Source organism: Rhodopseudomonas sp., from assembly GCF_036404135.1.
In the GTDB taxonomy this organism is placed as follows: Bacteria; Pseudomonadota; Alphaproteobacteria; order Rhizobiales; family Xanthobacteraceae; genus Rhodopseudomonas_A.
On the sequence record NZ_DASWPE010000088.1, the window covers coordinates 1 to 49,566 of the forward strand.

The window sequence follows — 49,566 nt, forward strand, 5'->3', positions numbered from 1 at the left end:
CGCCGAAGCGTCGCGCCCCGGCCCACATCAACCCGTAGGGCAGCATGAGGGCGGCGTTGCCGAAGACCCGCACCGGCGCCTGGATATCGGCGGGCGCCGCCAGCACCATGACGAAGCCGAGTCCCAGGCACAGGAAGGCCGCCCCGGACCAGCGCAGCAGCGGGCAGGCCTGCTCGCCCCGGGACGCGTGCAGCATCAGGGAGCCGAGCGCCACCAGCACCACCACAGACAGCGTGAGCAGAGTGACGGGATCGAATGCCATGGCCGACGAGTCCGGGGCGCAACCTCGAGTGAAGTCCTCACGCTAGGCCCCAGGGGTTAAGAACCCCTGCGGGCACCGGGTCGGATCGGGGCGCGGCGCCTACTGGGCGACGAGGTCCGCCTGGAGGGCGCCCGCCGACTTGATCGCCTGCAGGATGGCGATGATCCCCGACGGCTTCAGGCCGATCTGGTTGAGGCCGCGCACCAGCCGCTGCAAATCGGTGCCGCGCAGGATCGCGATCTTGGCGCCGGGCTCGTTGGCCTCGATGAAGGTCTGCGGCACCACCACGGTCTCGCCGCGCGGCGCGAACGGCGAGGGCTGCGACACGATCGGCGCTTCGGTGATTCTCACCGTCAGATTGCCGTGGGTCACCGCCACCGTGGAGATCTGCACGTTGCGGCCGATCACCACCGTGCCGTTGCGTTCGTCGATCACCACCCGCGCCGGCGCGTCCGGCTCCACCAAGAGTTCCTCGATCTCGGCGATGAAGCGCACCGGCGACACCGAACGCGGCCGCGACAGCACGATGGTGCGATAATCGCGCTCGAAGGCGACGCCGGCCTGGTAGCGGCCCCGACTGTGCTGGTTGATGGCGTCGAGCACCCGCGTCGCGGTGACGAAATCCGGATTCTTCAATTCCAGGATCAGCGATTCCATGTCGGCGAAGCGGCCGCGCACCTCGCGCTCGATCAGCGCGCCGTTGGGAATCCGGCCCGCGGTCGCTACCCCCTGGCTCAGCGACTGCGCCGCGCCCTCGACCGCGTAGCCGCCGACCGCGATGGCGCCCTGGGCGACGGCATAGACCTCGCCATCGGCGCCGCGCAATTGCGTCATTACCAGCGTTCCGCCCAACAGCGACGAGGAATCCCCCAGCGACGAGATCGCGACGTCGACGCGCGAACCGCCGGCGATGAACGGCGGCAGGTCGGCGGTGACCACCACCGCGGCGACGTTGCGGGTGCGCAGCGAGGTGCCGCGGATGTTGATGCCCATATTGTCCAGCATCGACTGCAGCGACTGCTCGGTGAACGGCGAATTGCGCAGCGTGTCGCCGGTGCCCTTGAGGCCGATCACCAGCCCGTAGCCGAGGATCTGGTTCTCGCGCACACCTTTCAGATTGGCGATGTCCTTGATCCGGACCGCGGCGTCGGCGGTGGTGATCGACAGCGCGATGATCACGCCCCAAAGCAGCCGAGCTATCATCCGTTCTGAATCCGCACTGATCCGTCCGGCTGAACCACCCCTCGGATGGTGACGCCGGTATCGAGATTTCGAAGTTGAATCATCGCCCCGGGGCTGCCGGATTGCAGCGACGAACCGTAGGTCACGATCGACAACGCGCCGTCCTCGACGATCACCTTGACGACGCTGCCGCGCGCCACGATCTTCTGCTCTTCAAGCGCATTGATCGGGATCAGCTGCCCGGGCAGCAGCGTGCGCCGCGCGATATGGCCGACCACCGCCGGCCGCTCGCCGACAAAGGCGGCGGCGCCGGGCAAATTCGGCGCAAAGCTGCGATCGATGATCATCTCGTCCTTGATCAGGTCGCCGGGGTAGATGGTGGTGGCCGGCACCGGGAAGTGCGCCGGCTCCTCGGCGTGCGCGCTTACGCACATCGCGGCGGCGAGAACGGCCGCCGATGCGATCCGCCGCATCACGATGGACAGCGCGCGCCTGCGGGCCATGGTTGCGATGTCCAACTTACCGGAGTCCCTTGGAGACGGTTTGCGCCATCTCGTCGGCGGCCTGGATCACCTTGGAATTCATCTCGTAGGAGCGCTGCGCCGAAATCAGCTCGGTGATTTCCTTCACCGGATCGACGTTCGAGCTCTCCAGATAGTGGTGATAGATCTTGCCGAAGCCGGGATCGCCGGGCACACCGACCACCGGCACGCCGGATGACAACGTCTCCTTGTAGAGATTGCTGCCGAGCGGATCGAGACCGGCCTCGTTGGCGAAATTGGCCAGCGTCAGCCGGCCCAATTCGCGCGGCGTCACCTCGCCGTCGAGCTTGGCGAATACCTGGCCGGATTCGTTGACGGTGACTTCCACCGTGCCCTGTGGAATCATGATCGCCGGATCGACATTGTAGCCGTCCGCCGTCACCAACTGGCCGTCGGCGTTGGTGTTGAACGCGCCGGCGCGGGTGTACAGCATCTCACCGTCGGGGCCGACCACCTGAAACCAGCCGCGGCCGTTGATCGCCATGTCGTAGGGGTTGCCGGTCTGGGTCAGCGCGCCCTGGATGTGCAGCTTGCGCACCGCGGCGGAGCGTACGCCGAGGCCGAGCTTGGCGCCTTCCGGCACCGCGCCCTCGCCGACCCGGTTCGGCACGCCCTGCATCCGGTCGATCTGGTAGAACAGATCGGTGAATTCCGCGCGCGCCCGCTTGTAGGACGTGGTGTTGATGTTGGCGATGTTGTTGGCGATGACTTCGACGTTGAGCTGCTGCGCGCTCATTCCGGTCGCCGCGATGGCAAGGGCTCTCATCTGCTGATCCTCAAATCGCCATCCGGCTGACTTCTTGATAGGCCTGCACCACCTTGTCGCGCACCGCGACCGCCATCTGCAGGGTCCGCTCCGCCGACATCATCGCCTCGACCACGCGCTGCGCGGAGACTTTGCCCTGCATGCCGGAGATCGACGCCGCCTCGCCGGCCTTCATGGTGCTGATCGCATCGGCCGCGACCTGCTCCATCACGCCCTCGAAGCCCAGCGCCGGTCCCGCCGCTTGCGGCAGCGCCGGGGAGGACTGCGTGACGGTGCTGGCCTTGGCGGCGCCGGCTGCGCCATTCACCACCGACGAGATCGTCTCCAGCATCACGCCCCCCTCAGCAGGTCGATCGTCATCGAGACCATCGACCGCGTTTGTTTGATGACTTGCAGATTGGCTTCATAGCTGCGGTTGGTTTCCCGCATGTCGGCCATTTCGATCAGCATGTTGACGTTCGGCAGCTTGACGTAGCCGCTCTGGTCGGCGGCTGGATGGCTCGGCTCGTAGTCCAGCCGAAACGCCGCGTTGTCGACGCCGATGTCCTTGACCTTGACCACCGGCACGCCGGCGGCGCGATCCATCTCCGCAGTGAACGTCGTGGTCTTGCGCCGATACGGCTCGGCACCCGGCGAGCGCCCGGTGGAATTGGCGTTCGCCAGATTCTCCGAGACGACGCGCAGCCTTGTCGACTGCGCCTCCAGCCCTGAACTAGCGATCTGCACCGAGGCCTGCAACGGATCGATCATCATCACTCGCTAACCCTTCGCGCTGTTCATGAACATCCGCTGAAACGACTTCACGATCGCGGTGTTCAGCGAATAGTCGCGGTTGACGTCGCCGGCCTTGAGCATTTCCTGCTCGAGGCTGACGGAGTTGCCGGAATGCACAATGTCCCAGCCGTCCTTGTCGCGGGTTTCTCCCGGGCTCGACGCGGTTCCGCTGGCGATGTGCATCGGCGATGTCACCGCGATCGGGATCAGCTTGCCGTCGAGCAGCTTGCTGAAGGATTCGATGTCCTTGGCCTGGTAACCCGGCGTATTGGCGTTGGCGACGTTCGATGAAATCGCAGCCTGGCGCAGCGACAACCACTGGGCTTGCGACGACGCCACGTCGAAGAGATAGATCGGACCCACGACAGCCTCGGCATGATCATTTTTGTAAACATGGTATACGAATTCAAACTTGTCCCAGGCTGGTGCAGGTCGCGATGAGCAACGCCGACGCCGCTTGATAGCAGTAGCCGGCCTCGTTCGCGGCGTCTTGCGACCTCGCGCAAGGCCAATCCAGCTGGCAAATTTTTTGGCCGGCAGATCAGTCGGGCGCTCGGGCCCTGGTCCGGCGCGAATGCAGGAAATAGATGATCTCGGCCACCGGACGGAAGAACTCCGCCGGAATCACCCGATCGATCTGCGCGGCGTCATACATCGCGCGCGCCAGCATGCGGTCTTCCACCACCGGCACGTCGTGCTGCTCGGCGATTTCCCTGATCTTCAGCGCGATCAGATCCTGCCCCTTCGCCAGCACGGTGGGGGCGACGTCCTCGCCATGCTGATACTTCAGCGCAATGGCGTAATGCGTCGGATTGGCGATCACCAAAGTCGCCCGCGGCACCGCGGCGAGCATGCGCTTGCGCGCGCGGTCGCGGGCGATCGAGCGCAGCCGCGATTTGACGATCGGATCGCCCTCGGCCTGGCGGAATTCGTCCTTCAACTCCTGCTTGGTCATCCGCAGATCGCGGCGCCAGTGGAAGCGCGCCCACACCAGGTCGAGCGCGACCAGCACGATGGTCGCGATGCTGATCGCCGAGACCAGCCGCATCGCCGCCGCCAGAATCAGTTCCGGCACCGCGGTCGGATCGCTGAACAATGCATTCACGGCCGCAGCCTCCTCAGCCCGCAAGACGATGGTCACGACCAGGCTAATGGCGAGAAACTTGAACACCGACTTCGCGAACTCGATGCGGCCCTGGCCGCCAAATATTCGTCCCCAGCCCTGCGCGATGGAAATCCGCGAGGCGTCCGGGGCGATCCGCTCAAAGACGATGCGCGGCACGTTCTGCAGAAACGACGCCAGCAGCCCCGCCACCGCCAGCACGATGACGATCGGCAGCACCAGCGCGGCGGCGCTCGCGGCAATGGCGACCAGGAATTCGGTGGCATCCGCGCCACTGCGGATTCGCACCCCGGACGGATCGTCGATCAAGCGGGCCAGCATCGCGGCCAGATTGCGCACGTTGTCGACCAGCAGAAAGCTCAGGATCAGCAGCAGCGCGATCATCGACGAAAAGATCGCCGCCTCGCGCGAAACCGGAATCTTGCCCTTCTCGACGGAATCGCGAACCTTCTTTTCCGTCGGCTCTTCGGTTTTGCTCTCCTTGTCGGGTCCCTCGGACACGGTCGAGCGTCGTTAGGTGAACACCGGCTGATCCGCCTCGTCCGAGTTGAGTTCGATCTCCCCGCGGCCGGCCATTTCCAGCGCCAGGTCGGTGATGGTGCGACGCGCGTCGAGGATTTCGCGTTGATGCGCCGGCACGCCGGTCGCCAGTTCGTGCTCGACCAGGCGGCGGGTGCGCGAGGCCAGCGACGACAGAATCAGTTCGCGGAAGCTGGCGTCGGTGCCCTTCAACGCCGTCACCACCCGATCGGTCGGCACCTGATCGAAGATCAGCATCCGCGCCTTGCCGGTCAGCTTGACGATGTCGTCGAAGGTGAACAGCATGCCCTTGAGGATTTCTGCGGACTTCGGCCGGGATTCCGCCAAGCTCTGCAGCGACTCCTCCATCTGCGTGCGCTCCATCTTGTTGATGATGTCGGCCATTCGCGGATAGGTGTCGGACGCCAGATTGCGCGCGAAGTTGATCATGAAATCCTCGTGCATGGTCTTTTCGATGATCGCCATCGCTTCCTCGACCACCGGCTTGAGGCTGAGCATGCGGCGCATCAGGTCGTGGCGCATATCCGACGGCAGGTGGCTCATCACCCGCGCGGCGCAGGCCGGCTTGACCCGCGACAACACCAGCGCGGCGGTCTGCGGATGTTCCTTGAGCAGATAGTTCGCGAGCAGGCTTTCCGAGACGAACGAGATCCGCTCCCACACCGATTTGGTCTTGTTGCCGAGCACCTCCGAGATGATGTCGGAGACCTCGTCGGGCGGCAGCACGCCGTTCAGCAGCTTTTCAAGTTCGCCGACCGTGCCGAAAATGTTCGGCCCGGTGGAGAAGTGCTGGGCGAATTCCTCGATGATCGATTCCAGTTCGGGCGCCGAGATCGGCTTCAGGTCGGCGGCGGCGCGGGTGACGCTCTTGATCTCGTCGGGGTCGAATTCCTTGAGGATGCCGCCGGAGAGTTCGCGACCCATCGCCAACAGCAGCACCGCGACCTTCTCGGTGCCGCGCAGCGGCTTCAGATCTGAAGGGCCCTTGACGGGCGCGTTGAATGCCATTCCCACGCTCGCTATGCTTCTGCGCCGGTGGTTCCCCCGACGATTTCCGTCAGCGACACGCCGAATCGCGAATTCTCGTCTTCCACCACCACCACCGCGCCGCGCGCCACGATGCGGCCGTTGACCACCACCTCGACCGGCTCGCCGACGCGATGATCGAGCGGGATCACCGCGCCGCGGCCGAGCTTCATCAGGTCGGCGACCGGCATCGTCGCCGATCCGAGCAGCACCTGCACCGTCACCGGAATCCGCAGGATCGGCTCGAGATTGGTGAGCCGGCTGGTGTCCTCGGCGCCGCGCACCGCCAGATCAGCCAGCTTGCCGAACGGCGCGGCGTCGGATTTCGGCGGCTCCGCCGCATGCGCTGCCGCGACATTGTTGAGATCGGATTCAAACGGCTGGTTCATGAGGCTTACTCTCTCGGTAGCTCTGTTGTCGGCAACTAACCCCGCGGGATCGGTGATCGCGACGCGCCCCGCAGCGACGTCGCGCGCGCTCAGGCGGAGCCGCGCGAGGCACCGTCATGGGCGTCGATATCGACGATCGCCTGGCGCGCCTGTTCGATCTTGTCGCCCAGCACATTGACCAGCTGCCGCCCGTCGGCGCTGAATTCCCGCACCATCAGCACCATGTCGTCGACGGCGTCGGTGGTCTTGCCGAGCACGGTGGCGAAGTCGCCCTGATCGTTGCGCAGCCGCACCAGCTCCCGATGCATCTTGGTCACACGGACGCTGGTGAACAACAGCGCCGCTAGCAGCACCACGTCAACGAGATAGGATGCCATCGATGAATTCCCGTTTTTGATCCGCCGATTCTTTCACCTGCAGCGAATAGACGCCGTTGAGCTGGCCGAGCTGACACCAGAACAGCCGCTGGTTGTTGCACTCGAGGCGCACCATGGTATTCGGCGTGGCGTTGAGCTTCAGCACCTGGCCGACGTGGAAGCCGGCGACTTCGCCGAGCGTGAACGGCCGCTCTTCGAGCACCGCCTTCAGCACCACCTCGGTGCGCTTGATTTCGCTATGCAGCTGCCGGCTCCAGTTCGGATCGGTCGAGGCCGACTCGCCGGTGACGATCTGCGACAGCGCCTGGCGGATCGGATTGAGCGCGGCATGTGGAATCACGATGAACATCTCGCCGCCGCGGTCCAATCCCTGCAGCAAGATGTTGGCGCACACCGCCATGTTGTTGAGCCGGCCGACCGCCAGATAGTCCATCCGGGTCTCCACCCGCTCCAGGGTGAAGGAGACGTCGGAGGCCCGCGCGAACGACGACTGCAACGCCTTGCCGAAGCGCTCGAACAGCGCCTGGGCAACGTGCATCTCGACGTTGGAGAACACCCGCGGCATGTCCAGCGGCGGCTCGGCGCCGTCGGCGCCGAACAGCAGTTCGATCATGGTGTAGATGAAATCGCGATCGAAGCCGATCAGCACCCGGGCGTCCCAGGCCTGGGCGTAGAACACCGCGGCGATCGCCTCTCCCTCGTAGCGCTCGACGATGTCGGACAGCCGATCGCTGCCGACGCCGCTCAGCGAGAAGTAGGACTGCGAAGGCGACATCGAACGCAGCGCCTCGGCGCACAGATTGGTCATCTGGTCGAAGATCACATGCAGCATCGGCATGCGCTCGACGGAAATCCCGGCGGCGCCGAGCAGCTGATCCGAGGCCTGATCGGGCTGCCCCGATTTGATCTCCATCACGACGCTCCCGCTGCGGCTCGCGCCGGCTGTTCCGGAGCCGCGGCCTTCGTCGTGCCCCCGGTGATGGTCTCGTTTTCCACAACGTCGATCGACGGCCGTTCGCCGGGACCGATCATCTTGCGACCGTGTTCGATGGCGATCTGCGGCAGCGCGCCATTCATGAAGGCCAGCAGCGTCTGCTTGACGATGATGTACATGCGGCACTGCCGCTCGCGCACCGATTTGACCTTGGCGGCGAGCGGCGCCACCAGGCCGTAGGACAGAAAGATGCCGGCGAAGGTGCCGACCAGCGCCGAGCCGATGAAGCCGCCGAGCAGTTTCGGCGACTGGTCGAGCGCGCCCATCGCCTTGATCACGCCGAGCACCGCCGCGACGATGCCGAGCGCCGGCAGCCCTTCCGCCACCATCATCATCGAGGAGTAGGGCTTCAGCTTGCTGCGGACGATGGTCTCGATCTCTTCGTCCATCAAGGCCTCGATCTCGTGCGGCCGCGCACTTCCCATGATGATCAGCCGGAAGTAATCGCAGATGAAGTTCACCATCGCCTCGTTGGCGAGCACGGTCGGAAAATTGCCGAAGATCTCCGACGACGCCGGGTCGTCGATATGGCCTTCGACTTCGTTGCGCCCCTTGTTGCGCACCTCGCGCATCAGCGAATGCAACAGGCCGAGCAGATCGAGATAGTGCCGCTGTTTCGGCACCGCCATGGTCAGCGCCTGCACCGCGGCGACGCCGGTGTCGACCACCACCTTCCAGGGGTTGGCCACGATATAGGTGCCGAGCGCCATGCCGCCGATGATGACGAACTCCCACGGCTGCCAGATCACGCCGATGTGCCCGCCCATGGCCGCGAAGCCGCCGAGCAGGCTGGCGATGGTGATGAGGGAACCAAAGAGAATGCTCAAGCGCACAGCTCCGAATCAGGGACCTCCCCTGATTAGGCAGCGAATCTTGCACGAGGCTGACATCCGCCGGCACGCCAGTCCCGCACAAGCTTGACCGCCGACTCTGCCACTCGAATTGGCGCCGTGGATCGCGTCGCAAGGAACAGCCCTGTGCTTTGCGAGCATCGGCACTATCAACTGATCACCAGCCGCGATCGGCTCCGCGACGATCCGATGGCAAGCCAGCAAGACCTGCAACCTGGAAGATTGAACCCATGCAATCCGCGCTCTATGTCAGCCTGTCGGCCCAGGTCTCGCTGGAAAAGCGACTGGAGACCATCGCCAACAATATGGCGAACATGAAAACCACCGCGTTCCGCGCCGACGCCGTCAAGTTCGAAACCGCGCTGTCGCGCGCCGCGGCGCAGCCGGTGGCGTTCGCGACGCCGGGCGACAATTTCATCTCGCGCCAGGCCGGCAACGTGACGCAGACCGGCAACAATCTCGACGTCGCGGTGGTTGGCAACAGCTGGATGGGATTCACCGGGCCGTCGGGTCCGGTCTATACCCGCGACGGCCGGATGCAGATCAGCAGCAACGGCGAATTGCAGACCATCACCGGCTACCCGGTGCTCGACCAGGGCGGCGCGTCGATCATCGTCGATCCGGACGCCGGCCCGCTGACCATCGGCCGCGACGGCACCCTTTCGCAGGGCACCAATGAGGTCGGCAAGCTCGGCCTGTTCGAGATCGCGAGCGACGCCAAGCTGACGCGGTTCGCCAATTCCGGCGTGGTCCCGGATCGCGGCGCGGCCGCCGTGGTGGAATTCATCAACACCGGATTTCAGCAGGGTTACGTCGAAGGCTCCAACGTCGATCCGATGTCGGAGATGACCCAACTGATGACCGCGACCCGCGCCTTCCAGAGCGTCAGCTCGCTGATCGAGAGCTCGGAGGGCACCATGCAGAATGCCATTCGCACGCTCGGCGAGCCGGCGAAGTGACAAGGCAACGGCGGATGGACCACAGATGAACGCGCTCGAACGACTGGAATCCACGCTGGCGGCGTTGCGCAACGACGTGCCGACGGTGCGGCTAGGCGGCGTGGTGTCCGAAGTCGCGCCGACCTATTATCGGGTCTCCGGCCTGTCGCGCTTCGTCAAGCTCGGCGAACTGATCGGGCTCGAGGTCGACGCTGAGCTGCAGCTCGGCGAGGTGGTTCGCATCGATGGCGGCGGCGTCACCGCCAAGCCGTTCGAGTCGCATATCGCCGCGGGCCTCGGCCTGGTGGCGTATCGGTTGCCGCCGAAGACGCTGTCGCCGCATCCGAGCTGGAAAGGCCGGGTGCTCAACGCGCTCGGCGAACCGCTGGACGGCGCCGGCGTGCTACAGCCCGGCGAGCGGGTGATGTCGACCGACGCCAATCCGCCGCCGGCGATGAGTCGGACCCGGGTGCGGGCGCCGCTACGCACCGGGGTACGCGTGGTCGATCTGTTCACGCCGCTATGCATCGGGCAGCGGATCGGCGTTTTCGCCGGCTCCGGCGTCGGCAAGACCACGCTGCTGTCGATGCTGGCGCAGAGTTCCGGATTCGACACCGTGGTCACCGCGCTGGTCGGCGAGCGCGGCCGCGAGGTGCGCGAATTTCTGGAAGAGGCGCTGGTCCGGCATCGCTCCCGCGCGATCACCGTGGTCTCCACCAGCGACGAGAGCCCGATGATGCGCCGGCTCGCCGCCAAGACCGCGACCACGATTGCGGAGTACTTCCGCGACCGCGGCGAATCGGTGCTGCTGATCGTGGATTCGGTGACGCGATTTGCCCACGCCGCGCGCGAGGTGGCGCTGGCAACCGGCGAGCCGGCGATCGCGCGCGGCTATGCGCCGAGCGTGTTCAGCGACTTGCCGCGGCTGCTCGAGCGCTCCGGTCCCGGCGTCGACGGCCAGGGCTCGATCACCGGAATCTTCGCCGTGCTGGTCGACGGCGACGATCACAACGAGCCGGTGGCCGACACCGTGCGCAGCACGCTCGACGGTCACATCGTGCTCGATCGCGAGGTGGCGGATCAGGGCCGCTATCCCGCCATCAACGTGTTGGCCTCGGTGTCGCGGCTGGCGCAACACGTCTGGTCGCCGGAGGAGCGCAATCTGGTGCGCAAGCTGCGCGCCATGATCGCGCGTTTCGAAGACACCCGGGATCTTCGGCTGATGGGCGGCTATCAGCCGGGCCGCGACAACGAACTCGACCAGGCGGTGCAGCTGGTGCCGAAGATCTACGAGGTGATGCAGCAGGCGCCGTCAGACCCGGCATGCGGCGAACCGTTCCAGGAACTGCTGGCGGTGATCAAGACCGCGATCGCCTAACCGCGCGTGGCGCCTATCGCGTTTTCGAGCGAAGTGGATCCGGGTCGCGTGAAGAAGACGCGTCAAAATAACAATCTACAGCTCCGGTTCTGATTCTATCAGAACCGGAACAGGTCTAGCCGCGCGTGGCGGCCGGGCGCTAAAGGTGCATCACGCCGAGGCCGACGCGCTCGTGGTTGGTTTCCGGCAGGAATGCGGATTCGCCATAGGCGGCGACCACCACCCAATGGCTGTCGGCAATGATGGCGACTTTGACCTTCAGGCTGCTGTCGCCGGGAACGCTGGGCACCAGTCCGTTCAACGCCTCGAGTCCGGCATGGATCAGCGCGTGGGTGGCGCCGGGACTATTTTCGACGGTCTGGTTGCGCAGCGCCGCGTTCAGGATCGCGCGCGGGAAGGTCTTGTTGATTTCGGTTTTCCGTCCACTGACCCACATCACCGAGAGCTTGTAGTTGGTCTCGGCGGCGATTTTCGCCTTGAACCCCGCTTCCTCGTCATTCGAGGTCATCGCCAGCATGATGGCCACTTTGCCAATCCGGCTGGCCGTCAGTTCCAATTGCACCAGTGCTGTTCCTTGCGTTGAGAAATATCGTGATATCGCGTGGGCCGTCGAACGGCGAGCTCGCGCTTAAATAGGTCCGGCGTATCCGAGGGGACTGAAGCTAAATCCAGCGATTTGCTCTATCATGTCCGCCGATACAGGCGAAGCGTTGTGATCGGTTTCCGATAATAACTCCGGAATCGGCTTAACCGCCTGCGAACTGCGTAGATACACGAAGTTGCCATGAGTTCCTTGCTGCGACAGGTCCCGCGCACGATGTCAGACGCGCGGCAGCGTCAGCAAGGCTTCCACCCGCTGCACCACCAGTGCGGCGAGCACGGCCTTGACCAGGTCGCCCGGCATGAACACCAGCGACCCGGCGATCACCGTGGTCACGCTGATATGGCTGACCGCGGCCAGCCAGAGAATGCCGCCGAGGTTGAGCACGATGACGCCGCCGAGCACGGTGACGAACAGATAGGCGGCAAAGCGTGCCAGCGGCTGCCGCAAGATTTCGGCGCGGGTCGCCAGAAACCCGATCAGATAGGCGGCGGGCGCCCAGGCGATCAAGTAACCGGCCGAAGGCCCCGCAAACACCGCCAATCCGCCGCGGCCGCCGGACAACACCGGCAAGCCGGCGGCCACCAATGCAAGCACCGTGAGGCACGCCAAAGCGCCGCGCTTCGGGCCGAACATCAGCCCGGCCAGCATCACGCCGAACGACTGCAGCGTGATCGGCACCGGCAGAATGCCGACCACGATCGGCGGCACCGCGCCGAGCGCGACGATCAGCCCGGCGCTGAGGCCGACCAGCGCGAGATCGCGGGTTTCGAAGCCGGCGGTGGATTGCGATGGCATCGGCGGCAATCTCCTTTACGAACGTTTACATCACCGGGCGGTGAACGGGACAATGACGGTGGCGCGCTGCTGCTCGCCGGGGCTGCCGGGACCGGCTTCCGCCGGCGCACCCTCCCCGGCCGATCCCGACGCCACCACCGCATCGGCGTTCGGCCCGCGGCCGGGTCGCGGCGGCGGACCGCGCAGATCGATGGCATCGGCGAGATCCTGCGCCCGCAGGATGATTCTCACCACCAGCGGCACCGCCAGCGCCACCACCGATCGATGGGCGCCGCGCAGCGCCTGGGCTTCGCGAATGGCGGCAATCTCCTCGGCGATCAGCGGCACGAAGCGGATCGCCAGCGTCAGCGTCAGGCTGGCGCGCTCGGCGTCGAGCAGGCCGATCCGCTGCAGCGGCCGCAGCGCCGACTCGATCACGGCGGTCATCGCCAGCACCGAACTGCTGGAGGTCACCGCGTGGGCAAAACAGATCAGCGTGACGAGGCGTAGCGTGACCACGACCGCGGAGGCGGGGCCATGTTCCCAGACTTCGATCAGCGCGATGCAGCCGACGATCAGCACGGGCGCCTTCATCCCGCGCCACAACAGGTGCGGCGCCAGACCCGTGGCCAGCAGCGCGCACAGCGAAAGTCCGAAAGCGCCGGCGAGCAGCCAGGGCCGATCGACAAAGGCCAGCCCGGCGCCGAGTGCGGCCAGCACCGCGAGCTTGCAGCCCACCGGCACGCGGGCGAGCGGCGCGGCGGCGATCCGGCCCGGCCCGGCTGCGATCATCGGCACAGCTCCCGATAGCGCGCGACGGCTTCGGCCGGCAACGCATCGACGACGATGCGGCCGCCATCGATCACCAGCACGCGATCGAAATCCTCGACCAGTTCGAGGTCATGGGTCGCCACGATCGCCTGCTCGGACATGCCATCGAGCAGCCGGCGAAATCGGTTGCGATTGGCAAGGTCGAGCTGCGAGGTCGGCTCGTCGAACAGGATGGTGGTCGGTGCCCGGGTCAGCACGCCGGCCAACGCCACCAATTGGCGTTCGCCGCCGGACAGTTCATGCACCCGGCGCGGCGCCAGCTCGGCGATCCCGAGACGAGTCAGGCTGGCCGTGATCCGTTCGGCGACCGCGTCGCGGGTCAACCCGCGCGCCTTCAGGCCGAACGCCAGATCCTCCTCGACGATCGGGCAGACGATCTGGTTGTCCGGGGTTTGAAACAGAAAGCCGGTGCGGTCGCGCACCGCGATGGCGTCGCGCCGCGGGTTCAGTCCATCGACCGTGACGGTGCCGCCGGACGGGGTGACCAGGCCGATCATCAGCCGCAACAGCGTCGATTTGCCGGAGCCGTTTACGCCGAGGATCGCGATGCGGGGTTCATCGGCGCGGAAATCCACATGCCGCAGCACCTCGCGACCCTCGCGGGTCAACGACACATCGCAAAACGCGATGGTCTGCGCGCCCGGCCCGGCCGGCAGCAGCGGCAGCGCCGCCAACGGTCTTTCGGCGTCGCGGCGGAATATCGAACGGATCCCCATAACGGCCTCAAAAAGCATTGGCGGGTCACCGCCAAGGTTGCTGCGGACGATCGGCCGCGGCAGCCCTCGCTGCCGCGGCCGATCCTATCCTAACCTATCTCAACCGAAGATAAGCTTCATCAGCAGATAAAGCACCGACGGACAGACCAGACAGCCGAAGCCGGTGTAGAACGTCGCCGTCAACGCGCCATAGGGCACCAGGCGAACATCGGTGGCGGCAAGCCCGGCGGCGGTGCCGCTGGTGGTTCCCATCAGACCGCCATAGACCATCGCGGCGGCCGGATTGGTCAGGCCGAACGGCTTGGCCAACAGCGGCGTCAGGATCATCACCGCGATCGATTTCACCACGCCGGCGGCGATCGACAGCGCGATCACGTCCGAGGTCGCGCCGATCGCCGAGCCGGTCACCGGGCCGACAATGAAGGTCACGGCGCCGGCACCGATGGTGGTGAGCGAGACCGTGTCGCGATAGCCGAACGCATAGGCGACGCCGACGCCGACGATGAACGCCAGCACGGTGCCGATCACCAGCGCCAGCACGCCGCCGAGACCGGCCTTCTTCAGCTCTTCGAGCCGCACGCCATAGGCGGTCGACACGATGCAGAAGTCGCGCAGCATGGCGCCGCCCATCAGGGCGAAGCCGGCGAACACCGGAAGGTCGGCGATGCCCTTCTTGCCGCCGGTCGAGATGCCGCCGTAATAAGCCAGCGCCAGGCCGATGATGATCGCCACCGCCGAGCCGTGAATCCGGTTCTTGGTGATGTGCTTGGAGAACGAGTAGCAGAGCCAGGTCAGCAGGCCGACTACCACGAAGGCGAAGATCAGCTGACGCGGGCCGATCAGTTCATTGACGAAATAGCTGTTCATGTCACTCTCCTGATCAGGCTTTGACGGGCTTTGCAGCCGCCACCGGGGCGGGCGCAGCGGCCGCATCGGCGTCGTCGCCGAAGGTCGAGGTTCGCGAGCCCGCCAGCACCGACAGCGGCCGGATCAGGGCGAAGCAGACGAACACCGACAACAAGCCGGCGATGAAGGCGATCGCGCCGCCGGACATCGCCGAGGCGACGTTCTGGGTCGCCGCCATCGCGATCACGACCGGGATGTACATCGCGTTCCAGAACATGATGCCGTCTTCGGACGCCTTCGGAAGCCAGCCCTTCTTCTTCAACCAGGGCGTCGTGAACACCAGCAACAGCATGGCGAAACCGACGCCGCCGATATCCCCGGCGATGCCCAGCGCCATGCCGAGGCCGAGGCCGATCGACGTACCGATGAACATGCACAGTCCGAGGACCATCACACCATAGATGACCATTCTAATTACTCCCCCACTGAGAGCGGCCGATCGATCGGCCCCGAACTCAGGCTAAGTTGCAGCGTTCACGCACGAGCCACCTCGAGCGTGTCGGATAGGGTTCACCAATTCAGTTGCCCAAGGTTCGGCTAACGCCTGAGAAAACCGGAGCCCCGGGCAATTGGCTTATTCGACGACCATGATGAGGGCGCCCGGCTTGACCCGGTCGCCGACCGCGACCGCAATCGACTTCACGGTGCCGTCGACCGGGCAGACCAACGGATTCTTCATCTTCATCGCTTCGAGCACGGCCACCGCGGTACCCGCCTTGATCGCGTCGCCGACGGCGACGTTGATTGCTTCAACCTTGCTCGGCATTTTTGCTTTGAGATCCATCTTCGCTTTCCTCGCTTGTGATGCGGCCGTCCGACACGGACGAGCCTTCGGATTGGTCCAGCGCGCGCACGACGGCGGCCCTGTCCAGGAGACGAACGCCATCGATGCCGCGGCCAAGAACCGTGTTCGTCGACGACATCAATTCATCGAGCTTGACGCCGATGCCATCCGGCAACGTCACTTCGACGTCGAACTTGCGGCCGTGGTCATGCCGAAGCGCGGCCAGACCGGCGTGAACCAGGCGAAGCTTGGCAACGCCGCAGGGACGCACCACGGCGTCGACGTCCGAGCGCGATTCCAGATAGCTCAGCCCGGTCAGGATCTGCAGCGCGGCAGACCCGAACAGGCCGGCCTCGACGCCGTGAGACTCGCACAACGCCCGCAGCTCGATCAGCGCCGCGGCGCCCTCGAACGCGTTCGCGCGCAGCATGCCCAGCACGTCGTAGGGCGAATGCGCCTTGCCGATCCGCTTCGGCGGCAGCGCGAACAGCGCCCGCACCCGCGCGCCGTCGTCGCGGAACGGGAACGAGACGCCGAGTTGCACGTAGCCGTTTGGCAGCGGGCCCTTCGGGGCGCAGACGATGCCCGGAATGGCGTCGGCCGCGAAGGCGCGATGCGCCCGCTGTTCCAGCGCCGGCTGGCGGAACGGCACCAGCAGGCCGCGACACACGGTCTCAGCAGAACGCAACCGTTCCTCGACCGAGAATTCCACCATGGTGTGTCGCAGCCCGAGCATCGCCTTCAACTCCCGCCGCGATGCCTCCGCCGGGAGGTCGATCGCGCCATCTCATGACCCCGGCGATACCCATCGCCGGACAACATCTCTCAGCGTTTCTTGTGCCAGACCGGATCGGTCTTGGAGGTCGCCTGCACCTCCACCTGAGCGCGAACCAGATCGTCGAGGGCCTGCGTCGCCACCGGCCCGGTGATGTGCAGCAGCGCCGGATCGATCGGCTGCGATCCGGGAAGGCTTGGAACGAGGCGCAGCTCGGTCACCGCGCAGGAGGTTTTCAGCTCGGGCGAAATCTTCACCACCCGGCTCTTGATACGCAGGATGGTGCGCGCCGCGCGGTCCAGCGTCTCGTGCGAACTGACCGGGGTCTGCGTGATCAGCACTTCGTATTCCGGATAGGTGCGGCGGCGGCGATAGGTGATGATCTTTCCCAACGGATCGCAGACGTGGCCGGTCTCCGAGATCGGGAAGCTGTCGCCCATCGGCAGCCCGCCGACCACCAATTCGTGAAATCCGTCGCCCGCCGGTGACGGCACCAGCGCCAGATCGTCGCGCATCGGCCGGCCGTTCAGCGTCAGCCAGCCGAATTCCTGGCAACCGTAGAGATCGTGGACGCCGTAACCCTGCGCCGCAACTTCGGTCAGCAGTTCGAGATCGAGCGGCGTGCCCGCCACCACGATCTTGCAGGACGCCGGCAGATCCGCCGTGAGGCCGAGCTGTTTGGCTTCCGCCAGGCTGGCGCGAATGAACGAGGATTCGCCGAGCACGATGTCGGGCTGCTGCCGGCACAGTGAGGCGATGAAGGCGCTGCGGCTGGAGCGCTCGAGGAAGAACCATTCGATGCCGCAGCGATCCAGCGCCTCTTTCGAGAACACATTGACCAGCGGCGGATAGGTCACCAGCATGCGGGAGCCGGGCTTGACGCCGATCGCCGCCATCACCCGCCGCGTCGCCTCGCACCGCGCTTCGATTTCGGTGTGGGCGACGCCGACGATATTCTGGAACGCCGACGATCCGGTGGTGAAGGTGACGTAAGCGAGGTTGAAGGGGGTGTGGATCTCTTCGATCGCATGCGCCGCCGTCGGCCCGGCGATGCCCTTGTCCGCAAGGCTGCGGCGGGGCATCTCGGCAAGCGTCGGCGCCGTGCTGAATGCATCGGCAGCGGCGGCATACTGATCAAGTGCGTCGGACATCGATCCACTCCCCCTTCGGGTTAGTTCGCCTGCGGCCGGAACCGGGCCTGCACCGCGGCGAATTCGGCGTTCAGCCGGGCCAGCACCTCGGGACGAACCTTGCGGCCGCCGCGCTCCTGACCGAGCTTGCCGCGACCACGCGGGCCGGCGGCGTTGAGCCCGGCGGCCTTGGCCTTGCGGATCTCTCCGACCTGCTTAACGATCGCCTGGCGCATCGCCGGAATCTCGGAGACCAGCTCCTCGACACCACCCAGTTGATAGAAGAAGGACGGACCAGCCGCGAAAACCGGGTTGCTCTTCGCCAACTCCTCAAGCACTTCGATGTCCTTCTTGATGATCCGCGATACCGAAGTGATCGGCATGACGTGAATCATGGTCTGGAACTTGGCATCCAGCGACAGGATGCGATCGGCCTGCAGACCGTGGCACAGGAAGGCGCCGGAGATCGCCCGACCGACCACCATGGCGACGATCGGATGTCCGGCCAGCCGGGCTTCCGCGAGCGCCAGCTGATAAGCGCCGGTCGCCTTGTTCATGCCGAAGATCTCTTCGACCTTGCCCGGACCGTTGCCGGGAGTGTCGACGATCAGAATGATCGGCCGCTTGTCCGCCGCCGGCTTGTCGGCATCGGCCGCGAGGCTGGCATAGACGGCCTGCGCCATCTTGTAGCCCTCCTCCATGCCGATGATGCCGGAATAGACCACCGGGAATTTTTCGTTGAAGGCCTCGGCGTCGGAGGCGATCACCGTGACCAGCGTGCCGTCGAGCTTGGCCTCACCGACCACCGCCCCTGGGCCGAAGCTCGGATCGGTGAACGTCGCCTTACCAACCTTGTCCTGCACGAAGCTTGCGGGATCGACGATCAGATCGACCGCCTCCCGGCCTTTTCCTAATAGCGTGTCCATATTCGTCTCCTGAATCAAAGTACCAAGCGTTGAACGGTCTTGCGGAACTCGGCAATCGGACCGTCGGCGAGGCCGACCGGATCGTTGTTGCCGGCGTAGCGCCAGACGTCGCGGGCATCGGTCGGCGCGATCTTCACCGCGAGCGCGACGCCGCGCAGTTGCTTCTCGACCAGCGCCTCCGAGCCGATGCGGCGCAGCGGTTCGAACTCGGCGATCGGCAGCAGCGTCAGTTCAGCAAGCTGGGCGCGGAACGACGCCACGGTGTCGTCGACCAGGAAGTTGCAGTCGCCCATCACGAATTTGTGGCGGCCGCCGGTGGTGCGATAGACCAGGGCGCGGTTCGAGCTGTCGAACTCGTCCTTGCCCATCTCCTGCTCGATCACTTCCGGTCCGGTCAGGCCGAGCCGGCCGAATTCACTCATGATGATCGCGTCGGTGGCGGCGGCGACGAAGCCCATGCCGCCGAAGCAGCCGATCCGCGAACCGATCAAGGCGACCACCGGAACCTTGTGGCGGGCGCGCTGGATCGCATCCATCACTTCGGCATGCGCCAACAGGCCGGCATTGGCTTCGTGCAGCCGCACGCCGCCGGTCTCGAACGAGATCGCCACCAAAGGCCGCTGCGCGTCCGGCAGATTCGGGAATTCGGCGATCAGGCTGTCGTAGAACTCGATCGCCTGGTCGATGGTGCCGACCATCTTGGCGCCGCCGACTTCGCCGACCGAACCGCCGATGAAGCGGCCTTCCTGCGAAATCACGAACACCGGGCGCTGGCCGATCTTGCCGACGCCGGTGACGATGCCGTCGTCGAACTCCACCGCTTCGCCGAGCGTGACGAGATGCGGACTGCAAAACCGATCGAACGGGCCGACCAGTTCGACGAAGCTGCCTTCGTCGACGAGGCCGATCGCCCGGTCGCGGGCGTTGCTCTCAAGAAAAGAGCTGGTCTGAATTTTGGTCCAGTTAGGCATGATTGATCCTCGTTGCTCAGGCCGGTAATTCGGCAAGCGCCTGGCGCAGCCGCAGAGCGACCACGGCAGGCGAGGCATTGTTGTCGTTGATCTCGATCAGCGCGTCGGTGAGACCCGTCTCGGCGGCGAAATGGCCGAGCACCCTGCGCCACAGATCGTCGAACCCCTTGACCGGAGTCACCACACGCACCTGCAGCTTGCCGGCCTTGTCGGCGGCCGACAGCAGAACCTCGAGATCGCCGGAGCCGACGACGCCGTAGTGCACCGGGGCAGTGACGCGCCTTGGCGTTCCGGTCCCATTGATTTCGAATTCGATCGTTTGAAGAGCCATGTCTTCCCCCTGATCACCAGTTGCGGAAACGAGTCGGCGGGTTGTAGAGACCGCCGGAGATGTCGACGAGGTCGCGCATCGAACGCGCGGCCAGAAGATCGCGGTTGGCGCGCGAACGGTCGATGCCGAGGTCTTCCGGCGTCTGGAAGATCTTGGCTTCGCGCAGCTTGTTGGTTTCCGCCGGGTCTTCCTTGATACCGACCTCGGTGTAGCCGGCCACGGCGCGGATCGCCGCCATCCGGCTTTCCATGTTCGGCGCGCGGTTCAGATAAGCGATGCCGTCCTCGGTGACGATGTGGGTGACGTCGTCGCCATAGATCATCACCGGCGGCAGCTCGAGCTTGGCGTTCTCGGCGAGCTTCCAGGCGTCGAGCTTGTCGACGAAGCTCGGCGCGCGGGCCTCGCCGAAGGTTTCGACGCCCTGCACCACGAGACGCTTGCCGCGCGGCATGTCGCCGATCAGGTCGTGCATGTTCGGCACTTCCTGGCCGCACTTCAGCCAGCTCTCGGTGACGTGGCGGCGGCCCTTGGGGTCGCAGCCCATGTTCGGCGCGCCGCCGAAGCCGGCGACGCGGTTGGCGGTGGCGGTCGAAGAATTGCCGAACTTGTCGATCTGCAACGTGCCGCCGATGAACATGTCGAGCGCGTAGTGGCCGGCGGTCTGCGCGAAGGCGCGGTTGGAGCGCAGCGAGCCGTCGGGGCCGGTGAAGAACACGTCGGAGCGCGCCCGGACGTAGTCTTCCATGCCCAACTCACCGCCGAAGCAATGGATGGTGTCGACCCAGCCGGCCTCGATCGCCGGGATCATGGTCGGATGCGGGTTGAGCACCATGTGGGTGCAGCACTCGCCCTTCAGCCCGAGTTCCTCGCCATAGGTCGGCAGGATCAGTTCGATCGCCGAGGTGAGAAAGCCGATGCCGTGGTTGAGCCGCTTGACCTTGTATTCGCCGTAGATGCCCTTCAGCGCCAGCATCGCCAGCAGGATGTGGTTGTCGGTGATCAGCCCCGGATCGCGGGTGAACAGCGGCTCGATGAAGAACGGTTTCGGGCTTTCGACGACGGCGTCGACCCAGCCGGCCGGAATATCGACCCGCGGCAGCTTGTCGACGATCTTGTTGACCTGGGCGATCACGATGCCTTGGCGGAACTTGGTCGCCTCGACGATCACCGGGGTGTCTTCGGTGTTGAAGCCGGTATAGAGATTGCCTTCGCGATCGGCTTCATAGGCGCAGATCAGCGACACCCGCGGCGTCAGATCGAGGAAGTAGCGGCCGAACAGTTCGAGATAGGTGTGGATCGCGCCGAGCTCGATCTTGCCCTCGCTGATGAACTTGGCGACGCGCGCGGCCTGCGGACCGCCGAATGCGAAATCGAGCTTTTTGGCAATGCCCTTCTCGAACATGTCGAGATGCGAGGCCAAGGGCACGCACGACTGCACCATGTGCAGGTTGTTGATGTCCTTCGGATCGACCTGCAGCAGACAGTCGGCGAGATAGTCCGCCTGCTTCTGGTTGTTGCCCTCGATGTTGACGCGATCGAAGGAGCGGATCACCGTCTTCAACAGCGCGACGGTGTCTTCCTTCTTCACCTGCTTGCCGGGCCCAATGTATTTGGCCGCGGCCTCCATGCGCTGGCGCGTATCCGATGCCAGCGTGTCCCACTTCCGTTCGGTCTTCATGAGATTACACCTGTCTGCTTCTTGAAAATTTCGTCGGGCCCCCGGCCAACGGGGATGCCCGTGGCGATTTCGCCGGAGTGAACGAGGCGGATGCTGCCCGTCTCGTCTAGAATGCGCAGGGCGCCGTCGTCGGCGAGGCCGAGCAGCCGCGCCGTCAGCGGCTCATCGCCGTCGGTGATCCTGACGATCTGGCCGAGATGTTCGGCGTGCCGCGTCCAGGTGGCGGCGAAGGCGGCGACGCCGACGTCTTCCCACAGCGGCAGCCACACCTGCAGCGAATCGAGGAAACCGTTGAGCAGTCCCACCGGGTCGACGGCGCGTCCGACCAGCGTCGACAGCGACGTCGCCGAATGGCGCAGCGCTTGCGGAAACTCGGCCTGCGCGATCCCGACATTGAGACCGAAGCCGAGCACCACGAAGTCGAGTTCGCCGTCCGGATCGGTGCGGGCTTCGGCGAGGATGCCGCAGATCTTGCGGCCGCCCACCAGCAGGTCGTTCGGCCATTTGATGCCGGCGACGACGCCGGTCTGGTCGGCGATGGCTTCCCACAGCGCGACCGCACCCAGCAGCGCCAGTTGCGGCGCGTCCTGCAGCCCGCGCCGGGTGCGGATCAGCACCGAGACGCACAGACTGCCGCCGTGCTGCGAGTACCAGGCCCGCGTGCCCTTGCCGCGGCCGGCGGTCTGATTATCGGCGACCAGCACGGTGCCGTGTTCGGCGCCGTGCCGACCGAGTTCGATCATCGCGCGGTTGGTGCTGTCGATCTCGGCGACCTGAAGCACGGTCCGCCCGATGCCATCGGCCCGTTCCACGGCGCCGAAGCGTGTCGCGTCTGGGATGATGTCAACGAAGCGGACCATGATCGTTCTCCAGTTTGCCGAGGCCGCTCAGTGCGGAGCCACCAGGCCGATCGTCGAGGCGAAGATGCCGACCGCGATAGCCGAGACGATGACGCCGCAGATGTTGGCGCCCATCGCGACCGGGAAGATCATCGCGTAGGGATTGTCTTCGGCGGCGTATTTCTGGGCGAGCTTGGCGGTGGTCGGCACGCAGGACACGCCGGCGATGCCGATCAGCGGGTTGAACACCTTCTTGCTGACCAGGTAGACCACCCAGCCGCCGAGCAGGCCGCCGACACCGGAGATGAACAGCGCGGTCACGCCGAGCACCAACAGGATCAACACGCGGCTGTCGAGCAGCGTCGAGGCTTCGCACAGCACGCCGAGCACCAGGCCGAGCATCAGCGTCGACATGTAGGTGATCGTCTTCTCGAGCAGCTCCTGGTAGACTTCGATCTCGGCTTCTTTGATGGCAATACCGAGGAAGAACGACAGGATCAGCGGCGCGGCGACCGGCAGCAGCAGGCAGAGCAGCGCGGCAGACACGATGGTGAAGATGAACTTGGCCTTTTGCGAGACATCCGGGAATTCGATCTCGGTATCCAGGGCGCGATACTTCTTCGGCACCAGGAGCTTCATCAGATACGGATAGCCGGCATAGGTCAGCGACAGATACAGATAGGCGATGATCGAAATCGGCACGAACAGCTGCTTGGCCATCATCAGCGATGCGAACAGCACCATCGGGCCGTCGGCGCCGCCGATCGAACCGACCGCCGCCGCTTCACCCGGCGTCAGGCCGCAGTAATAGCCGATCACCAGCGTGGCGAAGGTGCCCATTTCGGCGAAAATCCCGACGGTCATCGCCGCCCAGGGGCGCGCCAGAATGAAGGAGATGTCCGCCATCGATCCGATGCCGAAGAACAGCATGCAGGCGACCAGCGAATTGGAGAATGCGAAATTGTAGATCGGCTGCAGGAAGTAGATCTGCATCTCGTTGACCAGCTTGACCGGATCCGAAATCATCGGATCGAGCATCAAGGTGCCGATGTGATTGCCCTCGAGGAACATCACGCCGGCGTTGACGCACATCATCGCCACGCCCATCGGCACCATGATCAGCGGCTCGAGCGTGCGCTTGAAGCCGAGATAGGCGAGGAAGAAGCCGGCAACGATCAGGAATAACCGGGCGAAGGCGATCGACGGCTCTTGCACGAACATCGTCGCGATGCCGGGAAAGATCGTAAAGAGTTGTTGAAGCATGTGACTGGTCCCCGGTCCTTGATCAGGCGTTTTCGGATTTGTCGGAATCGCTCAGAAGCTTGCTGAGCAGAACGATGACCGCGATCACCGCGTAGGAAATCGCGGCGGTGAGCGCATAGGCCATCAGCGTGTAGACGATGACGTTCATGGGTGGTCTCCATTGACATGAAGGGTTTGGGCGAGAGTTTCGAAGCCGGTCGTCGCCGAAACCGGGAAAGAGCCGCGTTCGATGAGATGCACCGCGATGGTGACCGCGAGCAGATCGGCGGCGCCGCCGGCGCTGATCCGCCGTGCGATACACGCATCGTCGAAGGCATGAATGCACGCGAGGCCGTCGTCGCTGAGCGCGCCGCCGAGATCGCGGATCTGGCGGGCGCGGTCGCGCACGAAGCCGAGCGCATCGGGGCCGCCGCGCCACAGCACGGTGGTATCCTCGGTTTCCGCGATCAGGCTGATCAGGGTGTGCACCAGCGCGCGGTTGAGGCCGTGGCCGGCGTCGAGTGCGGCGCGCAGCGTCGGCAGACCGTGGGTCGCAACGGTCGGGAAACCGGCCTCGACCTCGCCGCGAATGCCGCGCGCGCCGTAGCGGGCGTGCAGCAGCTCGCCGGCGGTCGCCGCAGCGTCGCGCCGCGCGATCAGTTCGCGCTGCACCAGGCCCTGGGTGATCGCGGCGACTTGGGCGAAAATCTGTGTGGCATTCGGCGCCGCTTTGCCATGCTGGGCACGGCCGGCCGCGGCGGCGGTGACGCCGAGCGCGAACAGCGCGCCGCGCTGGGTGTTGACGCCGTTCGAGGCCGCCAACAACAGCGCGTCATATTCGCGCCCGACCGCGCGCACCGCGGGCAGCACCGCCGCGTCTGCGGCGTTCGCAAGGCTGAGGCCGATCGACGCGCAGCGATGAAAGCACGGTGCGATCGCCGCCGACGTCAGCATGAAGGTCTGCTGATCCATGTCGGCATGCGCGCCCATCGAACGCGCGGTCACCAGACCGGGCTTCGGATGAGCGGATACTTCGAGCAGGATGCCGCTGAGGCAGGCCGACCCGATGGTCCAAGCCATCGGCGAAACGCCAGCAGCGAAATAGGGGGTGAAGTCAGCGGCGCGAAGCGGCGAGCAGTCCATGACGACGATCCAGCCCGCCGGTCGCTTCCGAGACATGCGTCTCAAAGGACAAGCGGTCGCGGCACGACGCCTTACGCGGCGCGTACCGTCAGCAGAACACCATCACGGAGTATCTCAAGTCACCTGGCGAAGGCTTCCCGACCAATCGCTTCAACGCTGAAGCCGGAACGGAGGGAAGATGCGTATGTGGTCGAACACGGTTATCTCAGGCTGACGTCCTCGACCTGGACGATCAGTAGCGCGACGTATGTCACTGGGTCCGGATCGCGTCAACAGAACTTTTTACTATCCGGTATTCTACGTAGGCGTTGCAAACGATTGGCGATGCAGGCAAAAATGACAATTCGATAAGATGATTCAGCAATACTCCAGATCATTCCAGAGCCGTTTTGTGCAGCCACGGCCTGCCGCTGCGCCGTGAATTCACCGACGCCAGTCTCTCCGACGAAGCGCTGGCGCGCCAGTCGCAGTTGGCCGGCACGTCGCAGGCGCGCGATTGAACAACCGGCCGCCGCTCTATAGCTTGCTGCGCATGAACCTCATGAGCGCCGCCCTCCCCCGCACCATCAAGACCGGCCGCTCGGTCTGCCCGCACGATTGCCCATCGGCCTGCGCGCTCGAAGTCGAGATGCTGGACGACACCACCATCGGCCGGATTCGCGGCGCCAAAGGGAACTCCTACACGCTGGGCGTGATCTGCGAGAAGGTGGCGCGCTATGCCGAGCGCATCCACCATCCGGATCGCCTGCTGCATCCGTTGCAGCGCGTCGGTCCGAAGGGCAGCGGCGCGTTCGCGCGAATCTCCTGGAGCGAGGCGCTGGATCTCACCGCGGCGGCGTTTCTCAAGGCCGAACGCGACCACGGCGCCGAAAGCGTGTGGCCGTTCTATTTCGCCGGCACCATGGGCCTGGTGATGCGCGACGGCATCGAACGGCTGCGCAATGCCAAGGGCTATTCCGGAATGCACGCGACCTATTGCACGCCGCTGTCCTGGGCCGGCTACTATGCTGGGGTCGGCCGCATCAGCGGCGTCGATCCGCGCGAGATGCAGAAGTCGGATCTCGTCGTGGTGTGGGGCGGCAATCCGGTCAACACCCAGGTCAACGTCATGACCCATATCGGCATCGCCCGCAAAACCCGCGGCGCCAAGCTCGCCTGCGTCGATGTCTATGACACCGGCACGATGAAGCAGGCCGACATCAAGCTGTTGATCCGGCCCGGCACCGACGGCGCGCTGGCCTGCGCGGTGATGCACGTGCTGTTCCGCGACGGCTACGCCGACCGCCTCTATCTGCGGCAATACACCGACTGCCCGGATGAGTTCGAACGCCACCTCAGCGACAAGAGCCCGGAGTGGGCGGCGCAGATCTGCGATATCCCGGCCAGCGACATCGAGGCCTTCGCGGCCTTGATCGGCGCCACGCCGCGGACGTTTTTCCGGATCGGTTACGGCTTCACCCGCTCGCGCAACGGCGCGGCGAACATGCACGCGGTGATTTCGATTCCCGCCGTCACCGGCGCCTGGCGCCACGAAGGCGGCGGCGCGCTGCACACCAACAGCGGCATGTACAATTGGGACAAGACGCTGATCGAGGGCACCGACGCCGACGTGCCGCCCGGCCGCATGCTCGACCAGTCGCGGATCGGCGCGGTGCTGCTCGGCGATCCGCAGGATCTGCAGGGCGGCCCGCCGGTCACCGCGATGCTGGTGCAGAACACCAATCCGGCGTCGGTGGCGCCGGATCAGAACCGGGTGAAACAGGGGCTGGCGCGCGACGACCTGTTTCTCTGCGTGCACGAGCAGTTCATGACCGAGACCGCGCGTTACGCCGACGTGGTGCTGCCGGCCACCATGTTCCTGGAGCACGACGACGTCTATCAGAGCGCCGGCCATCAACACATTCTGTTCGGCCGGCAGTTGCTGCCGCCGCCGGGCGAGTGCCGCAGCAATCACGAGGTCATCGCGGAGCTGGCGCGCCGGGTCGGCGCGGTGCATCGCGGCTTTGCAATGGCGCCGCGCGACATCATCGACGAGACGCTGAAGGCATCGCAGCGGCCGGGCCTCGCGCAGTTCGACGCCGAAAACTGGCTCGACGTGCAACCCGACTTTGCCACCGCGCACAACCTTGCCGGGTTCGGCCATCCGGACGGCAAATTCCACTTCAAGGCGGACTGGCGCCAGGCGGCGGCCCATCTGCGGACCCGGCAGCTCGGTCCCTGGCAGCAATTGCCGATGTTTCCCGATCATTGCCGGCTGCTCGAGGAGGCCACCGCGGACTATCCGTTCCGCCTGACCACCAGCCCGGCGCGCACCTTTCTGAATTCGACCTTCAACCAGACCGCCTCCAGCATGAAGCGCGAAGGCCGCCCGACGCTGCTGGTGCATCCCGACGATCTGGCAAGGCTCGGGCTGGTCAGCGGCGACAAGGTCAAGGTCGGCAGTCCCCGCGGCGTGGTCACGCTGCACTGCCGGTCCCACGACGGACAGCGCCGCGGCGTGCTGATCGCGGAATCGATCTGGCGCAACGACGCCCATGAGGATGGCTGCGGCATCAACACATTGACCGGCGCCGATCAATCCGCGCCGGCCGGCGGCGGCAGCTTCCACGACAACCGGGTCTGGTTGAAGAAGGCTTGACAGCGCGCGGCGGCGCGCGCATTCACCCGCGACCCTCGGCGCCGATGCTTCGCGCCGAGCCACCGATGCATGCAGACATGCTATCTGCCGCCGTGCAATCGCCGCGCGCTTCGCGCAGGGCGTCGGAACCGGCCGCGATCGCGCGCCGCAATGCATCAATCACCGAATTTTGACAATGCAAGTTCCCGCCGGCGAAAATGTCGGCTAAGGCTCTGCGCATCTTGGCGCGGGAGAACCGAACGTGGTTGGCGCGATCGCTAGCATCTTTGTCGTCGCTTACGCAGCCATTGCGCTGGAGCATTCGCTGAAGATCAACAAATCGGCCACGGCGCTGATCGGCGCCGGTTTGCTGTGGTCGGTCTATGCCATCATCAGCGGCGACGCTGCCCTGGTCGCCCGGCAACTCAACGAGTCGGTGTCCTCCACCGCACAGGTGGTGTTCTTCCTGATCGGCGCGATGACCATCGTCGAGGTGATCGATGCGCATAACGGCTTCGAAGTCATTACTTCTCTGATCAAGACCAGAAAGCAGGTTGCGCTGATGTGGCTGATCGGGCTGGTGACGTTCTTTCTCAGCGCGGCGCTCGACAATCTGACGACTACCATCGTGATGATTTCGCTGACCCGGAAGATGCTCGGCAAATCCTCCGACCGGCTGTTCTTCGCGGCGATGATCGTGATCGCCGCGAATGCCGGCGGCGCCTGGTCGGCGATCGGCGACGTCACCACCACGATGCTGTGGATCGGCGGCCAGATCACCCCGCTCGCGATCATGAAGGGCGTGTTCCTGCCGTCACTGGTCAATCTGCTGGTGCCGCTATTGGTGGTGAGCTATCTGCTGCGCGGCCGCGACATCGTCGCGCCGGCGCGCCCGGAAACCGCGCCGGTGCGAAGCAACCGGCTCGAACGCAACGTCAGCTTCTATCTCGGGCTTGCCATCCTGATCGCCGTGCCGGCCTTCAAGAGCATCACCGGGTTGCCTCCGTTCATGGGCATCCTGTTCGGCCTCGGCGTGCTGTGGCTGGTCGGTGAACTCATCAACCGCGACAATGCGTCCGATGACGGGGTGCGGCCGAGCTGGGTCGAAGCCTTGATGCGCATCGACATGAGCTCGATCGTGTTCTTTATCGGCATCCTGCTGGCCGTCGCGACGCTGGAGCACACCCACATTCTCGCCATGCTGGCGAAATGGCTGGAGCTCAATGTCGGCCGGCAGGACGTGATCGTGGTGCTGCTCGGCCTCGCCAGCGCGGTGGTCGACAACGTGCCGCTGGTCGCCGCGTCGATCGGAATGTACAGTCTGGCGGACTACCCGCCCGACAGCTTCCTTTGGGAATTCATCGCCTATTGCGCCGGCACTGGCGGCTCGATCCTGATCATCGGTTCGGCGGCGGGCGTCGCCGCGATGGGCCTCGAGAAAATCGAGTTTATGTGGTACGTGCGGCGGATCAGCGGGCTGGCGCTGCTGGGTTACTTCGCCGGCTGCGCGGTCTATGTGGTTCAATACAGCCTGCTGCATTGAGGCGATCGCCGCTCGGCGCTTGCCGCGAGAAGGCTTCAGCCGCTGGCGTAGAACAGATCGACGAGCGTGGCGGTCAGCGCCGGTTTTCCGCTCTCTGCGAAATTGAGTTCACAGGCGGTCTCAACGCGCACGAAGGCGCGCGTCGGGGTGACCGAGAGAAATCTTGCCTGCAGCAGCAAGGGCACCTCGGTGCCGACCGGATGCCGGAAGCGCACCCGGCGATATTCGGCGACCATGCACATCTCGCAGCGCGCGACGCTGTAGGCCTGCTGCAGCAGCCGCGGCAGCTGCGCGATCAGCAGATTGCCGGGCACGATGGTGCGGCCCGCCGGCAGAACCGCCTTGGCCCGCGCGACGTCGGAATGAATCCATTGCCGGTCGCCGCTGAGCGCGACGAAGCGATCGACGTCGGACTGCGACAGCGCGAAGGATTCGCTCGCAGGCAAGTCCTGGCCGACGAATGCGGCGAGATCAACGGCGCGATCGACCTGAAGCGGCATGCCGCTACTCCGTCCGCAGCAGCACGACGGAGCCGAGTCCGCCCGCCGCTGCGATCGTTGCAAGCCCGGTCGTACCCGATTCCATGGTCTGCAAGTCGTGCCAGCCGCGCACCGCGACGATGGCGCCGGAGGCGCCGATCGGGTGGCCCCGCGCCAGCGCGCCGCCGCCGCGATTGACGCGAAGCGGGTCGATGTCGAAGGCCTGCAGACAACTCATGGCCTGCACGGCGAACGCCTCCATGATTTCGACGACCGCAATCGAGGACACCGCGAGCCCGTCACGACGCAACGCGGTTCGCATCGCTTCGATCGGCGCCAGCGCCGGGCGCTCCGGATCGCCGCCGGTCCGCGCCCCGCCGATGACCCGGACGACGCGGACCGGCGCGCGCACCGCGGCCAGCGCCCGTTCCGACACCACGAGCAGGACGGCAGCCGCATCGGCCTCGACCGCCACCGTCGCCGCGGTCACGCCGTGGCTCGGGCTGCCCGCCAGCACCGGCAACCGGGCGCAAAGCCCGGCGCTGAGACGTCGGGCAAACGGGTCCCTCGTCAGTCCCGCCACGGCAACGCATTCCGCCGCGGCAATGCCGCGCGCCAAAGCCTTGCGGTGGCTGTCGATGGCGAAGGCCTCCTGCGCGGCGCGGCTGATGTCCCACTCTTCCGCCAGCGTCGCGGCGGCCGGAATCATGTCCGGATCGCGCTCCGGCCACGGCGTGAACGGCGGCCGGTCGTAAGGCTGCGCGACCTCGTCGGGACGCAGCGGACGACGCGAACGGATCGGAGAGCGGCTGAAGCTTTCGACGCCGCCGGCGACGATCACGTCCGCCTCGCCGCTCTTGATCCGCGTCGCCGCCAGCAGGATCGCATCGAGCCCGGAGCAACATTGCGTGTCGATGGTGAGCGCCGGCACGCCTGCGGGAATGCCGACCTTGAGCGCCGCCAGCCGCGCCGGATTGCCGCCGCCATACAGCGCGTTGCCGAGAATCACGTCGTCGACCTCGGACGGCGCAAGCCCGGCGTCGTCGAGTACGGCGCCGATCGATGCGGCGGCCAGATCGACCGCCTCGATCCGCGCGAAGGCGCCGCCGCGCGGGGCGACCGCGGTGCGCCGCGCCGCGACCAGGAACGCCGCGCTCATGGCAGCCCCGCGGTGATCGCGCCGGTGATCCAGGCGTGGCGCAGCCTTTCGAAGTCGGTCTTGCCGGACCGCGTCAACGGCCATTCCTCAACGCTCGCATAGACCCGCGGCACCTTGTAGAGCGGCAAGGCCTTGCGCTGGTAAGCGATCAGTTCGGCGCCTGTCACCACCGCATCGGCGTGCAATTGCACCAGCGCGATCAGCCGCTCGCCGCGGCTGCGATCGGGAGCACCGAGCACCGCGGCGGCCGTCACCATCGGGTGCCGCTCGATCACCCGCTCGATCTCCTCGGGGTAGACGTTCTTGCCGGAGGTGACGATCTTGCGGCTGGCGCGGCCGACCAGATGCAGGAAGCCTTGCGGGTCGAGAAAGCCGATATCCCCCACCGAAATGGCTTCACCATGGCGCAGCAGGTCGGCATCGCCGCAGGCGTAGTTCATGAAGAGAAACGGACTTTCGACAAACACATAGCCGGTCTTGCCCTGTGGAATCGGCCGCCCGGCCCTGCTCCGGATCGTCACCACGGCTCCCGAAAAAGAGCGGCCCACCGAGTTCTCCGGCGCGCCTTCGTCGGCTTTCGCAACGGTCATGAAGCCGGTCTCCGACGCGCCGTAGAACTCGGCAAACCGCGCATTGGGAAACAGCCGCTGCAACGGCGCGCGTTCGCCGACCGGCCATTTGGCGCCCGACGACAGAATCCAGCGCATCGAGCCGAGCACCGCGTCGCCGGCCGCTTTCACCGTCAACTGCAACTGCGTCGGCACGCCATACAGCACCGTGGCGCGCTCGGCTTCGATCAGGCGCACCACCGCCTCGGGCCTGAACCGCCGGCAAAGGATCACCCGGGCGCCGGCGTTGAGCCCATGCACCAGGGCATACAGAAACAGCGAATGGGTCAGCGTTCCCGGCGCGACAATCACGTCGTCCGCATTGATTCCGAATTCCACCGCGTCGTGGCGCGAGCTTTCGGTCCAGGAGTGATGGTGACGGCGATAGCCTTTGGGAATGCCGGTCGATCCGGAGGTGAAGCCGACATAGAACGGCAGCAGCGCATCGGGCTCGGTACATGCGGGCGCGGCCGTCACGACGCCGAGCGAGGACGCGACCTGCAAGAACGGGATCGTCGGATCCGCGAGGATCACGGCGTTGCCGCCGCTGAGGCCGGCGTCGAAACTGACCAGCAGGTCGGGCGATAGCCGCGCCTTTATCGCGCGGGTCATCTCGATCGGCCAGTCCGGATCGAACACCTGGGCTTCCCGTCCTGCGCGCGCGACCGCGAGAAACAATAGCGCCAGCGCCGGGCCGGTCGGCAGATGCAGCGCCACGCTGCCGCCCGCCGGGGCTGCGGCGACAATGAACCCCGCCAGCCGGTTGATCTCGTGATCGAGAAGCCGCCAGCAGATCCGCTCGTCCTCGAACACCAGCGCGTCGCGCTCCGGCGTGCGCGCGGCGTATTGCGACAGCGCCGCGGTGATGCTCACCCGCGCGGCCCACACGCGGCGGCCTTGCGCCGCTCCGCGGTCGACGGCGCCTTTGGCCCGCGCGCGCCATGCAACCAACCGCCGTGAAAGACACCCATCCGCGCTCACCTGTCCGTTCAGGGAATCCGACCACGATCGCGCCGGCAAGTCCAGACGATTTGCCGTTGCCGCGAGTTCCGACCGCGCGGCCGGCCGCGGATCGAGACCGCCGGGCGGGCGCCATGACCCAAGCGAAACGACCGGCGTGTGAGCGCAACAGGGCGCGCTCTTCGGTTGTGAGACGACAATTAGTTGCTCCCAATTGCCGGCAATCTCCGCAACATGCTGCTGGAAACGGTCGACCGGCGACCGCCGGACGGCACTGCCCATGTTCGATGTTGTCGATGCGCGCCAATTGGCGATGATCCTGATGGCTGGGGTGTTCGGAGGGTTCGTCCGCGGCTATTCCGGATTTGGCTTCGCCTTGGCGTCGATGCCGGTTCTCACCCTGGCGCTGTCGCCGAGCGTCGCGGTGCCGGCGGTGTTTCCGCTGGAATTCGCCATCGGGCTGCTGACGCTGCCGGTGGAGCGCACGCATGTCGATCTCGGGGTGCTGAAATGGCTGGCGCTCGGCGCGGTGGTCGGCACGCCGCTGGGCATGACCGTGCTGGCGCTGGTCCCCGCCGAGATCATGCGGCTGGTGCTTGGCCTCGCGGTGGCGGTGGCGGTGGTGCGGGCCTGGCGCGGCGAAACCACCGCGATGGCGCAGAGCCGGGCGAAACTAACCAGCATCGGCTTTCTGTCCGGATGCCTGAATGGCGGCACCGCGATGAGCGGGCCGCCGGTGATCGTGTCGCTGCTCTCAAGCAACATGCCGGTGCTCGAAGCCCGCGCCACGCTGATCGCCTTCATCGCGATGAGCGCCGGCTTCGGCATGCTGCTGTCGGCATCGCACGGCGGATATTCCCGCGAGATCTGGTGGATCAGCCTGGCGATGGCGCCGGCCGCCGCGCTCGGCTGCGGCCTCGGCGTGTTGGCGTTCAAGCACGTTCCGAAACGCTTCTATCACCCGGCATCGCTGTCGCTGCTGGCCGCCGCGATGAGCCTCGCCATCGTCACTGCCAGTTTGGCGGTCCTTCACAAGCTCACGCTGTGACAAATGATCCGCCGTGACGAGGACCAACCTGCATGACGTTGTCCGCGCTCGACTTCAGCTTCGCATCGACACCCGGCAACCGCACCTCGCCAACGCAAGAAGGCGTAGGGCGCCGGGGTTGCCGAGATCGACACCATCGGCGTCTATAGCGTTTTCGAGCGAAGTGGATCCCGGTTCGCGTGAAGAAAACGCGTCAAAATAAGAATCTAGAGCTCCGGTTCTGATTCTATCAGAACCGGAATAGCTCTAGGCGGGAGACCTACAACATCTTGGTGACGCAGGACTATCTCACCAACGACGCCGTTGCTGTTGCGTGGATCCCGCCATTGCGCGCGCATTGCCCGTGGTCGGCGCGCGCGCCCGCGGTCAGCTCGCGGTCGCGCTGCTCGCGGCAACAATCCGCTGCATCGCCCAGCGCGCGTTCTTGCGCACTTCGGGATCGGCGTCGTCGAGGATCGGCACCAGATATTTGCGGCCCTCGGGCGAGGCGATCTCGCCGAGCGCGGCGGCGCTTTCCTTGCGCAGATTGGCCTGCGGGTGCGAGACGCAGCCGCCGATCGGCGCCACCGCCTTCGCCACCTTCATCTTGCCGAGGCTGCGCACCGCCTTCAGCCGCACCTGCCAGAATTCGTCGGCCAAGGCCTTGATCAAGGCATCCGCCGCCTGCAGACCGTTGGCGTTGCTGCCGAGCGTTTCGGCGGCGATCTCGCGCACCGTCCAGTCGCTGTCGGCGAGCGCGCGGGTGATCGATTCCGCCGCCGGCTTCAGATGCGAAAACGCCAGCGCGCTCACCGCGGCGCGGCGGACATGAGGATCGGGGTCGGCGATCGCAGCCGTCAACGCCGGAATCGATGCTTCCAGCTTCAGAAAGCCGATCACCCCGATCGCCTGCACCCGCACCGAAGCATCGACGTCGCGCAGCGCATCGAGCGCGGGCTTCAGCGAATCCTTGCGGCGCAATTCCTTCAGCGCCCGCAGCGCCGCCATCCGCACGAAGGCGTGGGAATGCGCAACCAGCGGCAGGATCGGATCGCCACTTAAGGGATCTTTCAGTTCGGCCATCGCGTCGGCCGCGGCATTGCCGACCGCCTGCTCCGGATCGACCACCAGCTTGGCCAAGGCCGCCGCCGCGGTGGGGCCGTCGAATTCGCCGAGCGCGAGCGCGACCTGCTGGCGCACGCCGGGATCGGGATCGGCGGTCATGCGGTCGAGGTGAACCACCGCGCCGGGATCGCCGGAATTCGCCAACGCGATGATCGCCACGCGGCGCTCGCCGGGGTCGGCGGCATTGAGCCGATCGTCGATGTCATCGAGATCGTCGTAGGATTCAAACGGGTCCGCCATGGCTCACCTCAAGAGATAGGGGATGTTGACGGTGACGGCGCCGGTCGGGCAATCCGCTTCGCAGGGCATGCAGTACCAGCATTCGTCATAGGCCATGAAGGCCTTGCCGGTGAGGTCACTGATCCGCAGTACGTCGAGCGGGCAGACGTCGACGCAGACGGTGCAGCCCTTGTCGGCGATGCATTTGGCGTCGTCGACCACCACCGGGACCGAGGTTTCGTAACTGGCGAGCGGCATCGTTCAACTCCTGCTGGAGAATTTTGGAAACGTCAGGCGGAGGCGCGGATGCGCTGCTTGTCGTAGAGATCCTTCTCGTCATCGGCGATCGGCACGATATAGGGCTCCACCGCGCGCTTCTCGCTCGTCATCCGGCCGTTCTTCTTGCTCAAAAGCGTGTGGCAGAACCAGTTGGCGTCGTCCTTCTCCGGATAGTCGGTGCGCAGGTGATAGAGCCCCCAGCGGCTTTCGGTGCGGTACAGCGAGGCATGCGCCGCCATGTCGGCGCAATCGACGATCGACTGGGTCTCCAGCGCGCGCAGCAATTCATGGGAATTGCGCGCGATCATCCGGTTCTCCATATCGTCGCGGACTTCGGCGAGCCGGCGCTGGCCGAGCTCGAATTTGCGCGTCACCTTCGGCGGCTGCAGATAATCGTTCACCAGGCGGCGCGCCTTGTATTCGATCTGGTTCGGCGGCACGCCGTCCTCGCGCCTGGTCGGCGCCATCACCCGATCGCGCTCGCGCGCGACGTCGGCTACGTCGAACTCGGCGAAATCGCTGTTGTCGGCGAACTCCATTGCATGCGTGCCGGCCACGGCGCCGTTGGTGAAGGCGCCGAGCATGTAGTTGTGCGGCACGCTGGCCATGTCGCCGGCGGCGTAGAGGCCGGAAATCGTGGTGCGGGCGAATTCGTCGACGAACACGCCCGACGCGCTGTGCCCGGAACAGAAGCCGATCTCCGAGATGTGCATCTCGATCGGCTGCTCGCGATAATTGGTGCTGCGGCCTTCGTGAAACAGCCCGCGCGTCGGCCGCTCGACCTTGTGCAGCGTGGCCTCGATTTCACTGATGGTGTCGTCGTGCAGATGGTTGAGCTGCAGGAACACCGGGCCCTTGCCGGACTGCAGCTCGTTGTAGAATTCCAGCATCATTTGGCCGGACCAGTAGTCGCACTCGATGAAGCGCGCGCCCTCGTTGTTGGCGGTGAAGGCGCCGTAGGGGCCAGCGACATAGGCGCAGGCCGGGCCGTTATAGTCCTTGATCAACGGATTGATCTGGAAGCATTCGAGGTTCGCCAGCGCAGCACCTGCGTGATAGGCCATCGCGTAGCCGTCGCCGGAATTCGCGGCGTTCTCATAGGTGCCGAACATGTAGCCCGAGGTCGGTAGCCCGAGCCGGCCGGCGGCGCCCATGCACAGGATCACCGCCTTGGCCTTGATGACGAGAATCTCCGCGGTGCGGGTGTTGACGCTGATCGCGCCGGCGATGCGGCCGTCGCGGCTGGTCAACAGCCGGGTTGCCATATAGCGATTCGAGATCAGGATGCGGGCGCGGCGCAATTGCCGGTAGAGCGCCTTCTTCACGGTCTCGCCGTTCGGCATCGGCAGCACATAGGTGCCGATGTGATGCACCTTCTTCACCGCGTAGTCGCCGTTCTCGTTCTTCAGGAAACGGATGCCGAAGGAGTCCAGTTCCTCGATGATCGCGTAGCACTGCTCGGCGTATTTGTAGACCGCCTTCTGATCGACGATGCCGTCATTGGCGATGGTGATTTCCTTGGTGTATTGCTCCGGCGTGGCGTAGCCGGGGATCACCGCGTTGTTCAGCCCGTCCATGCCCATCGAGATCGCGCCGGAGCGCTTGACGTTGGCTTTCTCCAGCAGCACCACATTGGCCTTGGGGTTCTTCAGCTTGGCCTTCAGCGCCGCCATCGGCCCCGCGGTGCCGCCGCCGATCACCAGCACGTCGCACGACACTTCGGACAGGCCGTCGAGAATTTCGTCCATCGCCATCGCTCATTCCCTCGCAGGTTCGCAGCAATTTCCATTCCACCGCGGTGAACATGGACTTTTGTCAGAATAGGCCGCGGGCTCAACCGCGATAGCAATTAGTTGTCACGCGCTCCGCATTGCCGAGCGCGCCGCCCCACTCCCGTCATTCCGGGGCGCGCGCGGCGAAGCCGCACGCGAACCCGGAATCTTGCGCCAAGTGCGGGTGGCGGGCGCTATCGCGCGCGTCGGGCAACAAATTGCTGTAGGTTCCCGTCGAGCGATGCTTCGCTGCACGATCGGAGGAGCCGCGATGTCCGTCACCACGTCCGCGTTGATCAGCAAGCCCGTGGCGCCGACCGCGATCGCGGTCAGCGAGCGTCTCGATCGGCTCGAGCTGACCATGGCGCAAGGCGAACGGCTGGCATTGCCGGCGCCGCGGCTGCGCGCCAACTGCAAATGCGCGCATTGTCTCAGGGCGCGGATCGACGGCGTGTTCCCGGCGACGTTCGACGGCATCGCCATCACCAGCGTGACGCCGGTCGGCGCTTACGCCGTCAACATCGGCTTTTCCGACGGCCACGCCCGCGGCATCTATCCGTGGGCCTATCTGCTGCAATTGACCGCCGCCTGACGCGCGCGCGCTCCGCCGCAGCAACAGGCCGCGCGTTGCCAGGGAACTCGGGCCTCTCCACACGAGGCCAGCGGCAACTCGACTTGGCACAAGGCTTGCTGCGCATTTAGACAAATAATAAAACAGCGGAGCGCGGGATGCAGAGCTATGCGGCAGGCAAGGCGACATCAAGCCAAGCACTGAAGCCACCCCACCTCCCGACGCCCTCGGCCGCGCATTCCCTGCTCTTGACTGAAAGCGCGCGTTCGCTGGGCGGCCCGCCGTCGCTGTTCGACGCGCTGACGCCGCGCGACCGCGAAGTGGTGCTGCGCCATGGCCGCCGCAAGGTGCTGTATCGCGGCAACACGCTGTTCAATCAGGGCGCCAAGCACGACGGCATCTATCTGATCGAAACCGGACGGATCCGGGTGTTTTACACCGCGCCGTCGGGCCGCGAGATCACCCTGGCCTATTGGCATCCCGGCAATTTCGTCGGCGGCCCGGAGGTGTTCGGCAGCGGCGTGCATCAATGGTCGGGCGTCGCCACCAACAATTCCAACGTGCTGCAACTGCCCGGCCGGGATCTGCGCGCGCTGGTGGTCGAGGTTCCCAATCTGGCGATCGGACTGATCGAAGGCCTCACCTTCAAGGGCAAATGCTATTCGGCGCTGGCGCAAATGCTCGGCACCCGTTCGATCACCGAACGGCTGGCGCATCTGCTGCTGCATCTGGCGCAGCTCTATGGCGTCGAGGATGCCGACGGCGTGCTGATCGGCGCCGCCTTCACCCACGCCGATCTCGCCCACATGGTCGGCGCCACCCGGCAATGGGTCACGATCAGCCTGAAACGCATGCAGGACAAGGGCATCGTCGCCACCCGCCGCTCGCAACTCGTGGTGATCAGGCCGGACCTGTTGCAGGAGATGAAGGGCCTCGGCGACTGACCTGCCCAGAGTTACGGCGCTCACCATGCAAATTGCTCAAGCCCTGGGCAGCGCGGCTTTCACGGCAACTAATCGACCGCTTCGGCGTGACGGAGTTTGCGCCGCTCATCATCTCGACGAAGGATCATGAAACGGGACCGCAAACCCGGGCGCATCGAACACCGAGAGGGTCTGCAATGGGTCGCATGTCGAAATATCGCGTTCTGTCCGCCGCCGTCACCGCCGCGGCCGTGGCCTGCGCAGGTTCCGCCGGCGCGCAGACCACCGTGACGATCGGGATCGGCACCCAGGACACCACCACCAACACCGCCACCACCGGCACCATCATCCGCCAGCTGCATCTGCTGGAAAAATATCTGCCGACCGACGGCAAATACGCCACCATCAAGTTCGAACTGGAGTGGCAGAACTTCACCTCCGGTCCGCCGGTCACCAACGGCATGATGGCGAACAAGCTGCAGTTCGGCATGATGGGCGACTACCCGCTGGTGGTGAACGGCTTCACCTTCGAGAGCAATCCGGAAAGCAAGAGCCGGCTGATCGCGGTGTCCGCCTATAGCCTCGACGGTTCCGGAAATGGCCTCGTCGTCCATAAGGATTCGCCGTACTACGAACTGTCGGACCTCAAGGGCAAGCTGGTCAGCGTGCCGTTCGGCTCCGCCGCGCACGGCATGGTGCTGAAGGCGATGCAGGACCGCCATTGGCCGGCGGATTACTTCCAGCTGGTGAGCCAGAGCCCGGAAGTCGGCTCCACCAATTTGCAGGAGAAGAAGATCGACGGCCACGCCGATTTCGTGCCGTTCGCCGAACTGCTGCCGTTCCGCGGCTATGCGCGCAAGATCTTCGACGGCGTCGAGACCAACCTGCCGACCTGGCACGGCGTGGTGGCGCGCACCGACTTCGCCGAAAAATATCCCGAGGTGGTGGTCGCCTATCTGAAGGCGGTGATCGCCGCCAACGCCTGGCTGCGCGCCGACCCGGTGCAGGCCGCGGAAAAGATCCAGGACTGGACCGGCATCAACAAGGAAGTGGTCTACATCTTCCTCGGCCCCGGCGGCAACATGACCACCGATCCGACCATCAAGCCGCAACTGATCGAGGCCGCCGCCACCGACGTCAAGGTGCTGCAGAATCTCGGCCGGATGAAAGACTTCGATCCGCACAAATGGGTCGACGACAGCTATCTGCGCAAGGCCTATGCCGAGTTGAAGCTCGACTATGACGCCGAACTGAACAGCACCAGGAACTACGAGATCGCCGGCGAGGACACCTTCTGCAAGAAGCCGATCGGCGATCCGCGCAAGGCCGGCGAGGTCTGGGTCGAAGGCGAGGGCATCCAGCCGTTCTCCAGCGCGGCCTGCACGCTCGGCGCCTATGCCGAGCGCAAGGCCAAGGGCAAGACGATCAACGTCGCCTATGTGTTCGACACCACCCGCGGCATCAAGCTGTTCGCCGATCAGGCCTATTTCGTCGCCGGCGACAACAACGAGTTGGCGCCGTTCCTGTTGAAGAAGGATGCCGAGGCCTACGCCGCCAAGCTCGGCGGCAAGGTGCTGAGCTTCGACGACGCCCTGAAATCAGCGATCAGCGGAGGTTGATCGTGGAGGGCGCAGCGCTTCGACGCGAATTTGCTCCGCGGAGCCCGGAGCCGGGACAACCGCCGACATTGCCGGCGGCGCCGCCCATAGCGCCGCCGCGGCCGTGGGCGCTCTATGCCGGGCGCTGGCTGCGGCTGCATCGCGACGGGCTGCGCGCCACCGCGGTCGGCACCGTGGCGTTGGCGTTGTTCCTGCTGTCCTGGCACTTGCTCACCAGCTACCGCGTGGTGTTCTTCGTACGTTTCACCAACGTGCCCTCGCCCGCCGCGGTCTATGACAGCCTGACCCGGGCGATGCACGATTCCAAATTCCTGCTGCACGTGCTGTTGAGCTGCCGCCGCATCGTGATCGGCTTCTCGCTGGCGGCGCTGCTCGCGGTGCCGCTCGGGCTGGTGATGGGCCGGTTCAAGCTGATCCACGAGGTGCTGTTTCCGATCACCGAGATCCTGCGCCCGATCCCGGCGATCGCCTGGGTGCCGATGGCGATCATGCTGTGGCCGACCAATGAGCAGAGCATCGTGTTCATCACCTTCCTCGGCTCGTTCTTTCCGATCCTGGTCAACACATTGCACGGCATGTCGCTGGTCGATCCGGTGCTGGTGCGGGCCTCGCAATGTCTCGGCGCCCGCGAACTGTCGATCTTCCGCGAGGTGTATTTCCCGGCCTCGCTGCCGCACATCTTCACCGGCCTCACCGTCGGCATGGGGGTGGCCTGGGTGTCTCTGATCGCCGCCGAGATGATCTCCGGCCAATACGGCATCGGTTACTACACCTGGGAGGCCTACTCGCTGGTGCAATACGCCGATATCGCGCTGGGAATGATCTGCATCGGCGTGCTCGGGCTCGGCTCCAGCACGTTGATCCGCGGGCTCGGACGCCTCGTCATGCCATGGAGCAGAAAGTGAGCGCCGACATGCTGAACGAAACCCCCGGCAAGGGACGCGTCGAGGTCCGCAATTTCGGACTGAGCTATGAAACGCTGGACGGCCCGATGCAGGCGGTGTGCGACGCCTCGATCCACGTCAATCCCGGCGAGTTCGTCTCGATCGTCGGGCCGTCCGGCTGCGGCAAATCCACTTTGCTCAACGCCGTCGCCGGCTTTCTGAAGCCGACCACCGGCACCGTCAGCGTCGACGACGTGGTGGTCGATGGCCCCAGCGCCGAGCGCGGCATGGTGTTTCAGCAATATTCGCTGTTTCCCTGGAAGACGGTGAAGGGCAACGTCGAATTCGGCATGAAGATGAAGCATCTCGACAAGTCGAGCCGCGATCGCGCGGCGCGCACGCTGCTCGGCATCACCGGCCTCACCGCGTTCGAGAACAAATATCCGGACAGCCTGTCCGGCGGCATGAAGCAGCGCGTCGGCATCGTGCGGGCGCTGGCCACCGGCCCCAAGGTGCTGCTGTGCGACGAGCCGTTCGGCGCGCTCGACGCCCAGACCCGGGTGATCATGCAGCAGATCCTCACCAACATGTGGCAGCGGCTGAAGATCTCGGTGCTGTTCGTCACCCACGATATCGACGAGGCGATCTTCCTGTCCGACCGGGTGTATTGCATGACCGCGCGGCCCGGCAGCATCAAGGCCGAGATCGTGATTCCGCTGGAGCGGCCGCGGCAGCAGTCGATGATGATGTCGTCGGAATTTCTGGCGCTGCGCCGCGGGTTGATGGCGTTGATCCGCGAGGAGAGCATCAAGGCGATGGGCGGCGAAATCAGCGACCTCGCGCTGGAAGGTCTCAGCATCGACATGCACGGACAGAGTTTCGCCGACGTGGTCTGAGCGCTGCGACGTGGGCGGCCGGCGCTGCCAGCAAGGCTCAGGAAAACTGCCGCGCGATCGCCACGCTGATCCCCAACAACAGCAGCAGCGACAGCGTCACCGCGGCGGTCACCCGGCTGCCGACCCGCCGGATCACCCGCACGTCGACGCCGAGGCCGAGCGCCGCCATCGACACGATGGTCAGCACCGACGCGGTGCTCAGCAGCGGCGCCACCACCTCGTTGGGAATGATCGCAAACGAGCGCAATGCAGCCAGCAGCAGGAAGCCGACGATGAACCACGGCACGATCTGCAGCGGGCCGAAGCGATGCACCTTGACCGGCGCGTCGGCGCTGGCGCGCAGCTTGCGCCCGAACAGCGAGAAGCCGACCACGATCGGCCCGAGCGTGAGCACCCGCATCAGCTTGACCAGGGTGCCGATCTGGGTGGCGACCAGACCGGCCGGAACCGTCGCCGCGAGCACCTGCGGCACCGCATAGACCGTGAGCCCGGCGAGAATGCCGTATTGATTGGGCGACAGCCCGAGCAACGGAATCAACAGCGGCAGCCCCAGCACCATCATCACCCCGAGGATCGCGGTGAACGAAATCGACGAGGCGATATCGTCGCCATGGGCGCCGATCACCGGCGCCACCGCGGCGATCGCCGAATTGCCGCACACCGAATTGCCGCAGGCGATCAGGATCGACAGCCGCACCGGCAATCCCATCAGGCGGCTGATGCCGTAACTGGCGGCGAGAATGAAGCCGACGGTGGCGACGATGGCGGCCAGCAGCGACAGCCCGGAGGCGGCGATCGCGGCAAAGCTGATCGAGACGCCGAGCAGCGTCACCGCGACTTCGAGCAACTGTTTGGCGCTGAACGCGATCCCGGCGCGCCACCGCGGACCGGGCTCCCAGGCGGTGCGGATCGCCATCCCGAGCAGGATCGCGATCACCAGCGCCTCGACATAAGGATGCGCGAAGACCCGCTGTTCCAGGAGCTGCGCGCCGAGCGCGACCGCCGTGACCGCCAGGCTGAGCGCGATGCCGGGCCACAGCGCCTTGAGCCGCGCGGCGCCGGCGCGCCATGCCGCGGGTCGCGCCGCGGAGTCGTTTGGGGCCGTCATGCAATCTCCTACGCTTGGAGAAGATTATGCGCTAAGAGACGGCTTTAATGGAAATACCTTTTACGTTTAGGCCCATATGGAGAAGTTATGCCACTCAACCTCCATCTGCTTCGGATGTTCGCGACGGTGGTTCGGTCCGGCAGCTTCTCCCGCGCCGCCGAGGCGCTGCACGTCAGCCAGCCGGCGATCTCCAAGGGCGTCAGGGATTTTGAACTGCAGCTCGGCTGCCGTCTGCTCGACCGGGCCCCCAAAGGCGTGCGCCCGACCCGCGAAGGCCAAGCGCTGATGCGCCACGCCGAAGCGCTGTTCGCGACCGAACGCGCTGCGGAAGAAGAAATGCGTTCGCTGCGCAGCCTCGAGCAAGGCTCGCTGCGGATCGGGGCCAGCACCACCATCGCCTCCTACATGATCGCGGACTATCTCGGCGCGTTTCACCGCGCCCATCGCAATGTCGACCTGCACATCGTCAGCGCCAACACCCGCGAAATCGCCGATCTGATGCTGGGCCACGAGATCGATATCGCCCTGGTCGAGGGGCCGGTGTCCGACGACGAGCTGGTCGCGGCCCCGTGGCGGACCGACGTCATGGAATTGATCGTCGGCCCGCAGCATCGGTTCGTCACGGCGACGGCGCCGATTGATGCCGCGGCGCTGGCCGATGAAACGCTGATCGTGCGCGAACCAGGCTCGGGCTCGCGCGCGATCGTGCTGCGCGCGCTGCAACGGCACGGCATCGAGCCGCGGCGCACGCTGCAGATCGGCAGTACCGAGGCGATCAAGCAGGCGGTGACGGCGGGGCTCGGAATCGCGATCGTCTCGGCCGCGGCGACCCACGATCAGATCGCGCAGCAGCATTTGAAAAGCATCGCGATTCGCGGGCTCAGCATTGATCGGCAGCTCTGGCAGCTGCGGATCGCGGGCCGGCTCGACGCGCCGGCGGCGGTGGCTTTCGATCAGTTGCTGAATGCGCCGCAGCCGCTCGGCGCGGCGGCGGCCGGTTATAGCGTTTTCGAGCGAAGTGGGTCCCGGCTCGCGTGAAGAAAATGCGTCAAAATAACAAACTGGAGCTCTGGTTCTGATCTATCAGAACCGGAATAGCTCTAGGCGCCGAACACCGTTCTGATGGCGCTCGCGAACTCGGCGAAGCTCGCGGCGAAATCCGGATTGAAGAACGCAGCGCGCGCCGCCACGATCGCAACCAGCAGCGCCCAGAACAGGCCGGCACCGGCGCGGGTCAGCCAGCGCGAGGCCTGGCCCTGCTCGCTCGGCAGGCGTGGTTCGGCGTATTCCACCGGCTCGCCGAAGGCGTCGAATTGGGCGGGTGTCACGGGCATCTGCGGCGCATCCACGGACTGAAGCGATCGCTCCATATGTCGCGGCTTGGCCCTGGAAATCAAAGGAACGGTCGGCCGAAATTCAGCGCCGTTGCAGAGCTTTCTTCTCCAATTTGCGGGCTGGATGGCAAAATCTCCCCAAGCTGCGCGCAGCCGGCGCACCGGCCTTGGCTTCGCGCCGCCACGGCCCCCGATCTTGCTCGTTGCTGATATGCGAACGCGCTGCCGGGAGCAGGACCGCACAGGCTTCGGAAGTTTGGGGAAATTTTGGTAGCGGGAGAGGGACTCGAACCCCCGACCCCAGGATTATGATTCCCGTGCTCTAACCAGCTGAGCTACCCCGCCACGCGCGTCGGCGTCCGAACCATCGGCTCGGACCGCGAACGCGCGGCATATAAGGAGGCGGCCGACGGCCTGTCAAGCAGGCTGCCGGGCGCTGCGTCAGGATCATTTCGGCCGCACGCTCGGATCGCCGCCGGGACTGCCCGGGGGCGGAATCACCGGGGTATTGCCGACCTGTGGCGTCGGCGCGCGAATTTCCGGATCGACCCCGGCGGGCGGGCACAGCACGCCGTCGGAGCGGGCGAGTTTGTCGCCCAATGGCTCGCGGCCCTGGCCGGTGGTGGCATCGGGCGTGGTGATGCTGCCTTGTTCGGGCGCGGTGCGGCTCGGCGCGCAATTGCCCGAGCCGGACGGTTGCGACGCTGCGGGGGCGACCTGCGCCGGCGCGGCCGCCGGCGGCGCTTGCGCGATGGCCATGCCGGGAGCCAGCATCACAGCGCAGACCAGAACTGGGAGCCGAAGGTTTTGCATCCCAACAGAACCGACAACGCGCGCCGATGTTCCTTCGCGCCGCGTTACGCCTTGCGATAGCGGATCAGCGAGAAATGCCCCATCGGCGGCATCGGCCGTCGTTCCGCGAGGCTGACGCCGCCGTGCCGTGCCGCCCAGTTGACCAAACGGGCCCACGGGAACTCGGGACGCCAGCCGAGCCGGCGCGCCAGCGGCGCGAACGCCAACTCGAACACTTTGCGCGGCCCGCTTTCGGCGCCGATGTGGTTGACCAGGATCAACTCGCCGCCGGGCTTCAGCACCCGGACGAAGTCATCGAGCGTGGCTTCCGGGTCGGGCACCGCGGTGATGACATATTGCGCCACCACGGCGTCGAAGAAGCCGTCGGGAAACGCCAGATTTTTCGCATCCATCACGCCCAGCACGTCGACATTGCTGAGCTTCAGCGCGCGCACCCGCTCCTGCGCCTTGCGCAGCATCGGCTCGGAAATGTCGACGCCGCACAATCGCGTGGTCGGCGAATAGTCCGACAGCGACAGCCCGGTGCCGACGCCGACGTCGAGCACCCGGCCACCGATCGCATCGGCCACCGCGATGGTCGATTGCCGGCCGGAATGAAACACCTTGCCGAACACCAGATCGTAAATCGGCGCCCAGCGCGCATACGCCTTCGCGACGCCGGCGCGGTCGATATCGTTCCCCATGTGCTGCCCCGATTGATGCTATCCGCGCGCGCCCGCCACCTGCGGCCGCGAAGCTGGCGCTTCGCGCAACGCGCTATTCCCCGCGGTTCTCGGCGCGGCGCTCTTGATGAAGCCGCCGCCGAGCACGCGGGCCTGTCCGGCCGGCGCGTCGTAGAACACGCAAGCCTGCCCGGGAGAGACGCCGTCTTCTCCCGCCACCAGTTCGACCTGATAGCCACCGTCCTGCGCGCGCAGCCAGGCCGGCTGCGGCCGGCGCGTCGAGCGCACCCGCACGAACAATTCCAGGCCGTCGCCGACCGCAAGGTCAAGCGAGCTGTCGCCGATCCAGTTGATGTCGCGCAGCACGATGCGGTCCATCCGCAGCGCTTCGCGCGGGCCGACCACGACACGCCGCGTCGACGGCTCGAGCCGCAGCACGTAGAGCGGCGCCGAGGCGGCGATACCGAGGCCGCGGCGCTGGCCGACGGTGAAATGCACGATACCTTGATGCTTGCCGAGCACCCGGCCATCGAGGTCGACGATCTCGCCGGGCTCCATCGCGTTCGGCTTCAGCCGTCCCACCACGTCGGTGTAGCGGCCGGTCGGGACGAAGCAGATGTCCTGGCTGTCGTGCTTGTCGGCCACCGACAGACCGAATTGCCGCGCCAATTCGCGGGTCTGCGGCTTGGTCATGTCGCCGAGCGGAAACCGCAGATAATCGAGCTGATCGCGCGTGGTGGCGAACAGGAAATAGCTCTGGTCGCGATCGGCGTCGGAGGCGCAGACCAGCGCGCGCGAGCCGTCCGGCAGCCTTCGCGACGACACGTAGTGTCCGGTCGCGAGCGCAGAGGCGCCGAGTTCGCGCGCGGTCGACAACAGATCGCGAAACTTGATCGAGCGGTTGCATTCGATGCACGGCACCGGCGTCTCGCCGGTGGCGTAGCTGGTGGCGAAACTGTCGATCACCGATTCCCGGAACCGGCTCTCGTAATCCAGCACGTAATGCGGAATACCGATCCGCTCGGCCACCGCGCGGGCGTCGTGGATGTCCTGGCCGGCGCAGCAGGCGCCCTTGCGATGGATTGCGGCGCCATGGTCGTAGAGTTGCAGCGTGATGCCGACGACGTCGTAGCCTTCCGACTTCAACAGCGCGGCCGTGGTCGAGGAATCCACGCCGCCCGACATCGCGACGACGACTCGGGTATCCTGCGGGCGACCTTCGAGATCGAGACTGTTGAGCATTGCTGCGGTCATTCTGCGATTGCGGCGCCGGCGCCGAACCAGCGCGCGGAGGCCAAGTTCGAGCGTCGAAAGCCAAGCCTTTAATATAGGCCGCTTCCTTGCGAGGCAATCGCCGACGCGGTTTTGCCGCGCCGGATCGCCTGAACAGCAAGTCTTAAACGGCAAGTCTTGCCGGGTGGCAGCAAGGATCGCCCCAGTGGAGCTCCCGGCGGCGGCCGTGGCACGGAATATTGCATTGATATTGCTGGATATTTTTCACAGATTAGGTTGGCGCGGTCCTTGCTGAGTAAGACGCGGAACTACCGCAAAGGTCATGCCTGTGCTCAGCGTCACATCGGACACCGTCAGCTCTTCCACGCCCGACACGCGGTCGAATCCGCGTCAGGAGCGTTCCGCGCCCGCCGAAAGCTTCGCCGCGCTGGTCGACAGTAGCAGCGCGGCGGACCGCGCCGACTCCCGTCAGAGCACGATCGACCAGGCCGCCGCGCAGCGGCGCAGCGACGATCGCTCGTCCAGCAGCGAGCCTCCGGCGCGCAACACCGCGCCGACGGATAATGCCGACCGCGCGCAGGATCGCCGCGACGACGCCCGGCAATCCGCCGACGCCGCCGACAAGCGCGCCGACGCCAACGACGCCCGCGGCAATGCCGACGCCTCCGCCCCCAGCAAATCAAAGCCGAAGAGCGACAAGCCGGCCGGCAAAGACGCCAGCTCGCACGGCAAGACATCCACCGACGGCGCAACCGCCGACACCGCCACCGCCGCCGCCGCGGTGCAGGCCGATCCCGCCCCCGTGCTGGTTGCGGCGGGAATCGTCGTCCCGGTCAACGTCGCAACCACCGCCGACGGCTCCGCCGCAGCGACGGCTCCGGCGGCCAGCGCCACCGCCGCCAGCGCAACGGCGGCCGCCCTGCTCGCATTGCAGAGCGGTGCGGCGCAGACCGACACCAGCGGCAGCGGCGCAACCGCGACCGACGCCGCCGCCACCACCACAACCCCGGCGATGACCGCGGCGGTCGCCGCTGCGGCCACCGCGACATCCGGCAAATCCGCCGCCAAGCCGGCCCAGCCGGGCGGCGGCGCCGACGTCACCACCGCCGCGACAACCGACGCCTCCGAGGCGACAGCCGCCGCGGCCGCGACGCCCAAGAGCGGCACCGCGGCGACCAGCCAGGCGTCGACCTCCCCATCCGACAAGACCAAGCACGCCGAGGCCAAGCCGGCCGCGACCGACGGCGACGCCGCCGCCACCGCCACCGCCACCGCCACCGCCACGACCACCGCGGATCCGGCGCCGGCGCCAGGCCGTCACCACGCCGATCCGGGCGCCGCGCAGCCGCAAGCCGCGACGCCGGATCAGACCGCGATCTTGCCGCAGCAAGCCCAGCTCCCGGCGGCCAGCGCCCAGATTCCGGCGGCGCAGTTGACCGCGACGCTGGCCACCAACGCCCCGGTCCCGATGGATCGGCTGGCGGTGGAAATCGCCGCCACCGCGCAGAGCGGCAACAGCCGCTTCGAAATCCGGCTCGACCCCGCCGAACTCGGCCGCATCGACGTGCGGATCGACGTCGACCGCCAGGGCCAGGTCACCTCGCATCTCACCGTCGAGAAGCCCGAGACGCTGGCGATGCTGCGCAACGACGCCCCGCAATTGCAGCGCGCGCTCGACGATGCCGGCCTGAAGACCGGCGACAGCGGCCTGCAATTCAGCCTGCGCGACCAGTCCTCCGGCCAGAACAACAGCAACGGCGGCAATGAGCGCGGCGGCAATTATCAGCGGCTGCTGATCGGCGAAGACGACAGCGTCGCGGCCGCGGCGGTGGGACGAAGCTATGGACGCATGCTGGGATCAACCACCGGCGTAGATATCAGGGTCTAGGGAGAGCACCATGGCGATCGACGCAACAATGCCCGGCACGATCGTGTCGGCCCCGGCGGCGCAATCCTCCTCCAGCAGCAGCACCGCGACCACCAGCACGACGCCCGGCATCGCCGACAATTTCCAGACCTTTCTGACGCTGCTGACCACGCAGCTGCAGAACCAGAATCCGCTGGATCCGCTGGACACCAACCAGTTCACTCAACAGCTGGTGCAATTCGCCGGCGTCGAGCAGCAGCTGAAATCCAACAGCCAGCTGGAATCGCTGGTCAAGCTGCAAACCACCGCGCAGGCTACCCAGGCGCTGAATTTCGTCGGCGCCACCGCGGTGGTCGACGGCAGCACCACGGCGCTGACCAAGAGCGTGGCGGCCTGGGGCATCAACGTGCCGACGTCCTCGACGATCACCGTCAACATCAAGAATTCGGCCGGCCAGACCGTGTACTCCGGCGACTTCAAGATGGCCAAGGGCGATCACCAGAGCTTCGTCTGGGACGGCAAGGGCAGCGACGGCGCGCAATGGCCGGACGGCAAATACACCATCTCGGCGGTCGGCAAGGATGCCGACGGCAAGGCGGTCGCGGTGTCCACCGAAATTCAGGGCACGGTGGACTCCGCCGACCTGTCGCAAACGCCGCCGATGCTGTCGATCGGCGGGCAGTCCTTCACGGTGGATCAGATTCGCAAGGTGGTGCTACCGGCGATGCTGCCGACCACCTCGACCGGCAGCTGATCCTAAGAGTCTGAGCGAAAGAGCAGCCGGCAAAATCAGTTGTTTTCGTCATTGCGAGCCGAGGGCGGCGCGGAGCGCCGGCCGAACAGCGAAGCAATCCGGGGCTTTTTGGGTGACCCTGGATTGCTTCGTCGCAACAGCTCCTCGCAATGACGCGTTTTGATTCTAGCAGAACCGGAATAGCTCTAGCTGTGAGCTTTCAATAGGTTGTCCATCCGATCCAGACCGAGGAGACTGAGGTTGCGAAGCTTCAGGGATCCAAGGAGGACCGGATGAACATCCACAAGAATGCCCGTTTGACGCCGATTGGTCGAGAGCGGTT

54 protein-coding genes and 1 tRNA gene are annotated in these 49,566 nt (G+C 65.8%); 13 read left to right on the plus strand and 42 right to left on the minus strand.

From position 1 onward, the window contains the following. The 13 genes from VGC77_RS09700 to motA form a co-directional block, all read right to left on the minus strand. Nucleotides 1–262, minus strand: a 262-nt coding sequence (locus tag VGC77_RS09700) for a hypothetical protein (RefSeq protein ID WP_331171359.1), incomplete at its 3' end; no start/stop codon positions are given. Between the two features lie 99 nt (nt 263–361). Continuing rightward, nucleotides 362–1,465: a flagellar basal body P-ring protein FlgI gene (gene flgI / locus VGC77_RS09705; RefSeq protein ID WP_414709635.1), complete on the minus strand. Its 1,104-nt coding sequence runs from the start codon at nt 1,463–1,465 to the stop codon at nt 362–364. After that, nucleotides 1,462–1,947 (minus strand): flagellar basal body P-ring formation chaperone FlgA, encoded by a 486-nt coding sequence (gene flgA, locus VGC77_RS09710; protein WP_331171360.1) that lies wholly within the window; start codon nt 1,945–1,947, stop codon nt 1,462–1,464. Before flgA ends, flgI begins: the two co-directional genes overlap by 4 nt. 16 nt (nt 1,948–1,963) lie before the next feature. Next, nucleotides 1,964–2,752: a flagellar basal-body rod protein FlgG gene (gene flgG, locus VGC77_RS09715; RefSeq protein WP_331171361.1), complete on the minus strand. Its 789-nt coding sequence runs from the start codon at nt 2,750–2,752 to the stop codon at nt 1,964–1,966. A gap of 10 nt (nt 2,753–2,762) precedes the next feature. Then, nucleotides 2,763–3,083, minus strand: coding sequence for a flagellar hook-basal body complex protein FliE (locus tag VGC77_RS09720; protein ID WP_331171362.1), 321 nt, complete (start codon nt 3,081–3,083; stop codon nt 2,763–2,765). Continuing rightward, on the minus strand, nt 3,083–3,502 hold the full coding sequence (gene flgC / locus VGC77_RS09725) for a flagellar basal body rod protein FlgC (protein WP_331171410.1): 420 nt from the start codon (nt 3,500–3,502) through the stop codon (nt 3,083–3,085). Before flgC ends, VGC77_RS09720 begins: the two co-directional genes overlap by 1 nt. A gap of 9 nt (nt 3,503–3,511) precedes the next feature. Further along, a complete protein-coding gene (gene flgB, locus VGC77_RS09730; RefSeq protein WP_331171363.1) occupies nt 3,512–3,889 on the minus strand; it encodes a flagellar basal body rod protein FlgB in 378 nt (125 codons plus the stop codon). Between the two features lie 178 nt (nt 3,890–4,067). Then, nucleotides 4,068–5,150 (minus strand): flagellar biosynthesis protein FlhB, encoded by a 1,083-nt coding sequence (gene flhB / locus VGC77_RS09735; RefSeq protein WP_331171364.1) that lies wholly within the window; start codon nt 5,148–5,150, stop codon nt 4,068–4,070. A gap of 12 nt (nt 5,151–5,162) precedes the next feature. Beyond that, nucleotides 5,163–6,197, minus strand: coding sequence for a flagellar motor switch protein FliG (locus tag VGC77_RS09740; protein ID WP_331171365.1), 1,035 nt, complete (start codon nt 6,195–6,197; stop codon nt 5,163–5,165). Nucleotides 6,198–6,208: 11 nt separating this feature from the next. Continuing rightward, the gene (gene fliN, locus VGC77_RS09745) at nt 6,209–6,604 is read right to left on the minus strand and encodes a flagellar motor switch protein FliN (protein ID WP_331171366.1); all 396 of its coding nucleotides are present in this window, start codon (nt 6,602–6,604) and stop codon (nt 6,209–6,211) included. Nucleotides 6,605–6,693: 89 nt separating this feature from the next. Next, complete coding sequence (locus VGC77_RS09750) at nt 6,694–6,981, minus strand: hypothetical protein (protein ID WP_331171367.1); 288 nt, start codon at nt 6,979–6,981, stop codon at nt 6,694–6,696. Beyond that, on the minus strand, nt 6,962–7,894 hold the full coding sequence (locus VGC77_RS09755) for a FliM/FliN family flagellar motor switch protein (protein ID WP_331171368.1): 933 nt from the start codon (nt 7,892–7,894) through the stop codon (nt 6,962–6,964). The genes VGC77_RS09750 and VGC77_RS09755 overlap by 20 nt, the downstream gene beginning before the upstream one ends. After that, nucleotides 7,894–8,802, minus strand: coding sequence for a flagellar motor stator protein MotA (gene motA, locus VGC77_RS09760; protein WP_331171369.1), 909 nt, complete (start codon nt 8,800–8,802; stop codon nt 7,894–7,896). Before motA ends, VGC77_RS09755 begins: the two co-directional genes overlap by 1 nt. A 254-nt stretch (nt 8,803–9,056) precedes the next feature. Here motA and flgF point away from each other — a divergent pair, with 254 nt between their 5' ends. Both flgF and fliI read left to right on the plus strand, forming a co-directional pair. Next, on the plus strand, nt 9,057–9,785 hold the full coding sequence (gene flgF / locus VGC77_RS09765; protein WP_331171370.1) for a flagellar basal-body rod protein FlgF: 729 nt from the start codon (nt 9,057–9,059) through the stop codon (nt 9,783–9,785). A gap of 25 nt (nt 9,786–9,810) precedes the next feature. Further along, nucleotides 9,811–11,142 carry a flagellar protein export ATPase FliI gene (fliI, locus tag VGC77_RS09770; protein WP_331171371.1) on the plus strand — a complete coding sequence of 444 codons (1,332 nt, stop codon included), beginning with the start codon at nt 9,811–9,813 and terminating at the stop codon, nt 11,140–11,142. Nucleotides 11,143–11,281: 139 nt separating this feature from the next. Here the strand turns inward: fliI and VGC77_RS09775 are convergent, their stop codons facing one another. From VGC77_RS09775 to mdcB, 17 genes are all read right to left on the minus strand, one after another. Continuing rightward, complete coding sequence (locus VGC77_RS09775; protein WP_331171372.1) at nt 11,282–11,668, minus strand: HutP family protein; 387 nt, start codon at nt 11,666–11,668, stop codon at nt 11,282–11,284. A gap of 294 nt (nt 11,669–11,962) precedes the next feature. Continuing rightward, nucleotides 11,963–12,541: a biotin transporter BioY gene (locus tag VGC77_RS09780; protein ID WP_331171373.1), complete on the minus strand. Its 579-nt coding sequence runs from the start codon at nt 12,539–12,541 to the stop codon at nt 11,963–11,965. Between the two features lie 30 nt (nt 12,542–12,571). Further along, nucleotides 12,572–13,312 carry an energy-coupling factor transporter transmembrane protein EcfT gene (locus VGC77_RS09785; protein ID WP_331171374.1) on the minus strand — a complete coding sequence of 247 codons (741 nt, stop codon included), beginning with the start codon at nt 13,310–13,312 and terminating at the stop codon, nt 12,572–12,574. Continuing rightward, nucleotides 13,309–14,067 carry an ABC transporter ATP-binding protein gene (locus VGC77_RS09790; RefSeq protein ID WP_331171375.1) on the minus strand — a complete coding sequence of 253 codons (759 nt, stop codon included), beginning with the start codon at nt 14,065–14,067 and terminating at the stop codon, nt 13,309–13,311. The genes VGC77_RS09785 and VGC77_RS09790 overlap by 4 nt, the downstream gene beginning before the upstream one ends. A gap of 99 nt (nt 14,068–14,166) precedes the next feature. Beyond that, nucleotides 14,167–14,934: a malonate transporter subunit MadM gene (gene madM, locus VGC77_RS09795; RefSeq protein ID WP_331171376.1), complete on the minus strand. Its 768-nt coding sequence runs from the start codon at nt 14,932–14,934 to the stop codon at nt 14,167–14,169. Between the two features lie 13 nt (nt 14,935–14,947). Beyond that, the gene (gene madL, locus VGC77_RS09800) at nt 14,948–15,382 is read right to left on the minus strand and encodes a malonate transporter subunit MadL (protein WP_331171377.1); all 435 of its coding nucleotides are present in this window, start codon (nt 15,380–15,382) and stop codon (nt 14,948–14,950) included. Nucleotides 15,383–15,547: 165 nt separating this feature from the next. Beyond that, entirely contained in the window at nt 15,548–15,739 is a 192-nt protein-coding gene (locus tag VGC77_RS09805) for a biotin/lipoyl-containing protein (protein WP_331171378.1), read from the minus strand. Further along, nucleotides 15,723–16,472 (minus strand): malonate decarboxylase holo-[acyl-carrier-protein] synthase, encoded by a 750-nt coding sequence (gene mdcG, locus VGC77_RS09810; RefSeq protein WP_331171411.1) that lies wholly within the window; start codon nt 16,470–16,472, stop codon nt 15,723–15,725. The genes VGC77_RS09805 and mdcG overlap by 17 nt, the downstream gene beginning before the upstream one ends. A gap of 110 nt (nt 16,473–16,582) precedes the next feature. Continuing rightward, nucleotides 16,583–17,683: an acyl carrier protein gene (locus tag VGC77_RS09815; RefSeq protein ID WP_331171379.1), complete on the minus strand. Its 1,101-nt coding sequence runs from the start codon at nt 17,681–17,683 to the stop codon at nt 16,583–16,585. Between the two features lie 20 nt (nt 17,684–17,703). Then, the gene (gene mdcE, locus VGC77_RS09820; protein ID WP_331171380.1) at nt 17,704–18,588 is read right to left on the minus strand and encodes a biotin-independent malonate decarboxylase subunit gamma; all 885 of its coding nucleotides are present in this window, start codon (nt 18,586–18,588) and stop codon (nt 17,704–17,706) included. 14 nt (nt 18,589–18,602) lie between these two features. After that, on the minus strand, nt 18,603–19,559 hold the full coding sequence (locus tag VGC77_RS09825) for a biotin-independent malonate decarboxylase subunit beta (protein ID WP_331171381.1): 957 nt from the start codon (nt 19,557–19,559) through the stop codon (nt 18,603–18,605). Between the two features lie 16 nt (nt 19,560–19,575). Next, on the minus strand, nt 19,576–19,890 hold the full coding sequence (mdcC, locus tag VGC77_RS09830; RefSeq protein ID WP_331171382.1) for a malonate decarboxylase acyl carrier protein: 315 nt from the start codon (nt 19,888–19,890) through the stop codon (nt 19,576–19,578). A 13-nt stretch (nt 19,891–19,903) separates the two neighbouring features. Next, nucleotides 19,904–21,568, minus strand: a complete 1,665-nt coding sequence (gene mdcA, locus VGC77_RS09835) for a malonate decarboxylase subunit alpha (protein ID WP_331171383.1) — start codon at nt 21,566–21,568, stop codon at nt 19,904–19,906. Further along, nucleotides 21,565–22,428 (minus strand): biotin--[acetyl-CoA-carboxylase] ligase, encoded by an 864-nt coding sequence (locus tag VGC77_RS09840; protein WP_331171384.1) that lies wholly within the window; start codon nt 22,426–22,428, stop codon nt 21,565–21,567. The genes mdcA and VGC77_RS09840 overlap by 4 nt, the downstream gene beginning before the upstream one ends. Before the next feature lie 27 nt (nt 22,429–22,455). Then, on the minus strand, nt 22,456–23,670 hold the full coding sequence (gene madB / locus VGC77_RS09845; RefSeq protein ID WP_331171385.1) for a Na+-transporting malonate decarboxylase, carboxybiotin decarboxylase subunit: 1,215 nt from the start codon (nt 23,668–23,670) through the stop codon (nt 22,456–22,458). Nucleotides 23,671–23,692: 22 nt separating this feature from the next. After that, entirely contained in the window at nt 23,693–23,818 is a 126-nt protein-coding gene (locus tag VGC77_RS09850) for a hypothetical protein (RefSeq protein ID WP_331171386.1), read from the minus strand. Beyond that, entirely contained in the window at nt 23,815–24,729 is a 915-nt protein-coding gene (gene mdcB, locus VGC77_RS09855; RefSeq protein WP_331171387.1) for a triphosphoribosyl-dephospho-CoA synthase MdcB, read from the minus strand. The genes VGC77_RS09850 and mdcB overlap by 4 nt, the downstream gene beginning before the upstream one ends. 604 nt (nt 24,730–25,333) lie before the next feature. On the opposite strand from mdcB, the gene VGC77_RS09860 reads away from it, so the two are divergent. Together VGC77_RS09860 and nhaD are read left to right on the plus strand one after the other, a co-directional pair. Beyond that, entirely contained in the window at nt 25,334–27,430 is a 2,097-nt protein-coding gene (locus VGC77_RS09860; protein ID WP_414709636.1) for a molybdopterin-containing oxidoreductase family protein, read from the plus strand. Nucleotides 27,431–27,671: 241 nt separating this feature from the next. After that, nucleotides 27,672–28,952: a sodium:proton antiporter NhaD gene (nhaD, locus tag VGC77_RS09865; protein ID WP_331171389.1), complete on the plus strand. Its 1,281-nt coding sequence runs from the start codon at nt 27,672–27,674 to the stop codon at nt 28,950–28,952. Nucleotides 28,953–28,987: 35 nt separating this feature from the next. Here nhaD and VGC77_RS09870 read toward each other — a convergent pair whose 3' ends face one another. Genes VGC77_RS09870 through VGC77_RS09880 form a run of 3 tightly spaced genes read right to left on the minus strand, consistent with a single transcriptional unit; the run spans nt 28,988 to nt 32,071 of the window. After that, nucleotides 28,988–29,452: a MaoC/PaaZ C-terminal domain-containing protein gene (locus VGC77_RS09870; RefSeq protein ID WP_331171390.1), complete on the minus strand. Its 465-nt coding sequence runs from the start codon at nt 29,450–29,452 to the stop codon at nt 28,988–28,990. Between the two features lie 4 nt (nt 29,453–29,456). After that, entirely contained in the window at nt 29,457–30,590 is a 1,134-nt protein-coding gene (locus tag VGC77_RS09875; RefSeq protein WP_331171391.1) for a thiolase family protein, read from the minus strand. Next, nucleotides 30,587–32,071, minus strand: coding sequence for an AMP-binding protein (locus tag VGC77_RS09880; RefSeq protein ID WP_331171392.1), 1,485 nt, complete (start codon nt 32,069–32,071; stop codon nt 30,587–30,589). Before VGC77_RS09880 ends, VGC77_RS09875 begins: the two co-directional genes overlap by 4 nt. Before the next feature lie 367 nt (nt 32,072–32,438). On the opposite strand from VGC77_RS09880, the gene VGC77_RS09885 reads away from it, so the two are divergent. Further along, the gene (locus VGC77_RS09885) at nt 32,439–33,206 is read left to right on the plus strand and encodes a sulfite exporter TauE/SafE family protein (RefSeq protein ID WP_331171393.1); all 768 of its coding nucleotides are present in this window, start codon (nt 32,439–32,441) and stop codon (nt 33,204–33,206) included. Nucleotides 33,207–33,572: 366 nt separating this feature from the next. Here the strand turns inward: VGC77_RS09885 and VGC77_RS09890 are convergent, their stop codons facing one another. The 3 genes from VGC77_RS09890 to VGC77_RS09900 are packed head-to-tail and all read right to left on the minus strand — an operon-like array spanning nt 33,573 to nt 36,562. After that, nucleotides 33,573–34,550, minus strand: coding sequence for a HEAT repeat domain-containing protein (locus VGC77_RS09890; protein ID WP_331171394.1), 978 nt, complete (start codon nt 34,548–34,550; stop codon nt 33,573–33,575). 3 nt (nt 34,551–34,553) lie between these two features. After that, entirely contained in the window at nt 34,554–34,787 is a 234-nt protein-coding gene (locus tag VGC77_RS09895) for a 4Fe-4S dicluster domain-containing protein (protein ID WP_184260042.1), read from the minus strand. A 32-nt stretch (nt 34,788–34,819) separates the two neighbouring features. Continuing rightward, nucleotides 34,820–36,562: a fumarate reductase/succinate dehydrogenase flavoprotein subunit gene (locus tag VGC77_RS09900; RefSeq protein ID WP_331171395.1), complete on the minus strand. Its 1,743-nt coding sequence runs from the start codon at nt 36,560–36,562 to the stop codon at nt 34,820–34,822. 289 nt (nt 36,563–36,851) lie between these two features. On the opposite strand from VGC77_RS09900, the gene VGC77_RS09905 reads away from it, so the two are divergent. The 5 genes from VGC77_RS09905 to VGC77_RS09925 all read left to right on the plus strand — a co-directional run bounded on the left by VGC77_RS09905 (nt 36,852) and on the right by VGC77_RS09925 (nt 41,473). Further along, on the plus strand, nt 36,852–37,172 hold the full coding sequence (locus VGC77_RS09905; protein ID WP_331171396.1) for a gamma-butyrobetaine hydroxylase-like domain-containing protein: 321 nt from the start codon (nt 36,852–36,854) through the stop codon (nt 37,170–37,172). A gap of 137 nt (nt 37,173–37,309) precedes the next feature. After that, nucleotides 37,310–38,095, plus strand: a complete 786-nt coding sequence (locus tag VGC77_RS09910; RefSeq protein WP_331171397.1) for a Crp/Fnr family transcriptional regulator — start codon at nt 37,310–37,312, stop codon at nt 38,093–38,095. Nucleotides 38,096–38,280: 185 nt separating this feature from the next. After that, nucleotides 38,281–39,693, plus strand: coding sequence for a nitrous oxide reductase accessory protein NosL (locus tag VGC77_RS09915; RefSeq protein WP_414709637.1), 1,413 nt, complete (start codon nt 38,281–38,283; stop codon nt 39,691–39,693). Between the two features lie 68 nt (nt 39,694–39,761). Next, nucleotides 39,762–40,598 carry an ABC transporter permease gene (locus VGC77_RS09920; protein ID WP_331171399.1) on the plus strand — a complete coding sequence of 279 codons (837 nt, stop codon included), beginning with the start codon at nt 39,762–39,764 and terminating at the stop codon, nt 40,596–40,598. After that, nucleotides 40,583–41,473 (plus strand): ABC transporter ATP-binding protein, encoded by an 891-nt coding sequence (locus VGC77_RS09925; RefSeq protein ID WP_331171400.1) that lies wholly within the window; start codon nt 40,583–40,585, stop codon nt 41,471–41,473. Before VGC77_RS09920 ends, VGC77_RS09925 begins: the two co-directional genes overlap by 16 nt. Nucleotides 41,474–41,510: 37 nt before the next feature. Here the strand turns inward: VGC77_RS09925 and VGC77_RS09930 are convergent, their stop codons facing one another. Beyond that, on the minus strand, nt 41,511–42,581 hold the full coding sequence (locus VGC77_RS09930) for a YeiH family protein (protein ID WP_331171401.1): 1,071 nt from the start codon (nt 42,579–42,581) through the stop codon (nt 41,511–41,513). An 87-nt stretch (nt 42,582–42,668) separates the two neighbouring features. Between VGC77_RS09930 and VGC77_RS09935 the strand changes: the two genes are divergently transcribed. Next, nucleotides 42,669–43,619 carry a LysR family transcriptional regulator gene (locus tag VGC77_RS09935; RefSeq protein ID WP_331171402.1) on the plus strand — a complete coding sequence of 317 codons (951 nt, stop codon included), beginning with the start codon at nt 42,669–42,671 and terminating at the stop codon, nt 43,617–43,619. A gap of 62 nt (nt 43,620–43,681) precedes the next feature. Here VGC77_RS09935 and VGC77_RS09940 read toward each other — a convergent pair whose 3' ends face one another. The 5 genes from VGC77_RS09940 to mnmA all read right to left on the minus strand — a co-directional run bounded on the left by VGC77_RS09940 (nt 43,682) and on the right by mnmA (nt 46,644). Further along, nucleotides 43,682–43,915 carry a hypothetical protein gene (locus VGC77_RS09940; protein ID WP_331171403.1) on the minus strand — a complete coding sequence of 78 codons (234 nt, stop codon included), beginning with the start codon at nt 43,913–43,915 and terminating at the stop codon, nt 43,682–43,684. 268 nt (nt 43,916–44,183) lie between these two features. Further along, nucleotides 44,184–44,260 (minus strand) — tRNA-Met (locus VGC77_RS09945). A gap of 102 nt (nt 44,261–44,362) precedes the next feature. Continuing rightward, a complete protein-coding gene (locus VGC77_RS09950; RefSeq protein ID WP_331171404.1) occupies nt 44,363–44,674 on the minus strand; it encodes a hypothetical protein in 312 nt (103 codons plus the stop codon). Nucleotides 44,675–44,772: 98 nt separating this feature from the next. Next, on the minus strand, nt 44,773–45,411 hold the full coding sequence (locus tag VGC77_RS09955) for a class I SAM-dependent methyltransferase (protein ID WP_331171405.1): 639 nt from the start codon (nt 45,409–45,411) through the stop codon (nt 44,773–44,775). An 18-nt stretch (nt 45,412–45,429) separates the two neighbouring features. Continuing rightward, nucleotides 45,430–46,644, minus strand: coding sequence for a tRNA 2-thiouridine(34) synthase MnmA (gene mnmA / locus VGC77_RS09960; protein ID WP_331171406.1), 1,215 nt, complete (start codon nt 46,642–46,644; stop codon nt 45,430–45,432). 301 nt (nt 46,645–46,945) lie between these two features. Between mnmA and VGC77_RS09965 the strand changes: the two genes are divergently transcribed. Beyond that, the gene (locus VGC77_RS09965) at nt 46,946–48,511 is read left to right on the plus strand and encodes a flagellar hook-length control protein FliK (protein WP_331171407.1); all 1,566 of its coding nucleotides are present in this window, start codon (nt 46,946–46,948) and stop codon (nt 48,509–48,511) included. A 10-nt stretch (nt 48,512–48,521) separates the two neighbouring features. Then, on the plus strand, nt 48,522–49,244 hold the full coding sequence (locus VGC77_RS09970) for a flagellar hook assembly protein FlgD (RefSeq protein ID WP_331171408.1): 723 nt from the start codon (nt 48,522–48,524) through the stop codon (nt 49,242–49,244). Nucleotides 49,245–49,566: the final 322 nt, after the last annotated feature.

Coding starts and splice junctions, on each gene's coding strand:
- flgI (WP_414709635.1), bottom strand. CDS start 1,465: ATGATAGCTCGGCTGCTTTGGGGCGTGATCATCGCGCTGTCGATCACC.
- flgA (WP_331171360.1), bottom strand. CDS start 1,947: ATGGCCCGCAGGCGCGCGCTGTCCATCGTGATGCGGCGGATCGCATCG.
- flgG (WP_331171361.1), bottom strand. CDS start 2,752: ATGAGAGCCCTTGCCATCGCGGCGACCGGAATGAGCGCGCAGCAGCTC.
- VGC77_RS09720 (WP_331171362.1), bottom strand. CDS start 3,083: ATGCTGGAGACGATCTCGTCGGTGGTGAATGGCGCAGCCGGCGCCGCC.
- flgC (WP_331171410.1), bottom strand. CDS start 3,502: ATGATCGATCCGTTGCAGGCCTCGGTGCAGATCGCTAGTTCAGGGCTG.
- VGC77_RS09740 (WP_331171365.1), bottom strand. CDS start 6,197: ATGGCATTCAACGCGCCCGTCAAGGGCCCTTCAGATCTGAAGCCGCTG.
- fliN (WP_331171366.1), bottom strand. CDS start 6,604: ATGAACCAGCCGTTTGAATCCGATCTCAACAATGTCGCGGCAGCGCAT.
- VGC77_RS09750 (WP_331171367.1), bottom strand. CDS start 6,981: ATGGCATCCTATCTCGTTGACGTGGTGCTGCTAGCGGCGCTGTTGTTC.
- VGC77_RS09755 (WP_331171368.1), bottom strand. CDS start 7,894: ATGGAGATCAAATCGGGGCAGCCCGATCAGGCCTCGGATCAGCTGCTC.
- flgF (WP_331171370.1), top strand. CDS start 9,057: ATGCAATCCGCGCTCTATGTCAGCCTGTCGGCCCAGGTCTCGCTGGAA.
- fliI (WP_331171371.1), top strand. CDS start 9,811: ATGAACGCGCTCGAACGACTGGAATCCACGCTGGCGGCGTTGCGCAAC.
- VGC77_RS09780 (WP_331171373.1), bottom strand. CDS start 12,541: ATGCCATCGCAATCCACCGCCGGCTTCGAAACCCGCGATCTCGCGCTG.
- VGC77_RS09785 (WP_331171374.1), bottom strand. CDS start 13,312: ATGATCGCAGCCGGGCCGGGCCGGATCGCCGCCGCGCCGCTCGCCCGC.
- VGC77_RS09790 (WP_331171375.1), bottom strand. CDS start 14,067: ATGGGGATCCGTTCGATATTCCGCCGCGACGCCGAAAGACCGTTGGCG.
- madM (WP_331171376.1), bottom strand. CDS start 14,934: ATGAACAGCTATTTCGTCAATGAACTGATCGGCCCGCGTCAGCTGATC.
- madL (WP_331171377.1), bottom strand. CDS start 15,382: ATGGTCATCTATGGTGTGATGGTCCTCGGACTGTGCATGTTCATCGGT.
- VGC77_RS09805 (WP_331171378.1), bottom strand. CDS start 15,739: ATGCCGAGCAAGGTTGAAGCAATCAACGTCGCCGTCGGCGACGCGATC.
- mdcG (WP_331171411.1), bottom strand. CDS start 16,472: ATGGTGGAATTCTCGGTCGAGGAACGGTTGCGTTCTGCTGAGACCGTG.
- VGC77_RS09815 (WP_331171379.1), bottom strand. CDS start 17,683: ATGTCCGACGCACTTGATCAGTATGCCGCCGCTGCCGATGCATTCAGC.
- mdcE (WP_331171380.1), bottom strand. CDS start 18,588: ATGGACACGCTATTAGGAAAAGGCCGGGAGGCGGTCGATCTGATCGTC.
- VGC77_RS09825 (WP_331171381.1), bottom strand. CDS start 19,559: ATGCCTAACTGGACCAAAATTCAGACCAGCTCTTTTCTTGAGAGCAAC.
- mdcC (WP_331171382.1), bottom strand. CDS start 19,890: ATGGCTCTTCAAACGATCGAATTCGAAATCAATGGGACCGGAACGCCA.
- mdcA (WP_331171383.1), bottom strand. CDS start 21,568: ATGAAGACCGAACGGAAGTGGGACACGCTGGCATCGGATACGCGCCAG.
- VGC77_RS09840 (WP_331171384.1), bottom strand. CDS start 22,428: ATGGTCCGCTTCGTTGACATCATCCCAGACGCGACACGCTTCGGCGCC.
- madB (WP_331171385.1), bottom strand. CDS start 23,670: ATGCTTCAACAACTCTTTACGATCTTTCCCGGCATCGCGACGATGTTC.
- VGC77_RS09850 (WP_331171386.1), bottom strand. CDS start 23,818: ATGAACGTCATCGTCTACACGCTGATGGCCTATGCGCTCACCGCCGCG.
- mdcB (WP_331171387.1), bottom strand. CDS start 24,729: ATGGCTTGGACCATCGGGTCGGCCTGCCTCAGCGGCATCCTGCTCGAA.
- VGC77_RS09860 (WP_414709636.1), top strand. CDS start 25,334: ATGAGCGCCGCCCTCCCCCGCACCATCAAGACCGGCCGCTCGGTCTGC.
- VGC77_RS09870 (WP_331171390.1), bottom strand. CDS start 29,452: ATGCCGCTTCAGGTCGATCGCGCCGTTGATCTCGCCGCATTCGTCGGC.
- VGC77_RS09875 (WP_331171391.1), bottom strand. CDS start 30,590: ATGAGCGCGGCGTTCCTGGTCGCGGCGCGGCGCACCGCGGTCGCCCCG.
- VGC77_RS09885 (WP_331171393.1), top strand. CDS start 32,439: ATGTTCGATGTTGTCGATGCGCGCCAATTGGCGATGATCCTGATGGCT.
- VGC77_RS09890 (WP_331171394.1), bottom strand. CDS start 34,550: ATGGCGGACCCGTTTGAATCCTACGACGATCTCGATGACATCGACGAT.
- VGC77_RS09895 (WP_184260042.1), bottom strand. CDS start 34,787: ATGCCGCTCGCCAGTTACGAAACCTCGGTCCCGGTGGTGGTCGACGAC.
- VGC77_RS09900 (WP_331171395.1), bottom strand. CDS start 36,562: ATGGCGATGGACGAAATTCTCGACGGCCTGTCCGAAGTGTCGTGCGAC.
- VGC77_RS09905 (WP_331171396.1), top strand. CDS start 36,852: ATGTCCGTCACCACGTCCGCGTTGATCAGCAAGCCCGTGGCGCCGACC.
- VGC77_RS09910 (WP_331171397.1), top strand. CDS start 37,310: ATGCAGAGCTATGCGGCAGGCAAGGCGACATCAAGCCAAGCACTGAAG.
- VGC77_RS09915 (WP_414709637.1), top strand. CDS start 38,281: ATGTCGAAATATCGCGTTCTGTCCGCCGCCGTCACCGCCGCGGCCGTG.
- VGC77_RS09925 (WP_331171400.1), top strand. CDS start 40,583: ATGGAGCAGAAAGTGAGCGCCGACATGCTGAACGAAACCCCCGGCAAG.
- VGC77_RS09930 (WP_331171401.1), bottom strand. CDS start 42,581: ATGACGGCCCCAAACGACTCCGCGGCGCGACCCGCGGCATGGCGCGCC.
- VGC77_RS09935 (WP_331171402.1), top strand. CDS start 42,669: ATGCCACTCAACCTCCATCTGCTTCGGATGTTCGCGACGGTGGTTCGG.
- VGC77_RS09940 (WP_331171403.1), bottom strand. CDS start 43,915: ATGCCCGTGACACCCGCCCAATTCGACGCCTTCGGCGAGCCGGTGGAA.
- VGC77_RS09950 (WP_331171404.1), bottom strand. CDS start 44,674: ATGGCCATCGCGCAAGCGCCGCCGGCGGCCGCGCCGGCGCAGGTCGCC.
- VGC77_RS09955 (WP_331171405.1), bottom strand. CDS start 45,411: ATGGGGAACGATATCGACCGCGCCGGCGTCGCGAAGGCGTATGCGCGC.
- mnmA (WP_331171406.1), bottom strand. CDS start 46,644: ATGACCGCAGCAATGCTCAACAGTCTCGATCTCGAAGGTCGCCCGCAG.
- VGC77_RS09965 (WP_331171407.1), top strand. CDS start 46,946: ATGCCTGTGCTCAGCGTCACATCGGACACCGTCAGCTCTTCCACGCCC.
- VGC77_RS09970 (WP_331171408.1), top strand. CDS start 48,522: ATGGCGATCGACGCAACAATGCCCGGCACGATCGTGTCGGCCCCGGCG.